Annotated in this window: 51 protein-coding genes (1 of these 51 cut by a window edge); 26 read left to right on the top strand and 25 right to left on the bottom strand. The window is 74.0% G+C overall.

Features of this window, described 5'->3' with window-relative positions; all coding sequences use genetic code 11:
- Both ABD254_RS10645 and ABD254_RS10640 read right to left on the bottom strand, forming a co-directional pair.
- Positions 1-952, bottom strand: partial view of a heme/hemin ABC transporter substrate-binding protein gene (locus ABD254_RS10645; RefSeq protein WP_344248326.1) — the 5' portion only. It extends 218 nt beyond the left edge of the window; 952 of the gene's 1170 nt are visible here — the first part of the coding sequence; it begins with the start codon at positions 950-952; the stop codon falls past the left edge of the window.
- Positions 953-1190: 238 nt separating this feature from the next.
- The gene (locus ABD254_RS10640) at positions 1191-1838 is read right to left on the bottom strand and encodes a biliverdin-producing heme oxygenase (RefSeq protein ID WP_344248325.1); all 648 of its coding nucleotides are present in this window, start codon (positions 1836-1838) and stop codon (positions 1191-1193) included.
- A 174-nt stretch (positions 1839-2012) separates the two neighbouring features.
- On the opposite strand from ABD254_RS10640, the gene ABD254_RS10635 reads away from it, so the two are divergent.
- The 5 genes from ABD254_RS10635 (at position 2013) to ABD254_RS10615 (ending at position 9299) form a co-directional block, all read left to right on the top strand.
- The gene (locus tag ABD254_RS10635) at positions 2013-2639 is read left to right on the top strand and encodes a DinB family protein (protein WP_344248538.1); all 627 of its coding nucleotides are present in this window, start codon (positions 2013-2015) and stop codon (positions 2637-2639) included.
- Positions 2636-2815: a hypothetical protein gene (locus ABD254_RS10630; RefSeq protein WP_344248323.1), complete on the top strand. Its 180-nt coding sequence runs from the start codon at positions 2636-2638 to the stop codon at positions 2813-2815. Before ABD254_RS10635 ends, ABD254_RS10630 begins: the two co-directional genes overlap by 4 nt.
- 172 nt (positions 2816-2987) lie before the next feature.
- A complete protein-coding gene (locus ABD254_RS10625; RefSeq protein ID WP_344248322.1) occupies positions 2988-6278 on the top strand; it encodes a S8 family serine peptidase in 3291 nt (1096 codons plus the stop codon).
- A gap of 39 nt (positions 6279-6317) precedes the next feature.
- Positions 6318-7580, top strand: a complete 1263-nt coding sequence (rlmC, locus tag ABD254_RS10620) for a 23S rRNA (uracil(747)-C(5))-methyltransferase RlmC (protein WP_344248320.1) — start codon at positions 6318-6320, stop codon at positions 7578-7580.
- Between the two features lie 144 nt (positions 7581-7724).
- Positions 7725-9299, top strand: coding sequence for a M20/M25/M40 family metallo-hydrolase (locus ABD254_RS10615; protein WP_344248318.1), 1575 nt, complete (start codon positions 7725-7727; stop codon positions 9297-9299).
- A 155-nt stretch (positions 9300-9454) separates the two neighbouring features.
- On the opposite strand, the gene ABD254_RS10610 is transcribed toward ABD254_RS10615, so the two are convergent.
- From ABD254_RS10610 to ddaH, 3 genes are all read right to left on the bottom strand, one after another.
- Complete coding sequence (locus tag ABD254_RS10610) at positions 9455-10912, bottom strand: zf-HC2 domain-containing protein (RefSeq protein WP_344248316.1); 1458 nt, start codon at positions 10910-10912, stop codon at positions 9455-9457.
- Between the two features lie 191 nt (positions 10913-11103).
- Complete coding sequence (locus tag ABD254_RS10605) at positions 11104-12348, bottom strand: ornithine cyclodeaminase (RefSeq protein ID WP_344248314.1); 1245 nt, start codon at positions 12346-12348, stop codon at positions 11104-11106.
- Positions 12345-13364: a dimethylargininase gene (gene ddaH / locus ABD254_RS10600; RefSeq protein WP_344248312.1), complete on the bottom strand. Its 1020-nt coding sequence runs from the start codon at positions 13362-13364 to the stop codon at positions 12345-12347. The genes ABD254_RS10605 and ddaH overlap by 4 nt, the downstream gene beginning before the upstream one ends.
- A gap of 114 nt (positions 13365-13478) precedes the next feature.
- On the opposite strand from ddaH, the gene ABD254_RS10595 reads away from it, so the two are divergent.
- The 3 genes from ABD254_RS10595 to ABD254_RS10585 all read left to right on the top strand — a co-directional run bounded on the left by ABD254_RS10595 (position 13479) and on the right by ABD254_RS10585 (position 17704).
- Entirely contained in the window at positions 13479-13943 is a 465-nt protein-coding gene (locus ABD254_RS10595; RefSeq protein WP_344248310.1) for an Lrp/AsnC family transcriptional regulator, read from the top strand.
- A gap of 2 nt (positions 13944-13945) precedes the next feature.
- A complete protein-coding gene (locus ABD254_RS10590; RefSeq protein WP_344248308.1) occupies positions 13946-14932 on the top strand; it encodes a hypothetical protein in 987 nt (328 codons plus the stop codon).
- A gap of 216 nt (positions 14933-15148) precedes the next feature.
- Positions 15149-17704, top strand: a complete 2556-nt coding sequence (locus ABD254_RS10585; protein WP_344248306.1) for a hypothetical protein — start codon at positions 15149-15151, stop codon at positions 17702-17704.
- Positions 17705-17784: 80 nt separating this feature from the next.
- Here ABD254_RS10585 and ABD254_RS10580 read toward each other — a convergent pair whose 3' ends face one another.
- The 3 genes from ABD254_RS10580 to ABD254_RS10570 form a co-directional block, all read right to left on the bottom strand.
- Entirely contained in the window at positions 17785-20124 is a 2340-nt protein-coding gene (locus ABD254_RS10580) for a bifunctional metallophosphatase/5'-nucleotidase (RefSeq protein ID WP_344248304.1), read from the bottom strand.
- A gap of 139 nt (positions 20125-20263) precedes the next feature.
- Positions 20264-20713: a DUF3817 domain-containing protein gene (locus ABD254_RS10575; RefSeq protein WP_344248302.1), complete on the bottom strand. Its 450-nt coding sequence runs from the start codon at positions 20711-20713 to the stop codon at positions 20264-20266.
- Positions 20714-20893: 180 nt separating this feature from the next.
- Complete coding sequence (locus ABD254_RS10570) at positions 20894-21430, bottom strand: hemerythrin domain-containing protein (protein ID WP_344248300.1); 537 nt, start codon at positions 21428-21430, stop codon at positions 20894-20896.
- Between the two features lie 126 nt (positions 21431-21556).
- Here ABD254_RS10570 and ABD254_RS10565 point away from each other — a divergent pair, with 126 nt between their 5' ends.
- The 3 genes from ABD254_RS10565 to ABD254_RS10555 all read left to right on the top strand — a co-directional run bounded on the left by ABD254_RS10565 (position 21557) and on the right by ABD254_RS10555 (position 24508).
- On the top strand, positions 21557-22525 hold the full coding sequence (locus ABD254_RS10565; protein WP_344248298.1) for an endonuclease/exonuclease/phosphatase family protein: 969 nt from the start codon (positions 21557-21559) through the stop codon (positions 22523-22525).
- 139 nt (positions 22526-22664) lie between these two features.
- Positions 22665-23492, top strand: coding sequence for an endonuclease/exonuclease/phosphatase family protein (locus ABD254_RS10560; RefSeq protein WP_344248296.1), 828 nt, complete (start codon positions 22665-22667; stop codon positions 23490-23492).
- Between the two features lie 122 nt (positions 23493-23614).
- Complete coding sequence (locus ABD254_RS10555; protein ID WP_344248294.1) at positions 23615-24508, top strand: alpha/beta fold hydrolase; 894 nt, start codon at positions 23615-23617, stop codon at positions 24506-24508.
- A 7-nt stretch (positions 24509-24515) separates the two neighbouring features.
- Here ABD254_RS10555 and ABD254_RS10550 read toward each other — a convergent pair whose 3' ends face one another.
- Together ABD254_RS10550 and ABD254_RS10545 are read right to left on the bottom strand one after the other, a co-directional pair.
- The gene (locus ABD254_RS10550; protein WP_344248292.1) at positions 24516-25718 is read right to left on the bottom strand and encodes a GNAT family N-acetyltransferase; all 1203 of its coding nucleotides are present in this window, start codon (positions 25716-25718) and stop codon (positions 24516-24518) included.
- On the bottom strand, positions 25645-26970 hold the full coding sequence (locus ABD254_RS10545; protein ID WP_344248290.1) for a winged helix DNA-binding domain-containing protein: 1326 nt from the start codon (positions 26968-26970) through the stop codon (positions 25645-25647). Before ABD254_RS10545 ends, ABD254_RS10550 begins: the two co-directional genes overlap by 74 nt.
- Positions 26971-27027: 57 nt before the next feature.
- Here ABD254_RS10545 and ABD254_RS10540 point away from each other — a divergent pair, with 57 nt between their 5' ends.
- Positions 27028-27582, top strand: coding sequence for a GNAT family N-acetyltransferase (locus ABD254_RS10540; RefSeq protein ID WP_344248288.1), 555 nt, complete (start codon positions 27028-27030; stop codon positions 27580-27582).
- Between the two features lie 40 nt (positions 27583-27622).
- Positions 27623-28222 carry a GNAT family N-acetyltransferase gene (locus ABD254_RS10535; protein ID WP_344248286.1) on the top strand — a complete coding sequence of 200 codons (600 nt, stop codon included), beginning with the start codon at positions 27623-27625 and terminating at the stop codon, positions 28220-28222.
- Positions 28223-28324: 102 nt separating this feature from the next.
- On the opposite strand, the gene ABD254_RS10530 is transcribed toward ABD254_RS10535, so the two are convergent.
- Entirely contained in the window at positions 28325-28759 is a 435-nt protein-coding gene (locus ABD254_RS10530; protein ID WP_344248284.1) for a MarR family winged helix-turn-helix transcriptional regulator, read from the bottom strand.
- Between the two features lie 37 nt (positions 28760-28796).
- Between ABD254_RS10530 and ABD254_RS10525 the strand changes: the two genes are divergently transcribed.
- A complete protein-coding gene (locus ABD254_RS10525; RefSeq protein WP_344248282.1) occupies positions 28797-29675 on the top strand; it encodes an NmrA family NAD(P)-binding protein in 879 nt (292 codons plus the stop codon).
- A complete protein-coding gene (locus ABD254_RS10520; RefSeq protein ID WP_344248280.1) occupies positions 29672-30310 on the top strand; it encodes an NAD(P)-dependent oxidoreductase in 639 nt (212 codons plus the stop codon). Before ABD254_RS10525 ends, ABD254_RS10520 begins: the two co-directional genes overlap by 4 nt.
- A gap of 13 nt (positions 30311-30323) precedes the next feature.
- On the opposite strand, the gene ABD254_RS10515 is transcribed toward ABD254_RS10520, so the two are convergent.
- From ABD254_RS10515 to ABD254_RS10485, 7 genes are all read right to left on the bottom strand, one after another.
- On the bottom strand, positions 30324-31130 hold the full coding sequence (locus ABD254_RS10515) for an SDR family NAD(P)-dependent oxidoreductase (protein WP_344248278.1): 807 nt from the start codon (positions 31128-31130) through the stop codon (positions 30324-30326).
- The gene (locus ABD254_RS10510) at positions 31130-33526 is read right to left on the bottom strand and encodes an ATP-binding cassette domain-containing protein (RefSeq protein WP_344248276.1); all 2397 of its coding nucleotides are present in this window, start codon (positions 33524-33526) and stop codon (positions 31130-31132) included. Before ABD254_RS10510 ends, ABD254_RS10515 begins: the two co-directional genes overlap by 1 nt.
- Before the next feature lie 104 nt (positions 33527-33630).
- A complete protein-coding gene (locus ABD254_RS10505) occupies positions 33631-34074 on the bottom strand; it encodes a YdeI/OmpD-associated family protein (protein WP_344248274.1) in 444 nt (147 codons plus the stop codon).
- Between the two features lie 80 nt (positions 34075-34154).
- On the bottom strand, positions 34155-34634 hold the full coding sequence (locus tag ABD254_RS10500; protein WP_344248272.1) for a nitroreductase family deazaflavin-dependent oxidoreductase: 480 nt from the start codon (positions 34632-34634) through the stop codon (positions 34155-34157).
- A 5-nt stretch (positions 34635-34639) separates the two neighbouring features.
- Complete coding sequence (locus tag ABD254_RS10495; protein ID WP_344248270.1) at positions 34640-35050, bottom strand: VOC family protein; 411 nt, start codon at positions 35048-35050, stop codon at positions 34640-34642.
- Positions 35051-35055: 5 nt separating this feature from the next.
- Positions 35056-35439, bottom strand: a complete 384-nt coding sequence (locus ABD254_RS10490; RefSeq protein ID WP_425553738.1) for a helix-turn-helix transcriptional regulator — start codon at positions 35437-35439, stop codon at positions 35056-35058.
- 171 nt (positions 35440-35610) lie between these two features.
- Entirely contained in the window at positions 35611-36189 is a 579-nt protein-coding gene (locus ABD254_RS10485; protein WP_344248266.1) for a GNAT family N-acetyltransferase, read from the bottom strand.
- Positions 36190-36440: 251 nt separating this feature from the next.
- Between ABD254_RS10485 and ABD254_RS10480 the strand changes: the two genes are divergently transcribed.
- Together ABD254_RS10480 and ABD254_RS10475 are read left to right on the top strand one after the other, a co-directional pair.
- Positions 36441-37511 carry a 3-keto-disaccharide hydrolase gene (locus ABD254_RS10480; RefSeq protein ID WP_344248264.1) on the top strand — a complete coding sequence of 357 codons (1071 nt, stop codon included), beginning with the start codon at positions 36441-36443 and terminating at the stop codon, positions 37509-37511.
- A 166-nt stretch (positions 37512-37677) separates the two neighbouring features.
- Entirely contained in the window at positions 37678-39693 is a 2016-nt protein-coding gene (locus tag ABD254_RS10475) for a glycoside hydrolase family 3 protein (RefSeq protein ID WP_344248262.1), read from the top strand.
- A 160-nt stretch (positions 39694-39853) separates the two neighbouring features.
- Here the strand turns inward: ABD254_RS10475 and ABD254_RS10470 are convergent, their stop codons facing one another.
- Positions 39854-40510, bottom strand: a complete 657-nt coding sequence (locus tag ABD254_RS10470; RefSeq protein WP_344248260.1) for a DNA-binding response regulator — start codon at positions 40508-40510, stop codon at positions 39854-39856.
- Positions 40511-40605: 95 nt separating this feature from the next.
- On the opposite strand from ABD254_RS10470, the gene ABD254_RS10465 reads away from it, so the two are divergent.
- The 4 genes from ABD254_RS10465 (at position 40606) to ABD254_RS10450 (ending at position 43750) form a co-directional block, all read left to right on the top strand.
- Positions 40606-41553: an oxidoreductase gene (locus ABD254_RS10465; RefSeq protein WP_344248258.1), complete on the top strand. Its 948-nt coding sequence runs from the start codon at positions 40606-40608 to the stop codon at positions 41551-41553.
- A gap of 150 nt (positions 41554-41703) precedes the next feature.
- On the top strand, positions 41704-42111 hold the full coding sequence (locus tag ABD254_RS10460; protein WP_344248256.1) for an ArsR/SmtB family transcription factor: 408 nt from the start codon (positions 41704-41706) through the stop codon (positions 42109-42111).
- Entirely contained in the window at positions 42108-42830 is a 723-nt protein-coding gene (locus ABD254_RS10455; protein ID WP_344248254.1) for a cation efflux transmembrane domain-containing protein, read from the top strand. Before ABD254_RS10460 ends, ABD254_RS10455 begins: the two co-directional genes overlap by 4 nt.
- Positions 42831-42832: 2 nt before the next feature.
- Positions 42833-43750, top strand: a complete 918-nt coding sequence (locus ABD254_RS10450) for a cation diffusion facilitator family transporter (RefSeq protein ID WP_344248252.1) — start codon at positions 42833-42835, stop codon at positions 43748-43750.
- 78 nt (positions 43751-43828) lie between these two features.
- Here ABD254_RS10450 and ABD254_RS10445 read toward each other — a convergent pair whose 3' ends face one another.
- Positions 43829-44842 carry a LacI family DNA-binding transcriptional regulator gene (locus ABD254_RS10445; protein WP_344248250.1) on the bottom strand — a complete coding sequence of 338 codons (1014 nt, stop codon included), beginning with the start codon at positions 44840-44842 and terminating at the stop codon, positions 43829-43831.
- A gap of 154 nt (positions 44843-44996) precedes the next feature.
- On the opposite strand from ABD254_RS10445, the gene ABD254_RS10440 reads away from it, so the two are divergent.
- From ABD254_RS10440 to ABD254_RS10420, 5 genes are all read left to right on the top strand, one after another.
- On the top strand, positions 44997-46283 hold the full coding sequence (locus ABD254_RS10440; RefSeq protein ID WP_344248248.1) for an extracellular solute-binding protein: 1287 nt from the start codon (positions 44997-44999) through the stop codon (positions 46281-46283).
- Positions 46284-46286: 3 nt separating this feature from the next.
- Complete coding sequence (locus ABD254_RS10435) at positions 46287-47240, top strand: carbohydrate ABC transporter permease (protein ID WP_344248246.1); 954 nt, start codon at positions 46287-46289, stop codon at positions 47238-47240.
- A gap of 49 nt (positions 47241-47289) precedes the next feature.
- Positions 47290-48192, top strand: a complete 903-nt coding sequence (locus ABD254_RS10430; RefSeq protein ID WP_344248243.1) for a carbohydrate ABC transporter permease — start codon at positions 47290-47292, stop codon at positions 48190-48192.
- Positions 48193-48255: 63 nt separating this feature from the next.
- Positions 48256-49446, top strand: a complete 1191-nt coding sequence (locus tag ABD254_RS10425) for a glycoside hydrolase family 1 protein (RefSeq protein ID WP_344248241.1) — start codon at positions 48256-48258, stop codon at positions 49444-49446.
- A 99-nt stretch (positions 49447-49545) separates the two neighbouring features.
- Positions 49546-51000 (top strand): glucose/sorbosone family PQQ-dependent dehydrogenase, encoded by a 1455-nt coding sequence (locus tag ABD254_RS10420; RefSeq protein WP_344248239.1) that lies wholly within the window; start codon positions 49546-49548, stop codon positions 50998-51000.
- Positions 51001-51066: 66 nt separating this feature from the next.
- Here the strand turns inward: ABD254_RS10420 and ABD254_RS10415 are convergent, their stop codons facing one another.
- From ABD254_RS10415 to ABD254_RS10395, 5 genes are all read right to left on the bottom strand, one after another.
- A complete protein-coding gene (locus ABD254_RS10415) occupies positions 51067-52509 on the bottom strand; it encodes a sulfatase family protein (RefSeq protein WP_344248237.1) in 1443 nt (480 codons plus the stop codon).
- The gene (locus ABD254_RS10410) at positions 52506-54506 is read right to left on the bottom strand and encodes an ABC transporter ATP-binding protein (RefSeq protein WP_344248235.1); all 2001 of its coding nucleotides are present in this window, start codon (positions 54504-54506) and stop codon (positions 52506-52508) included. The genes ABD254_RS10415 and ABD254_RS10410 overlap by 4 nt, the downstream gene beginning before the upstream one ends.
- The gene (locus tag ABD254_RS10405) at positions 54506-55414 is read right to left on the bottom strand and encodes an ABC transporter permease (RefSeq protein WP_344248233.1); all 909 of its coding nucleotides are present in this window, start codon (positions 55412-55414) and stop codon (positions 54506-54508) included. The genes ABD254_RS10410 and ABD254_RS10405 overlap by 1 nt, the downstream gene beginning before the upstream one ends.
- Positions 55414-56409, bottom strand: coding sequence for an ABC transporter permease (locus tag ABD254_RS10400; protein ID WP_344248231.1), 996 nt, complete (start codon positions 56407-56409; stop codon positions 55414-55416). The genes ABD254_RS10405 and ABD254_RS10400 overlap by 1 nt, the downstream gene beginning before the upstream one ends.
- Before the next feature lie 81 nt (positions 56410-56490).
- On the bottom strand, positions 56491-57671 hold a 1181-nt coding region (locus ABD254_RS10395), incomplete at its 5' end, for an ABC transporter substrate-binding protein (RefSeq protein ID WP_344248229.1).

Here is a 57671-nt window from a genome sequence, read left to right as displayed (position 1 = left end):
GCAGCACGTCCGGCTGGGCCGCGATGATGCCCTCGTCGTTGACCGGCCGCATGCCCTCCCACCCGATCTCGGTGGCGACGTCGACGGCGCCGAGCGACTCGACCAGCGAGTCGGCGCCCGAGCCGTCGCCGAACAGGTAGTAGACGCCCGCCTGGCCGCGCACGTACAGGAACGCGACGCGCAGCTTGTCGGCCTTCTTCTGGGGCGCCATCCGCGCGATCTGCGCGACGACGTCGTCGACCGCGGCCTGGCTGCGCTGCGCGAGGTCCTCGCCGGCCTCGGGGACGCCGAGCGCCTCGGCGACGGTCCGCGTCAGGTCGCCGGACGTCTCGACGCTGCGGTGCGGGTCGAGCACGACGACGGGGATGCCGGCATCGCGCATCTGCAGGACGACGTCCCACGGCCCGAGCGTGGTGTCGGTGAGGATGACGGTCGGGGCGAGCTCGAGGATCGCCTCCCCGGTGAGCTCGTGGCCGTTCGCCGTGACGAGCGGGAGGTCCGCGATCTCGGCGAAGGTGGAGGACGTGTCCCGGCCCACCACGCGGTCGCCGAGGCCCAGCTCGTACACGGTGCGGGACAGCGACCCGTACAGGTCCAGCGCGAGGATGCGGCTGGTGTCGGTCACCGTGACCTCGGTGCCCTGGGCGTCGGTCACCGTGACGGGCAGGTGTGGCTGCGGGTCGTCGGCGACGGGGTCGACGGGCGCCTGGGCGGTGCGGGCCAGGCTCTCCCCGGTCCACGACCTCGGGTCGTCGAGCACGTCCAGCTCCGCGAGTGGCGTCGTGTCCCCCGCGGCGGCCCCGGCCACGGTGCCGCCCTGCGCGAGGGCGGTGCAGCCGGTCAGCACGAGGGCGACCAGCAGGGCGGCCAGCGGGGCGACCAGCGCGGCGGGCGGTGCGGTGACGGCAGCACGGGGGCTGCGGGCGGGCCGGGCCGGTCGGCTCGAGGACATCGGTGGTCTTCTCCTTGGTGGGCGCAGGCCCGCGGTGCGGCGCGACGACACGCCGTACGGCGAGGGGGTGCCGAGCCAGGGATGGCCCGAACTAAGGCTAGGCGACGCTAACTTAGGCGAGGCTGACCTTATTTGTCACGAGATTGACGGACGTCTGCCCGGGTGACCCGCGTCACCCGGGCAGGGCTGACCGGTCCGCTCGGGGCCGGCGAAAGCCGGCCGGGGCCGGCCGGTTCCGTCAGGGGTGGGCGACGCCCAGCTCGACGAACATCGCCCGGTTCAGCCGGAAGGCCTCCTGGGCCTCGGAGACCGCGAGGTCCGTCTCGGTGTCGTCGAGGTCGAGCGCGTCGAGGCGCTCGCGATAGAGATCCTTGAACGGCTTGGCCTTGGGGATCTCGGGGAAGTCGTAGAACTCGAGGCCCGCCGACGTCAGCCCGTAGTGGCGCTGCATCATCCGCTGGATGACCTGCCCGCCCGACAGGTCCCCGAGGTAGCGGGTGTAAGCGTGCGCGGCATAGCAGGCCACGTCGCCGCCGACGGCGTCCAGCCGGGCGACGTAGCGCTCGGTCGCGGGCAGCACGCGCACCACGTCGCGCCAGCCCGGGCCGTACAGGTGCGCGAGGTCGCGCTCGATGGCGGGCACGCGGGTGAGCTCGTCGAAGACGAGGCCGCGACCGCGGTCGTCGTGCCGCATGCGCGCGCTCGCCCGCTCCAGCGCCGCGTAGACGGCGAGCTGCTGCGCCGCGAGGTCCGCGTAGGCCGCGACGTCGAGCCGTCCGGCCAGGAGGCGTTCCACGAAGCCCTCCGACTCGGCCTGCGAGTGCTCGGCGCGCGTGCCCTCGCGCAGCCGCGTCGAGAGCGGGGCAAGCTGGGCGACCACGGTCATGGGACGACCTCCTGGATCGTGACGTGCGGCGGCACGGCCTCCCGCACGTCCTGACAACACGTCAGGACAAGACGCACAGTAGCAGGAAAGGTAAGCCTTGCCTACCCTCCATCCGTCGAGGTCAGGCGTTGCCCGGCGGCGTTGGGGTAGGGCAACCTGACCCGCGTGACGACGATGCCGGAGGCCACGCCTCCCGACCCGAAGACGACCCTCCGCCGGTACCTGCAGGGCACGCGCGAGAACCTGCTGTGGAAGCTCGAGGGCCTGTCCGAGCGGGACGTGCGACTGCCGCGCACGCCCACCGGTACCAACCTCCTCGGCCTGGTCAAGCATGCGGCCGGCACCGAGATCGCCTACTTCGGCGGGACGTTCTCCCGGCCCTGGCCGACGCCCGAGGACGTGCCGTGGCTGCCGCTGACTCCGGAGGCCCCGTGGCCGGACGACCCGAACGTCGACTTCTACGCCACCGCCGACGAGTCCATCGCGGACGTCGTCGCCCTCTACCGCAAGGTGTGGGCGTTCTCCGACGAGACGATCGAGTCCCTGCCCTTGGACGCCCCCGGTCACGTCTTCTGGTGGGGCGACGGCGCGGTGACGCTGCACCAGATCCTCGTGCACGTCATCGTCGACCTGTCCCGGCACGCCGGGCACGCCGACATCCTGCGCGAGGGCGTCGACGCGACCGTGGGCATGCGGCAGGGCAACTCCAACATCCCCGACGGCGTCGACTGGCCGGCCCACGTGGCGAGGCTGCGCGGCATCGCGGAGCAGTTCCCCGCCGGGCCGGGCAGCCCGGCATGAGCGCCGTCCCGACCATCCGCCAGGTCGTGCTGGACACCACCGGCGCGCGTGGGCTCGCGGAGCTCAACCGGGAGATGTTCGGCCTGGCCTGTCGCCCCGGAGACGAGCCGCGCCCGCCGGCGAGCCCGACCCGCTCGGCGCCGACTGGCTCGTGCTGCGCAGGACCCGTCGGCTGAGGCGGAGGTGCAGCGCAGGGTGAAGGCCGAGGTGGGGGTGGGGGTTCGAGGGGTGCTCCCGGCGCATCGGGCGTAGGTTGCCGATGACTGTCCGGCGTCGGGCGTCGCCACACCGTCGTGGCACCGGCTCGGAGGTCTCGTTCGCAAGGACCGAGACGAAGGGTGCGCACCCATGCGCTTGCGAGAACACCAGACCAGACTCCGGCTCGTCGCCGCCACCTCGGGCGTCGCGCTGGTCCTCACCTCCCTCACGGCGACGGCCGCGGCCGCCGCCGCCCCCGACCCCGACGACCTGCGCCTCGCGGACGCGCAGCCGACCCTCACCTCGCGCGACGAGGGCGCCAAGACGCCGTCGAGCGCGCTGGCGAGGACGCCGAAGCGCCTGCTGAACCTCGAGTCCAGCAAGAAGATCCCGGTGATGGTCAAGTACGACGTCGAGCCGGTGGCGTCGTACACGGGCACGGTGCCCGGCTACGACGCGACCAGCCCGTCCGTGACGGGCGAGGCCCTGCGCGGCAAGGACGCCGACATCCGCCGGTACCGCGGCTACGTCGAGGATCAGGCGGGGTCCATCACGGCCGACGTCGAGGCCGCGGTGCCGGGCACCGAGGTCGTCGCGACCTACGAGACGGTGTACGGCGGCGTCGCCGCGCTCGTCCCCGGCGACCAGATCCGCGCCCTGCTGGACGTGCCCGGCGTCGTCGCCGTGCAGGAGAACCGGCTGGAGAAGCCGCTCACCGACTCGAGCGTCGAGTACATCGGCGCCCCGGCCGCGTACGAGGAGCTCGGCACCGAGGCCGAGGCCGGCGACGGGCTGGTCCTCGGCAACATCGACACCGGCATCTGGCCCGAGCACCCGTCGTTCGCCGACCACGGGAACCTCACGCCGTACGACGGGCCGGCCGTCGAGTGCAACTTCGGCGAGGACCCGACCACGCCGGCGGACGACCCGTTCGAGTGCAACGACAAGCTCATCGGCGGGTACTCGTTCACCGACCTCTACGACCAGCTCAACCCCGGTGACTACCTGTACCGCGGCACCGCGCGCGACGCGGAGGGCCACGGCTCGCACACGTCGGGCACCAGCGCGGGCGGCATCGTCGAGGACGTGCAGACCATCGGCCCCGAGATCGCGAAGATCCAGGGCGTCGCTCCCGGCGCGAAGATCATCGAGTACAAGGCGCTCGGGCCGGGCGGCGGCTACACGTCCGACCTCGTCGCGGCGGTCCAGCAGGCCGTGGTCGACCAGGTGGACGCCATCAACTACTCCATCTCCGGCGGATCCACGGTCGACGACCCGGTCGAGCTCGCCTTCCTGGGCGCGTACGACGCGGGCGTCTTCGTGGCCGCGTCGGCGGGCAACGACGGCCCGGGGGCCGCGACGGCGAACCACGTCAGCCCGTGGCTGACGACGGTCGCCGCGTCGACGCAGACGCGGGAGTTCTCGTCCACGCTCACCCTGACCGCCGGCAACGGAGACACCTTCACGGTCGACGGCGCCTCGATCGTGTCGGGCGTGGCCGAGCCGCTGCCCGTGGTGAGCGCGGCCGACGCGCCGTACTCCGACCCGCTGTGCCAGAACCCGGCGCCCGCCGGGACGTTCGACGGCGTGATCGTCGTCTGCGAGCGCGGCTCCAACGCCCGCGTGCTCAAGGGCTACAACGTGCTGCAGGGCGGCGCCGCGGGCATGGTCCTGTACAACCCGACGCTGGCCGACGTCGCGACCGACAACCACTTCCTGCCGGCGCTGCACGTCGCCGACGGCACGGAGCTGGTGGCCTTCCTGGACGCGCACGGCGACGTCACCGGGTCGTTCACCGACGGGGCGCCCGCCGAGGGCCAGGGCGACGTCATGGCGGCGTTCAGCTCCCGCGGGCCGGCCGGTCCGTTCGTCAAGCCGGACGTCACGGCGCCGGGCGTGCAGATCCTCGCGGCGATGACGCCCACGCCGCTGTCGCCGGAGGGCGGCCAGGCCGGGGAGTACTACCAGTCCATCCAGGGCACGTCGATGTCGTCGCCGCACATCGCGGGCGTCGGCCTGCTGCTCAAGGCCGTGCACCCCGACTGGACGCCGGGGCAGATCAAGTCCGCCATCATGACGCAGGCGCGCGACGACGTCGTCAAGGAGGACCTCACGACGCCGGCCGACCCGTTCGACATGGGGGCAGGCCACGTCGACGTCGAGGAGTCGCTGACCCCGCCCGTGACGATCTCGGACACCACCGAGAACTACACGGCCCTGGCGAACGACCCCGTGCACGCCGTCGACCTCAACATCCCGTCGATCAACGCGCCGACCCTGCCGGGCCGGCTCACCACCACCCGCACGCTGCAGAACACGTCGGGCCGCACGATCGTCGTGCACCCCACGGCCGACGCCCCGGACGGCGCGCGCATCTCCTTCAGCCCGAAGGTCGCCGTCGTGAAGCCGGGCCGGAGCGTCGACATCGACGTCACCATCACCGACACGTCGGCGAGCGGGGTGCAGAAGTTCGGCTCCGTCACGTTCGAGACCTCGCGCGGCGACGCCCGCATCCCGGTGGCGTTCGTGCCCACCCAGGGCAACGTCTCGGTGACGCAGTCGTGCGACGCGGAGACCATCCGGTGGCGCGACGACGTCACGTGCACCGTCACCGCGACCAACGAGTCGTTCAACACGCAGTCCGTCACGGCGACCACGACCGGCGAGGGCGCGCTGCGCGGGTCGAAGACCGTGTCGGGCGAGCTCGAGGCGGCCGAGCTGGGCGTCCCGAGCGTGGCCGACGTGCCCGACGGCTCGCCGGCCGGATTCGTCGACCTCGACCAGTTCAGCGGGGCGCCGACGCCGGTCGGCGACGAGGAGCTCGTGAACTTCAACGTGCCGGCGTTCCAGTACAACGGGCGCACGTACACGCAGCTCGGCGTCGACAGCAACGGGTACCTCGTGGCCGGGGGCGGCACCTCCGAGGACAACGAGTGCTGCACGCTCCCCGGCGGGCCGTCGCCGGCCCGGCCGAACGACGTGCTCGCGCCGTTCTGGACGGACCTGACCGGCGAGCAGGCCGAGGGCATCCGCACGAACGTCCTCACCGACGGGGTGAACGACTGGCTCGTCATCCAGTGGGACGTCTTCGTCTGGGGCACCCAGGACGCCCGCGCCTTCCAGGCGTGGATCGGGGTGAACGGCACCCAGGACGTCTCGTTCACCTATCCGGGCGCGATGGCGGCCCCGGGCGCGCAGCCGTTCCTCGTCGGGGCGGAGAACTCCGCCGGCGCGGGCGACATGGTGGCCGAGCTGCCGGACGGCACGGACAAGGTCGTCACGTCGACCGACCCGCAGCCGGGCGGCACGCTCACGTACGACGTCACGCTGAAGGGCCGGCTCCCCGGCAAGGGCGTCGTGCACACGGAGGTCGTCGCCGACGAGGTGCCGGGCACGACGATCGTCGAGACCCCGGTGCGGGTGACGCTCTTCGGTCACTGATCGGACCGTCGCGGGTGGCGGCGGCCGTAGCCTGGTGGGGTGCAGTGCCCTCACTTCGACGCCGGCCGCTGCCACTCGTGCACCCTGCTGGCCACGCCGTACCCCACGCAGGTGGCCGAGAAGGCCCAGCACGTCGCGGCGCTGCTCGACTCCGCCGTCCCGGGGGCGCGGATCGACTGGCTGCCACCCGTCACCGGGCCCGAGTCCGCGTTCCGCAACAAGGCGAAGATGGTGGTCACCGGCACCGTGGACGCCCCGGTGCTGGGCATCCTCGGCTCGTCGTCGGGCCCGTTCGCGGGGCAGGGCGTCGACCTCACCGACTGCGGGCTCTACCCGCCGGAGCTGCAAGCCGCGTTCGGCCCGCTGGCCGCTCTCGTCACCCGGGCCGGGCTGACGCCGTACGACGCGACGTCGCCGTCCCGCGGGTCACGCCGCCGCGAGACGCCGCGCGAGTCCGCCTGGCGCGGCGAGCTCAAGCACGTGCTCGTCACGCTGTCGCCCGACGGCGAGCTCATGGTGCGTTTCGTACTGCGCAGCCAGGAGCCGGTCGCGCGGCTGCGCAAGCACCTGCCGGCGCTGCTCGCCGCGCTGCCGCAGGTCGCCGTCGTCAGCGTGAACGTCCAGCCCGCGCACGCCGCGGTGCTGGAGGGCGACCACGAGATCGTCCTCACCGAGCGGCAGACGCTCCCGATGCGGCTCGGCGGGATCACCCTGCACCTGCGCCCGCAGAGCTTCTTCCAGACCAACACCGCCGTCGCGGCCGCCCTGTACGACCAGGCGCGGGAGTGGGTGGACGAGGTCGCGCCCGCGTCGCTGTGGGACCTGTACTGCGGCGTCGGCGGGTTCGCGCTGCACTGCGCGGCCCCCGGGCGCGCCGTGGTCGGCATCGAGATCTCCGCCGAGGCGATCGCCAGCGCGGCCACCACGCGCGCCGAGCTCGCCCACCTGCCTGCGGGATCCGTCGTCGGCACCCGCGACGGCGCGTGGTGGGCCGACGCCGTCCGCGACGTCCGTTTCGCCGCCGGGGACGCGACGGCGTTCGCGCTCGGGGCCGAGGCCGCGCCGGAGCTCGTCGTGGTCAACCCGCCGCGGCGCGGCATCGGGCCCGAGCTCGCCGGCTGGCTGGAGTCCTCCGGCGCGCGGCACGTGCTCTACTCGAGCTGCAACGCGACCACCCTCGCCGGCGACCTGGCGCACATGCCGTCGCTGCGCCCCCGCCGTGCCCGGCTCCTCGACATGTTTCCGCAGACCAGCCACTACGAGGTGCTGATGCTGCTCGAGCGCGAGGTCCCCGCCGGCTGAGCGCGCGCACCCAGCGTCCCCCCGGGGGTTCCCTGAGCGCCGCCTGAGGCCTACGCTCGCGAACAACCGCACCCCGCAACGTCGCGACGTGCGCCGTCGACCCGACCCCGGGTCTCGCGGGGGCACCTGAGCAGGAGGTCCAGCGTGAGAACCAAGTTGCTCTCCACTGCCGTCGCGACCACCGCCGTCACCGGGCTGTTGGCCGCGGCATCCCTCGCCCCCGCCGCCACCGCCGCGCCCCTCGTCGAGACGGGCAGGTCGGGCTGGGACTGGGACCGGGACAAGCACCACGGCAAGTACCTGTCGAAGAAGGTCACCGGCAAGCGCGTGTTCGAGCACCTCGAAGAGCTCCAGGAGATCGCCGACGAGAACGGCGGCAACCGGGCCGCCGGCACCGAGGGGTACGAGGAGTCGGCGGAGTACGTGGAGCGGGTGCTGCGCCGCGCGGGGTACGAGACCGAGCGGCAGTACTTCCCGGTCACGCTCTTCGACCTGGAGGACCTCACCGTCGAGGTCCCCGGCGTCGAGCTCGAGCCGATCGCCATGACCTACTCGACGTCCACCCCCGACGACGGCGTCGTGGCCGGGCTGGTCGAGCCCGCGATCGCGGACGGCTGCCCCGCCAGCGACGACCCCGCGGCACCGCACGAGGACTCCTGGGCCGGCGTCGACGCCACGGGCCTCATCGCCGTCGTGCAGCGCGGGAGCTGCCCGTTCGGGGCGAAGGCCCTCGCCGCGGGCGAGGCCGGCGCGGCCGGCGTCATCATCTACAACAACGCCGACGGCGCCCTCAACGGCACGCTCGGCGGCGCGAACGAGGGCTACGCGCCCGCCGTGGGCGTCACGGCGACCGAGGGGGCGGCCATCCTCGCGGCGCACGAGGCCGACCCGTCGCTGCAGGTGACGTTCGACCTCCAGGCCACCACCACGGACGCCGAGTCGTTCAACGTGCTCGCCGAGACCCGGCGCGGCGACGACGAGAACGTCGTCATGCTGGGCGCGCACCTCGACGGCGTCGACGAGGGCCCGGGCATCAACGACAACGGCACCGGGTCGGCCGCGATCCTCGAGACGGCCGTCCAGCTCGCCAAGGACAAGAGGATCAACAACCAGGTCCGCTTCGCGTGGTGGGGAGCCGAGGAGCTCAGCCTCGTGGGGTCGAACCACTACGTCGCGGACCTGGTGGAGAACGACCCGGAGGAGCTCGAGAAGATCGCCGCGTACCTGAACTTCGACATGATCGGGTCGCCGAACTACACGATCGGGGTGTACGACGCCGACGAGTCGACGTTCGATGCGCCGGTGACCGTGCCGGACGGCTCCGCCGCGGCCGAGGAGATCTTCACGGACTACTTCGACGACACCGAGCAGCCGTGGGTGGACTCGCCGTTCTCGGGGCGGTCGGACTACCAGGCGTTCATCAACAACGGCATCCCGGCGTCCGGCCTGTTCACCGGCGCCGACGCGATCAAGACCGAGGCCGAGCAGGCGATCTTCGGCGGCGTCGCCGGCGAGCAGCTCGACCAGAACTACCACGGGCCCGGCGACGACCTCGACAACGTGAACAAGGAGGCGCTCGACATCATGTCCCGCGCCATCGGGCACGCCGCGCAGCAGCTCGCCTACAGCACCGAGGCGATCAACGGCGTCGAGCCGGACGACGACCGCGGACACGGTCACGGTCACGGCCGTGGCCACGGGCACGGCGGCGGTCGCTGAGGCCGCGGGACCCGCACCCGCCGCGGTAGTGCCGGTCCCACCGCGGAGCTGCCCCGCACGGTGAGGCGGTGCGGGATCCCGCGAGGGAGAACGCGATTCGCGTACCCCTCGCGGGATCTCGTCCTGTCACGACGAGCTCCTGACCATGGGGGCGGTCAGTCGTGCCAGCGGCCGAGCCTCTCGAGCCGCGCACCGGGTGCCGCACCGGCGGCGGCCTCCACCTCGACGACGACGCTGCCGGCGCGACCGAGCCCGCCGACGTACCAGCCGCGAGCGCCGGAGAACGGGGTGAGCCACGGGTCCGACGTGGTGACCCGCACCACCCGCGCGTCGTCCCCCGTCGGGACCACGAGGTACAGGCGTGGCAGCGTGCTGGCGGGCACGGCGAGCGTGACGCTGCGCGTCGTCGCCTCGACCGGGGACGTCGGTTCTGCCGAGGGCAGGGGCGCCGGCGTCGTGGTGGGCTGCGGCGTCGGGCCGGGGGTCGTGGTCGGTGCCGGCTCGGCGGTGGGCGTGGTGGTCGGGCGTGCGGCGGGGCTCTCGTCCGGCGTGGCCGACCGCGCCGGCTCGCTCGCGGAGCCTGTGAACCCGGTGTCTCCCTGGCCCGCGGGCGAGTCGGTCGGCGCAGGCTCTGCCGGGCCGGGGTCGCCGTCGGTCGTCGGGTCCTGCGGCGGGAGCGTCGACGGGCCCGTCGTCCCGGCGTCAGACGGGGCCGGCTCCACCTCGTCCGTCGCCCCGTTGCCCGTCGCCCCTTCGACCGTGGACCCGTCGCCCGTGGACCCGTCGTCCGCCGGTCCCGTCGGCTCGGGGTTCGTCGCCCCCGCCGACGGCGCGGGCGAGCCCGACGCGGCGACCACAGGCACAGCGCCGGTCGGCGCCCCGCCGGTGACCAGCGCGACGGCGAAGGACGCCACCACCACGGCCGCGACGGTGCCGGCGCCGACGAGGCCCGCCCGGCCCCACCCGCCGAGCCGCAGCACCTGCGCGCGCAGCCACTCCCAGCCGCCGGCGAGCGCCGCACCCAGAGACCCCAGGCCCGCGACCCCCGCGCCGCCCGCGCTCCCCGCGGCGGTCGCGCCGACGACCACCGGCCCGGCACCGGCCGCGACGGCCCCGGTGAGCAGCAGCGGCGCGGCGTCGCGCAGCGCCCACGACGCCTGCCGCACGTCGATGAACGCCCGCATGCACCCGTCGCAGCCGAACAGGTGCTCCTCGAGCACGGTGCGGCGGCGCGGCGCGAGCCGGTGGCCCGCGTACTCGTGCAGCGCCGTCCGGACCTCGAGGCAGCCCGGCGGGCACGCGCGGGCGTGCGCGGCGGCGAACGCGGCCGCGAGCCGCCGCTCCGCGCGGCGCAGGCGGCGCCCCACCACCCGCGCGTGGGAGCCCAGCTCGGCCGCGATCGTCCCGACGTCCCGGCGGCGCACGTGGTGCGCCCACAGCAGCCGCTGATCGTCGTGCGGCAGCGTCGCGAGGACGGTGCGCAGCACGTCGGCGTCGACCGTGCCGGGCGCGCCGGGGCCGTCGTCGTGCCCGCGGGCCGCGGCCGCGTCGCGCATCCGGTTGATCACGGCGTCGACGTCGCCCGGCCGCGCGCTCCCGTCAGTCGCGCCCACGCTGCGTCCCCCCGTGCCGTCCGACTGCGATCATGTCTGGGGCGCGGACCGGTCCGCGCCGCAGACATGATCGCAGGGTCCCGCGGGGCCAGGGCAAGCCCCGAGGTCGAGGTCACCGGGCCCGCGTGCGTCCGTGAGCATCACCGCCAGCGGTCGGGAGGCGACTCTCGGGGCCGGGAGGGGGTGCGCCGTCAGCCCCGGCGGGCGGTACCCGCGAGCGTGCCGTGACCTCGGCCGCTGAGCCCCATGAGCCGGTCGAGTGCCCGGCGCTCCCCCGCGACCGCGTTCTGGCGGCCGGCACCCGCGGGGCCGGGGTGCCCCCGCCCGCCGACCGCCCCCGCGTCGCGGACCAGGGAGAACAGGTCTTTGGGGTCGGCGGGCTCGGCGATGAGGTCGAGGTGCTGCAGCAGCTCGGGCGGCACGTCGTCGAGCACGAACCGCAGCATGGCCCAGTCCTCGACCGCGAACCCGACGGAGTCGAAGACGGTGACGGTCGTGGCGTCGAGGGCCGCACGCTCCCCGACGCCGCGCTCGAACGGCGTGCCCGCACCGCGCGGCGTCCGCCCGACTCCGCGGCGCCCGGGCTTGCGGCCGGCCACGACCTCCCACAGCTCGGTCACCGGGAAGTCGGCCGGCATCTGCTGCAGCTCCCCCTCGATCCGGGTCTGCGGCTCGTATTCCACGAAGACGTCCGCGCCGGCGAGGATGCGCGGGTCGAGCTCCGTCTTGCCCGGGCAGTCGCCGCCGATGGCGTTCACGTGCGCGCCCGGGTGGGCCAGCGTCGTGACCATCTCGTGGGTGAGCACCGTGGCGTTCGTCTTGTCGGCGGTGCAGGTGGTGACGACGTCGGCGCCGGTCACGGCGTCGGCCGCGCTGGTCGCCTCGTGCACCTCGAAGCCCAGCTCGCGGGCGTGCCGCACCAGCTTGGCGCGGGCGGCCGGGTCGGTGTCCCAGGCGCGCAGGTGCGTGATGCCGAGGGCGGCTCGCATGCCGAGCGCCTGGAACTCCGACTGCGAGCCGGTGCCGATCAGGGCGAGGGTGCGCGAGTCCGGGCGGGCGAGCAGGCGGGCCGCGAGCCCCGACGTCGCCGCCGTCCGCAGCGCAGTGAGCAGCGTCATCTCGGCGAGGAACGTCGGGTAGCCGGTGTGCACGTCGGCGAGCACGCCGAACGCGGTGACGGTCTGGAACCCGCGGGCCGGGTTGCGGGGGTGCCCGTTGACGAACTTGAAGCCGTACGTGACGTCGTCGGACGCGGGCATGAGCTCGATGACGCCGTCGCGCGAGTGCGTCGCGACGCGGGGGCGCTTGTCGAGCTCGGGCCAGCGGGCGAAGTCGGCGGCGAGGGCGTCGATCAGGCGGCCGATGACGGCCTCGGGCCCGCGGCGGGCGACCCAGCGGGCCGTCGCGGCGACGTCGAGGAACGGGACGGTGGTCATGCGCGGGCCTCCCGGGCGGCGTTCGTGGTGGGGTGCGTGGTGTGCACGCTCGTGCGGGGGTCGGTCGTGGGCCGGTCGGGGGCGGTGCGCAGCTCGAGGGTGCAGCACTTGACCGAGCCGCCGCCCTTGAGCAGCTCGGACAGGTCGATGCCGACGGGCTCGAAGCCGCGCTCGCGCAGCAGGTCGTGCATCCCGGTGGCGCGGTCGGTGAGAAAGACGTGGCGTCCGTCCGAGACGGCGTTGAGGCCGAGGACCGCGGCGTCGCGCGGGGTGGCGAGGACGGCGTCGGGGAACCGCTCCGCGAGGACCGCCCGCGACGCCGGGCTGAACGCCTCCGGGAGGTATGCGACCACCGGGCCGACGGAGCTGCCGACATGGCTTCCCGCGGGGCCGCCCGCCGCCGTCCCGCCTGCGTCGAGGACGGCGAGGGCCGTGTCGAGGTGGTAGTAGCGCGGGTCGACGAGCTCGAGCGTGACGACGTCGACGCCGAGCCGCTCGGCGACCTCCGCGTGCGCCGGCCGGGAGGTGCGGAACCCCGTTCCGGCCAGCATGACGTCGCCGGCGAGCAGCAGGTCGCCCTCGCCCTCGTTCTGCTCCGCGGCCTGGCCGAGGCTGACGACCCCGTGCGCGGCGGCCGCGGCGAACCACGCCTCGTAGGCGCCACCCTCTGGCTGGCGCTCGGGGTACGTGAAGCGGGCGGCCAGCGCCCGCCCGCCGACGACGACTCCCCCGTTGGCGGCGTAGACCATGTCGGGCAGCCCTGGCACGGGGTCGATCACCTCGACCGTGTGCCCGTGCGCCTCGTACGCCGCCTTGAGCGCGGCCCACTGCGCGAGCGCGCGGTCCGTGTCGACCGGGACGCCGAGGTCCATCCAGGGGTTGATCTCGTAGACCACGTCGAAGTACGTGGGCGGGCACATGAGGAAGTGGCGCGGGGTCGCGGTGCGGGCGGGGGCGTCGGGCACGGTGGCCGACAGGGTGGCCGACGTCGTCGTCGGGGTGGTGATCGCCGTCATGCCGGAACGCTAGGAGCGTCGCCGTTGCCCACCAGGCGCGTTTCGTTGCGCTCATGGCGCCCAACCTGGCGAATCTGAAGCCCTGGGTGAAGAATCCGAGGTTATGGACCGGCCATGGACACCGTGAACCGCAAGATCGTCGGGCACCTGCTGCGCGACGGGCGGGCGACCTACGCCGACATCGGCGACGCGGTCGGGCTCTCCGCCCCCGCGGTCAAGCGACGGGTGGACCTCATGCTCGCGCGCGGCGAGATCGCCGGGTTCACGGTGCGCGTCTCTCCGGAGGAGCTCGGCTGGGGCGTCGAGGCGTACGTCGAGCTGTTCTGCCGCGGCAACGTCTCGCCCGCCACGCTGCGTCGTGACCTCGCCGCCATCCCCGAGGTGGTCCGGGTGGACACGGTCACCGGCGAGGCCGACGCCATGGTGCAGATCATGGCGGGCGGGATGGCGGACATCGAGCGCACCGTCGAGGCCATCCGCGCCGGCGGGCGCGTGGACAAGACCCGCACGTCGCTCGTCATGACGCGCGTCATCGACCGGCCCGCCCGGTCCGGGTCGCCGACCGCGGGCGAGGGCTGACCGTGCGCGGCGCCGGGTCCCGCGCGGACGCCCGTCGTGCCCGCGCCCGGCGGGGCCACGCCCGTCGTGCCCGCGCACGGCGGGCCAGCGCCGGCGCCCTGCTCGCCGCCTGCGTCGCCACGGCCGTCGCCGGGTGCGCGCCGTCCGCGCCGACCGTGCCGCCCCAGGTCGTGGACCGGCTCGGCGGCGAGCTGCGGCAGGACCGCACGCAGTACGCCGACCGCACCGCGTCCCTGCGCGTGGTCAACGGCTCCGACGAGGTGCTCACCCTGCTCGGCGGGGCGCTCGACGCGCCGGGGTACGGCCCGAGCAGCCCGGACGGCGATCCACGCCCCCGGGCGCTCGCCCCCGGAGCCGGGCGCGACGTCCGGCTCCGGCTGGGCGACGTCGACTGCGCAGCGGACCCGCCCGAGCCCCTCACCGGGAGGGCGGCGGCCACGACCGAGGTCGCGATCGGCACGGTGACGGTCGCCCCGGGCGAGGACGCGGCCGCGAGCGAGGGCACCGACGTCGAGGTCGGCGTCACCGATCCGTTGGGCCGGCTGGCCGCCGTCCACGCGGAGGTGTGCGCCGAGCGGCTCATCGCGTCGGGCGCCACGCTCCGCGTGACGGGCGTCGAGGCCGCGCGGGTCCGCACGTCCGACGGCACGGAGCCCGGCGGGCGCGTGACGCTCGCCGTCGAGCCGGTGCCGGGCGGGCCACCGGTCCGGCTCGTGCGGGTCACGGGGACCACGCTGCTCTCCCCCGCCGGCGACGAGGCCTGGTGGACTGGCGACGAGCTGGCGGGCCAGGAGGAGGGACTGATCGTGCTCGACGTCGTGCCGGCGCGGTGCGACCCGCACGCCGTCGCGGAGGACAAGCGCGGGACGTTCCTGCCGGTCACGGCCGAGGTCGACGGGGCACTGCAGCCCGTGACCTACGTGCCGATGTCCGACGAGCAGCGCGCCGGGATCTACGGCCTCGTGCACGACGCCTGCGGCTGGGACTGACCGGCTGCGGCTCATCGGCTGGGGCTGAACGGTGGGCGGCCGACGGCAGCCCGTCGGACACCGTTGCGCAATCGTGACGGGTGAAGTGTGATCGCCCCCTCCCGCTATTGAGGCTCCATCAGTAGTCTCGGCCTGAGTCCCGTCGACGGCGACGGGCCACGGCCGCGGGCCGTGCAGCACTGCGTCGCCCGCGACGCGGACCCGAATGAGGCTCCGATGAACTCGACCACGCCTGTGTCGCGCGGGACGCGCGGACCGACGGTCTCGACGATCGCCGCCGTCGCCGCCCTGGCGCTCGCGGCGCTCACCGCGCTCGTGGTGCTGATCCTGCTCGACGGCAAGGTGGCCGACGGCGCCACCCGGCTCGACGCCGGAGCGGCCGAAGTCCGCGACGGCGCGGGCGAGCTCTCCGAGGGGAGCGCGCAGGTGGCCGACGGGGCCGGTGCGCTCTCCGACGGGGCGACCGAGCTCTCCGGCGGCACCACGCGGCTCGTCGACGGCACCGACGACCTGACCGCCGGCACCGCCCGGCTCGTGTCCGGCGCGGGCGAGCTGCGCGACGGCCTCGTCGACAGGCTGCAGCCCGGCACGGTCGAGGCCTCCGCCGGCATCGTCCGGCTGCACGACGGCACCGTGAGACTGCACGACGGCGGCGCCCGGCTGACCGACGGGGCCGAGCGCGCCGCCGCCGGCGCCGGGGTCCTGGCGGCGGGGACGGGGAAGCTCGCCGACGGCGCCGCCGCTCTCGGCGACGGGACCCTCCAGGTCGCGGGCGGCGCGTTCGCCGTCGCGGACGGCAACCGCGTGCTCGCGACCGGTACCGGGAAGATCACCGAGGGCGCCGGCGCCCTGGCCGACGGGAACCGCCAGGTCGCCGACGGCGCCAGCGCCCTGGCCGCAGGCAACCGCCAGGTCGCCGACGGCGCCAACAACCTCGCCGCAGGCAACCGCCAGGTCGCCGACGGCGCCAACAACCTCGCCGCAGGCAACCGCCAGGTCGCCGACGGCGCCAACAACCTCGCCGCAGGCAACCGCCAGGTCGCCGACGGCGCCAACACCCTCGCCGCAGGGACCGACCGCCTGGTGGCCGGGGGCGAAAGGCTCACCGCAGGTTCGGGCGACCTCGCGGACGGGGCAGCCAGCCTGTCCAGCGGCGTGGATTCCCTGGCCGACGGCCTCGACGGGCTCGTCATGTCCGGCGAGGCGCTCGCCGCAGGCGCCACGAGTGCAGCCCGCGGGGCCGCGGGGCTCGCCGACGGCACGACGTCTCTCGCGGGCGCCGCGGACGAACTCGCGGCGGGGAGCGACAAGGTTGCAGACGGGGCGGCCGGCGTCGCCCACGGTGCCGCGGCCGTCGCGGACGGCCTCGGCCGCGCGGCGGGCGCGAGCGAGGCTCTCGCGGGAGGGCTGCAGCAGGTTGCCGGCGGGGCCGATCAGGTAGCCGCCGGGTCGGCGTCGCTGCACGATGCGCTGGCCGCCCTCGCAGGGTCGACCGACGACCCCGAGGTCGCTGCCGCACTGCGCGAGCTGACGGATCGGGCGGAGACCGTCTCGCAGGACGCCTCCGGTGTCGCGGCCGGCGCGGGCGCCAGCCTGGACGGCGCGCAGGAGCTGTCTGCCGGGTTCTCGGGGACCAAGGGTCTCGTCGCCGGGGCGGGGGCCGTCAAGGCGGGGGCGTCGTCACTCCAGGACGGCACTGCGGACGCTGCCGCCGGTGCCGCGCGGCTCGCGACGGGTGCCGACTCACTCGACGTGGGCGCGCGCGACCTGAGCGCGGGCACGGCACGGGTGCGGGACGGGGTCGCCGCCGTGCTCGACGGCGGTACGCGCCTGCGGTCGGGGGCGCTCGCCGCGAGCCTGGGGGCGAGCAGCCTCGCCGCCGGGTCCGCCTCGCTCGACACGGGCGTCACCGAGCTCACGACCAGCAGTGCGGCTCTTCGCGACGGAGCTCACGGCCTCGCGACCGGGGCCGGCGCGACCGCAACCGGAGCAGCCGGTCTGGCGACCGGGGCCGACGCGACCGCAACCGGAGCCGAGAAGCTCGCGACCGGGGCCGGCGCGACCGCAACCGGAGCAGCCGGCCTCGCGACCGGGGCCGACGCGACCGCAACCGGAGCTGAGAAGCTCGCGACCGGGGCCGGCGCGACCGCAACCGGAGCCGATGCCCTGTTCACCGGGACCCGGGAGCTGTCCGATGGCGCGGACACGCTCGCGGACGGCGCCGGCCGCGTCGCCGACGGCTCGTCCGACGCGGCCGTCGGTGCGGCAAGGCTGGCCGCCGGGAACGCGGGCGCGGCGGACGGCGCGGCCCGGCTCGCCGGCAGCATGCCCGGGCTCGCCGACGGCGCCGCGGAGCTCACCACCAAGCTGGGCGACGCCGAGACGGGCGCGGGCACGCTCGTCGACGGCCTGGCGAAGATCGAGGCGGGCACCGCCGACGCGGCAGCGGGCGCCGGCCGGCTCAGCACGGGCGCGGTGCGGCTCGACTCCGGCGCGGGCGACCTCGCCGCGGGATCCGTCGAGCTGGCCGACGGCGCGACCCTGCTGTCGTCGGGAGCCTCGCTCCTGACGGACGGCTCCGCCGAGCTGGCCGACGGCGCCTCCCGGCTCGCCTCCGGGACCTCCGAGCTCGCCGACGGCACCACCACCATGCGGACCGAGATCGAGACCAGCCCCGCCGACGGCGCCGTCGTCGCGGGCGGCGCGCTGCTGGCGCTCGGGCTGCTGGGCGGGATCGTCGGCCTCGTCCTCCTGGCCCGGCGTCGCCTCTGACGCCGTCCCCGGGACGCGGGACGGCCCGGCCCGGCGCTCTTGGGGAGCGCGGGGCCGGACCGTCCCGTGTCCGGGGTCGGTCAGCCGCGGCCCGCGTGGCCGTGGCCGCCGAAGATGATCTCCCAGAGGCTCTTCACCCGGATCGTGGTCGTCGTCGTGGCGGCCCGGGTGGCGTCGTCGCCGGAGTACCGCACCTCGACCTCCACGGTTCCGGGCCGGAACGGCCCGACGCGCAGCGTCGCGTCCCCGCCGCGCAGGCGCTCGCGGTCCACCGTCCGGTCGCGCACGACGGCGGTGACCTTGCCGGTCGGGGTGCCGGCGGGCGAGGAGACCGTCACGTCCAGGCGCGGCCTCTGGAGCCACGCCACGACCGTCTCCGGGGCGTCGACCGTGACCGTCGGCTCGGCCGTCGCGGGCCTCGTCACCTCGATCGGCACCGTGACCTCGGTGCCCGTCGCGGCCCCGCTCAGCGTCAGCGCCGTCGCACCCTCGGGCACGTCCGCTGGCAACGTGACCCGTACCGACGCCGTCCCGACCTCGTCGAACGGCTCCGTCCCGATCGCGCTCTCCACCGCGGCGGAGCCGAGCACCTCGTCGCCGAGCGCCACGGTCAGCTCGGGGTCGGTGACGTCGGCCGAGCCGGTCATGGCCCACGACGAGACGTCGAAGGCGACGGCCGACCCGGGCGCGTACGCCTCGGGGGCGTCCGCCGGGAAGGAGACGCCGACCGCGTGCTGCGCGGCGTCGACCGGCAGCGGCTGGTCGGCGGCGAAGGCCGCCATGTAGTCGACGAACGCCGTCAGGTCGACCTTGCCGGTGTCGCGGGCGTCCGCGCCCCCGGCGAAGGCCCGGAAGTTGTCGCCGCCGGTGGCGAGGAACGAGTTGACCGTCACCGAGTACGAGGCGGCCTCCTCGATCGGGGCGTCGTCGAGCCACATGCCGGTGATCCGGTCGCCCTCGGCGCGGGCCGGGTCGTAGGTGTACGTGAAGCCCTCGGAGACCCCGAGGCGCAGGAACGGGCGGCTCGGCACGTTGCCGTCGGCGTCGCGCTGCCACTGCTGCTCGAGCGCCGTCTCGATCTGGTCGCCCGTGAGCCGCATGTTGACCAGGGTGTTCGCGAACGGCTGCACGGTCGCCGCCTGCTGATACGTGACCGTGCGCGGGAACTCGCCGTCGCCCGTGCCGACCAGGTCCGCGCGCAGGCCGCCGGGGTTCATGAACGCGATCTGGGCGCCCCCGGACTCGGGCGCCTCGGTGGCCCAGCGCTGCACCTCGGCCACGAGGTTGCCGAGCGTGGACTCGCCGCCGCGGTTCTCCGCGAGCACGTCCTCGCCGGTCTCCTCGTCCACCGTCCACCGCTGCGCCCGGTCGAGCTCGCCCGCGGTCTGCCCGAGGGGCTCGGCGCCCAGCACGTTGGCCTCGGCGACGGCGTCCGCGACGAGCTTCTCGACGTCGGGGTCGGCCGGGTAGCTCCCGGCGAGCGGCAGCACCGCCGTCTGCACCCCCGCGACCTCGCCCGTCGCCGCGTCCACCGAGTACACGAGCTGGTTGAGGTTGGTGCCGTACTGCCCCGCCGACACGACCGGGCGCTCGGTCACGGCCTCGCCCGCCCACTCGTCCACGGGGAACGCGCAGTCGTACGCGAGGTGCGTGTGCCCGGAGACGATCGCGTCGACCTCGGGGCTCACGCCGTTGACAATGCTCGCGAACGCGTTGCCCGCCGTCGGCATCGCCGCGCAGTCGGTCGACTCGGCGCCGTCGTGCACCAGCAGGACGACGACGTCCGCCCCCTCGGCCTTGAGCGCGTCGGCCTCCGAGCTGGCCGTCTCGACGATGCTGCGCACCTCGAGGTCGGCGATGCCGGCCGGGCTGACCAGCGCCGGCAGCTCCTCGGTGACCGCGCCGACGAAGCCGACCTGCACCTCGCCGAAGTCCTTGAGCCAGGACGCCGGGACGGCGTCCTCGCCCGTGGCCCGCACCTTGAGGTTGGCCGCCACGTACTGCCACTCGGCGCCGCCGAACGGGTTGGTCGCGGCGTCGTACGGGGCCAGGACGCGGTTCATCAGGTCGTCGTAGCCCTGGTCGAGCTCGTGGTTGCCGACCGCCGAGACGTCGAGGCCCGCGGCGTTGAGGGCGTCGATCGTCGGCTTGTCGTGCTGGATGAAGGACTCGAACGTCGAGGCGCCGATGAGGTCGCCCGCCGCCGCGAACACGGTGTTCGGGTTCTCGCCGCGCAGCTGCCGCACGGCGCCGGCCAGCACCGCGGCGCCGGCCGCGCCGCCGTTGGCCTGGATGCGGCCGTGGAAGTCGTTGGTGGCAAGGATCTGGACGTCGACGACGTCCTCGGCGTCGGCGTCGGCCGTGGCGGACGGGGCGCCGGCGGCCGTGACCCCCGCGAGGGCGAGGGTCAGGCAGGCCACGCCGGCGGTCCGTCGTCGGAGGGTGGGTCGAGCAGGGCTCATGGGACGCTCCCGGTGACGTGTGGTGTCGTGGGCGTCACGCTAGCGACGCCGCGCGACTCCGGCATGACGACCGGGGGAAGCGCGGGGGAACGGCAGGTCAGCGCACGCTGGTCGAGCGGGTCGAGGCCTGGGACGTGGTCTCGACAGGCTCGACCGCCGGGGCGGGCTCGACCGCCGGGGCGGGCTCGACCGACGCGGCGGGCTCGCGGGCGGCCGGGTCGGTGAGGTGCCCGGTGCGGCGCAGCCACCACTCGGCGAGCAGCGTCGTCAGCGGCGGGACGGCGGCGGCCAGCGCGACCAGCGTGCGCAGCCAGCCCCAGCGCAGCTTCAGGGCCGCGACCAGCGCGATCACGACGTACGCGACGAACGCCGCCCCGTGCAGCCGCCCGAACAGCCACACCCCGGCCTCGGTGGTCTCGGTGACGTACTTGAGGAACATCCCGACGAGCAGGCCCGCCCACGTGAACGCCTCGATCACGGCGACGACGGCGAAGGCGCGGCCGACGGCCGAGAGCGGGGGGCGGGCGGACGTCTCGGGCGCAGGCATGGCAGACCTCTCGTGGTGCGGGCGGTGGCCCCAGTCTGCACGACGTCGGCGCGGAGCCCCGCCGACGAGATGACGACGCGTCGGCACCGGCCGCCCGGCGCCGGATCACTGGCAGCTCGGGATCGGGGCGGCAGCTCGAGGTGCCGGGCAGATCCGGGGCCGCCGTCCTGCTCCGGTGCCTCAGGCCAGCGGGCCGAACGCCGTCCGCCGGTCGGTCCCGGCGAGCGCGGCCGCGACCCCGGGGCTGTCGAGCACCTCGACCAGCCGCTTCTCCTCGTACCGGAAGTGCGTCTCCATGACGGCGTCGATGCCGTCCAGGTGCCGCTCGAGGGTGGCTCGGTCCGCGTCGGCGTCCACCGCGCGCGCAAGCTCGCCCAGCAGGTGGTCGAGCATCGTGTGGTCGCGCTTCAGCTCGGCGACGACGCCCGCGAGCTCCGGGCGCAGCCCCAGCAGGGCGGTGAAGACGCTGGTGTCCTCGCCGCGGTGGTGGCCCTCGAGGGCCTGGCAGAAGCCGTGGCAGAAGAGGCGCAGCTCGCGCCGCGGGTCGCCGGAGACGGCGTCGGGCGGGGTGTCCCCCGCGTCGTCGGCGGACGTCGCCGCCGCCTGGCGGGCGACCTCGAGCGCGTCGCGCAGGCGGGCATGCACGGCCCGCAGCTCCTGACCCCACGCGACGAGGCGCGCGGCGTCGGACGACGATCCTGGGGCGGGGTTCGACACGATGCGCCGACCCTAGCAAAGGCGCTGGTCACGGCATCGTCGCCCGTCGGCCACCTGAGCGTCGCCGTGCCGTCATCCGCCGCCGGTGTGATGACCGGGCCAACCACCCCTGTCGAGGAGGACCTGATGGACCACCGCAGCTCCGACACCCCCGCGGGCATCTCCCGCCGCTCCGCACTGACCGCCGTCGGCACCCTGGGCGCCCTGGGCGCGGCGGGCGCGCTCTCCGCGCCCGCCGCGAGCGCCGCCACCGCGACCGGCCGCCGTCCCGGCAAGGACCCGCTGATCGGCGCCGCCAAGGGCTCGACGATCCACGCGATGAGCTTCAACATCCGCCTCGACCGCGAGGACGCCACGCAGCCCGGCGAGCCGGACCACTGGCCCGACCGCAGGCCGCTCGTCACCGCGTTCCTCGCCCTGGAGCAGCCCACGATCCTCGGCGTCCAGGAGGCGGAGTTCCAGCAGCTCGTCGCGGTCGAGGAGGGCCTGGGCCGCCACTACCGGATGGCCGGCTACGGCCGCGACGGCGGGGCGGGCGGCGAGTACTCCGCGATCTTCTACGACGCCCGCCGGCTCACGCTGCTGTGGTGGGACCAGTACTGGCTGTCCGACACCCCGGACGTCATCGGCTCGGCGACGTGGGGCAACTCGGTCACGCGGATCGTCACGTGGGCGCGGTTCCGCGACGAGCGCACCGGCCGCGAGTTCCTCCACGTCAACTCGCACTTCGACCACCAGTCGGAGAACGCGCGGGTGCGCAGCGCCCAGGTCGTGCGCGCCCAGATCGCCGCGGCGGGGCTGCCCGCCGTCTTCACCGCCGACGCCAACGCCGCGGCGGGCGCCTCCGGACCGTACGACGCGCTCGTCACCGACGGCGGCCTCCTCGACACCTGGCGGGACGCGGACCGGAAGCTCACCCCGGACGTGGGCACGTTCCCGAACTACGGCGCGCCGGTCCCTGGCGGGAACCGCATCGACTGGGTTCTCGCCACCCCGGGCACCGAGGTGCTCGCCGCGACGATCAACACGTGGACGCGCGACGGCCGCTACCCGAGCGACCACGTGCCCGTGCAGGCGCTGGTGCGCCTGGCCTGAGGCCCGCGGACCCGGGCCGCTGATCAGCGCGGCAGCTTCGGATCGGTGCGGCAGCTCGAGCTGCCGCACCGATCCGCAACTGCCGACTCGATCCAACCCGCCGTCGGAGCACCGCTCCTCGTCGGGGAGAGTAGTGGCCATGACGACCCGCACACCGCTGATCGGCCCCGCCGACGACGGCGACCTCCTGCACGTGATGAGCCTCAACGTCCGCTGCGCCAACGACGGCACCGCGCCAGGCGACCCCGACCACTGGCCCGAGCGCGCGCCGCTGGTCACCGAGCTGCTCGCGCTCGAGCAGCCGACGATCCTCGGCGTCCAGGAGGCCCGCTTCGAGCAGCTCGGCGCGGTCGCCGACGGGCTGGGGAGGCACCACCGGTGGGTCGGCTACGGGCGCGACGGCGGCGCGGCCGGCGAGCACGCGGCGATCTTCTACGACGCGCGTCGCCTCACGCTGACGTGGTGGGACCAGTACTGGCTCTCGGACACGCCGCGCGTCATCGGCTCGACGTGGGGGCACGAGTACCCGCGGGTCGTCACCTGGGCCCGGTTCCGCGACGAGCGCACGGGCGCCGACCTCCTGCACGTGAACACCCACCTCGACCACGAGTCCGCCGAGGCCCGGCTGCGCGGCGCTCGCGTGGTGCGGGACCAGGTCGCCGACGCCGGCCTGCCCGCCCTCTTCACCGGGGACTGCAACGCCGCCGCCGGCGACTCCGCCCCGTACGACGCGCTCGTCACCGACGGCGGCCTCGTCGACACCTGGCGCGCTGCCGGCGAGCGTCTGACGCCCGAGACGGGCACGTTCCCGGACTACGGCGAGCCCGTCCCCGGCGGGGACCGCATCGACTGGGTGCTCGCCACGCCGGGTGCCGAGGTGCTCGCCGCCGCGATCAACCCGTGGACGTCCGGCGGGCGCTCCCCGAGCGACCACCTGCCGGTGCAGGCCCTGCTGCGCCTCGGCTGAGCACGCGGATCGGTTCGGCAGGGAACGCCTCGGTTCGGCACTCTCACCTGCCGAACCGAGGCATTCCCTGCCGAACCGATCCCCACCGATGAGTTCTGCGGGCCGCTGGCGTCCGACCCTGCATGACACGCGGCATCGGGCCCGCCGCCGGCGACGCCCTCGGGCCGGAGCTCTTCGCCGAGGCCGACGGGGTCCGGCTGTGCTACCAGTCCGTCGGCGACCCGGCCGACCCGACGATCCTGCTGATCGGCGGCGTCGGGTCGTCGATGGACTGGTGGCCCGCCGACCTGTGCGCGGCGATCGCCGGCCCCCACGGCCGGCACGGTCGGCGCGTCGTGCGGTACGACCACCGCGACACGGGCCGGTCCACGACCTGCCCGCGCGGCGAACCGGACTACACCGGGCGGGACGTCACCGAGGACGCGCTGCGCGTGCTCGACGCCGTCGGCGCCCGCACCGCGCACCTGGTCGGGCTGTCGGCCGGGGGCGCGATGGCGCAGGAGCTGGCGCTCGAGCATCCCGATCGGATCGCGTCGGCCACGCTGATCTCCACGACCCGCGCCCTCTCCGCCCCCGACGACGAGGATCTCCCGCCGTCGGCCCCCGAGCTCGCCGGGCTCTGGGACGGCCCCCGGCCCGACCCCGAGGACACCGCCGCGCTCGTCGAGGCCGCCGTCGCCGAGGACCGCGCCCTCACCGGCCGCGGCCCGTTCGACGAGGCCCGCACCCGCGCCATGGCCGCCCGAGCCGTCGCGCGGTCCGTCGACCCCGCCGCCGGGCTCAACCACTTCGCCGCCGAGCCCGGGGAGCCGTTCGTGGGGACGCTCGCGGACGTCGTCGTGCCGACGCTCGTCGTGCACGGCACCGAGGACCCGCTGTTTCCCGGGCACGGGCCGGCGCTCGCGGCCGCGATCCCCGGCGCGCGGCTGCTCCTGCTGGACGGCGTCGGCCATCAGGTGCCCCCGCCGGGGTCGTGGGACGTGCTGCTGCCGGAGCTCGTGCGCCACACCGCGTGACGGCGGGTCAGCGTTCCGTCAGCGGCACGACGTCGGCCAGCGGTGCCTGCAGCTCGGCGGACCCGCCCGCCGGCCGGAAGCCCAGCGCGTCGTTGATCGCCAGCATCGGGGCGTTGGTCTCGTTGTTCCAGGTCGAGATCCGGCGGGTGGCCGGGCGCACGCGGGCGTGCTCGCGCAGGTTGACGGCCTTGAGGAGCATCCCGAGCCGGTGCCCGCGGTGCTCGGGCAGGACGACGGTGCTGTCCTGCTCGGTGATCTCCGGCCGGTCGTGGGAGTAGACCAGCATCGTCATGCCGGCGAGCGTGCCGGTGGGCACGTGCTCGGCCACGGTGAACAGCGCGCCCTGCCCGCTCTCCGACCGCTTCGCCTCCTCGACCCTGATCCGCGCGGCGTCCCACCGCTCGGCCTCGAGCACCAGCCCGCCGTTCGGCTCGTCCTCGCTGAGTCGCTGCTCGAGGGCGGCGAGCTGCGCGGCCCACGCCTCGGGGACCGGGTCCTGCCACGTGTGCACGCGGTAGTCGGCCCCGGCGCGCGCGGCGGCCTCGGCCGCGAACCGCTCGACGACGTCGCCGGGCAGCGGCAGGTCGAGCACCGAGCGGCGTGCCACGATCTCCAGCCCCAGCCCGGCGCGGCGGGCGAACCGCATGCCGGGCAGGTCGGCCGAGACCCGGCCGTCGCCCTCGCGCGGGGTGAGCGCGTCCAGGGCGTCCTCGGCGGGCTCGACGGCGAACTCGACCTCCGCGAAGAGCGTCGAGCGGCCCTCCGTGAGCGCGACCCGGCGCAGCCGGTCGGCCAGCGCCGCGCCGATCCCGCGGCGGCGGTGCGAGGGCAGCACCACGACCCGCACCACGGCCAGGTGCCGGTTGTCGGTGACGGGCAGCGAGAGGCTCCCGTACCCGACGACGCGGGGCGCGCCGTCGGGCACGCCCTCCGCAGTCGCTCCGTCTGCAGTCGCTCCGTCCGCCGGCGCTCCGTCCGCGCGCTCCTCGACGGCGACGAGCCGGTACCGGCGCAGGTGCTCCTGGTGCCGCGCGGCGACCAGCAGGTCGACCGCCCGGGGGGCGAAGTCGTCGTGGCCGAGGTCCGCGAGCGCGGCCGTGCGCTCGAGCGCCGCCACCCCGTGGTACGCCCAGGCGTCAGGATCCTCGAGCGAGGCGGGCATCGGCGGCTCGACGATGCGCCACGTCGGCGTGGCCGGAGGGGTGGTCATGGGTCCACGGTCCTCCCCGGGGCGCCCGGTCACCACCCATTTCCGTGCCCGGGGGCCGCCGTCCGACGTGGTCCGGCAGTAGGCGCACCTGGGCTCCGTCGGGCAGCTTCGCCCACCAGTGGTCGTACCGGCGGTACGGGTGCGGGTCGCGGCCGGCGAACAGCGCCAGGAGGGACGCCGCCTCGTCGGACAGCGCCGCCCAGGCGTCCTCGGGCAGCGGCGTGAACGCGCGCGCCTCGACGAGCGGGAGACCGGCCGGGCCGTCGACCGTGCGCCACACGCCCGCCACGTACCCGTCGACGAGGAGCGTCGGCAGGACGTCGCCGTTGAGGCGGGTCACGACCTTGCGATGCTCGGGCGGGACGATCCGGCTGCGGTCGAGGTGCGCGAGCAGCACGTTGTCCCACATGCCCAGCAGCCGCGGCGGGACGGGCGTGTCCGCGGCGGGGCGGGGCGCGCCCGGCACGTCGTAGAGCGTCGCGCCGTCCGGACCCTCCAGCACCTCGAGCTCGTCGGCCAGCGCCTCGACGGCGGTGCGCGCCCGCGCGCGCTGCACCGTGAGGAAGTGCGCGACGTCGAGCACCGACGCCGGGCCGAAGCTCTCGAGGTAGCGCCGCACCAGCGGGGTCAGCGCGGCGTCCGGCTCACCGTCGAGCCCCATGTCCGAGAGGCCGGGCGCGTCGAGGCCAGGGGCGGGGAGCCACGCGACGCGCGCCGGGAACGACCAGGGACCGCCCGTCGGGGCGTGCACGAACGGCCCGTAGTGGCGCAGCGCCCACCACGCGCGCTTGCCGCCGCCGGGGTGGATCGCGTCGATCCACGCCACCAGCTCGTCGGCGGTGCGGGGCCGGTCGAGCTGCGCCAGCAGCCCCGGCTGGAGCGCGTCCGCGTCGGCGGCCGTGAGACCCGTGTCCGTGAAGCGGCGGTCGGCCAGACGCGCACCCCGCAGCGTGGGTTGCATGGCCGTGCGGAAGCCGGGGTGGTCGGCGGCATGCACCGCGTGCAGCGTGATGCGCAGCGACGTCCCGCGCACGAGCGACCGGTCGGCGTACGCCGCGTCGAGGTCGGCCGGGTCGAAGCCCGCCACCCGGTTCCACAGCGCGACGTAGGGCGAGGCGGGGTGCTGGGCCTGGAGAGCGACGAGCCGGCGCACCACGTCGGCAGTGCCCGCCGGCCCGTCGGAGGGCTCCCGGCGCACGAGCAGCTGCCGGGCGAGGGTGGCGCGATTGAGCTCGCGCGCGGCGAGAGGCACGACGGAAGTTTCGCACCCGCGTCTGACAACGCGCGCGCGGGCCGTTACCGTCTCCCCGTGACGATCGAGACTCCCCTGCCGGTGACCACGGGCCGGCTGGTCCTGCGTGCCCACCGGCCGGAGGACCTCGAACCCCTGCTCGCGTACTACGGCGAGCCCGAGGTCTCGCGGTTCCTGCTCGAGGAACCGTGGACGCGGGAGGACGCCGAGACTCAGCTCGCGAAGCGGCTCGTGCGCACCGGGATCGACGAGCCGGGCTCGGCGCTGGCGCTGGTCGTCGAGCACGAGGGGCGGGTCGTGGGCGACGTCGTGCTGTGGACCACCGGCGACACCGTCTCCCGCGGCGAGATCGGCTGGGTGTTCCACCCGGACGTCGCCGGGAAGGGCTTCGCGACCGAGGCCGTGCGCGCCGTGCTCGACCTGGCGTTCGGGTTCTTCCGCATGCACCGGGTCGTCGCCCAGCTCGACGCCCGCAACGAGCGGTCGGCCCGCCTGTGCGAGCGGGTCGGCATGCGGCGCGAGGGGCACCTGCGCCAGGACTGGTGGTCCAAGGGCGAGTGGACCGACACCCTGGTGTTCGGAATGCTCGCGTCCGACCGCGCGGCAGGCTGACGCCCGCGCGGGCCGTCACCCCGCGGTGCACGATGGGCCGATGAGCCCTGACATCGCCGTGCGCCCGGCGAACGAGGCCACGTGGGACGACCTCCAGACCGTCCTCGGCCCTCGCGGCGAGGGCGCGCGCTGCCAGTGCCGGTGGTTCCAGACTCCCGCGTCGCGCTGGCGCGGGACGACCCGGGAGGAGCGCGCCGCCGCGCTGCGGCGGGACACCCACTGCGGTGAGCCCGGCGCCGGCACGACGAGCGGGCTCGTCGCCTACCTCGACGGCGAGCCGGCGGGCTGGTGCGCCGTCGAGCCCCGCTCCGCGTACGCCCGCCTGCGCACCGCGCGCGTGCCGTGGTCGGGCCGCGACGAGGACAGGGACGACGACGGCGTGTGGGCCGTGGTCTGCTTCGTCACCCGCGCGGGGTACCGCCGCCGCGGCATCAGCGCCGCCCTCGCGGCCGCCGCGGTCGACCATGCGCGCTCCCGCGGAGCGCGGGCCGTCGAGGGCTACCCGATGGTCGTGGAGCCGGGGTACACCGACTCGTGGGGCGAGCTGTACGTGGGGGTGGCGTCGGTCTTCGCGGCCGCGGGCTTTCGCGAGGTGAGCCGCCCGACCGCGCGACGTGCCGTGATGCGCGTCGACCTGTGAACCGGGACTCCTCCCCCGCCCGCCGCCCGGGCCGTGGACCCGTGGTGCAGCTGGTCGCCCGCGCGGTGGACGACGACCTCTACGTCGCGCGAGCCGAGGCCGTCACCGCGCGCCGTCAGCGCGGGCGAACCGCGCCAGGCCGTCTGCCAGGGCGCGGACGTCGCCCGGCGCCCAGTCGTCGACGATCCCGGCAAGGCGGTCGAGCCGGAAGGCGACCGCACGGGCCGCGAGCTCGAGCCCGGCGGAGGTCGGGACGACGAGGGTCTGCCTGCCGTCGGACGGGGACGCCGCGCGGGCCGTCATGCCCGCTCGTTCGGCGCGGCTCACGAACCTGCTGGCCGTGGAGTGGGCGACGCCGAGACGGGTAGCCACGTCGCGGACGGTCTGCCCTTCGGCCGGCAGCTCGTCGAGGACGAGGAGCGTGGACAGCTCGACCTGGTGCCCGTCGTCGTCGAGCACGCGCGGGGCGCTGAGGAACCGGCGCAGCGCCAGCAGGGCGCGGTCGAGCGTCACCAGGTCGGATCGGCTAGGCTCCATATATGTACGGTACATGCATCGACGGAGGGCTGCGAGCATGACGATCCTCGTCACCGGCGCGAGCGGGAACGTGGGCAGCGCCGTGGTGCGCGAGCTCGAGGCCGCGGGCGCGGACCTCCGCCTCGCGGTGCGCTCGCCGGGCCCGGCGGACGGTCGCGAGGTCGCGTTCGACTTCACCGACCCCGCGACCTGGCGAACGGCGTTCGACGGCGTGCGCTCGATGTTCCTCGTGCGCCCTCCCGCGATCGGCAACGTCAAGCGGGACCTGCTGCCCGCGGTCGCCGCGGCGCGCGACGCGGGTGTCGAGCACGTCGCCTTCCTGTCCCTGCAGGGCGCGGAGAAGAACAAGGTCGTGCCGCACGCGACGGTCGAGGCGTGGCTGCGCGCGTCCGGCCTGGCCTGGACCTTCGTGCGCGCCTCGTTCTTCCACCAGAACCTGACCACGACGCACGCGAGCGACGTGCGCGACCGCGACGAGATCCTGGTGCCCGCCGGGCGCGGCGCGACGGCGTTCGTCGACGCGGACGACGTCGGCGCCGTCGCGGCCGCCGCGCTGCTCGACCCCGGCCGGCACGCGGGCCGAGCGTGGACCGTCACCGGTCCGCGGGCGCTGACCTACGCCCAGGTCGCCGAGATCCTCACCGCCGAGCTCGGTCGCCCGATCCGCTATCCGCGCCCCGGCATCCCGCGCTACGCGCGCCACGCCCGCCGCGAGCTCGGCATGCCGTGGGGCATGGTCGCGGTCACGACCGCCATCTACACCACCGCCCGCCTGGGCCTCGCCGCCGGGCTGACCGGCGACGTGCGCACGGTGCTCGGCCGCGACCCGATCGACTTCGCCGAGTTCGCCCACCGCGAGCGCGGCGCCTGGCTGCCCGCCCCGACCGACAGCACCGACCCGAAGGACGCCCCGTGAAGCTCGCCCTGATCGGCGCCACCGGCCGCACCGGCCGCCACGCCCTCGCCACCGCCCTCGACCGCGGGCACGACGTCGCCGTCCTGGTGCGCGACCCCTCCCGGCTCCCGGAGGCGACGCGCGACCGGGTGCGCGTCGTGGTCGGCGACTCCACCGGGCCGGTCGCGCTGGCCGACCTGCTCGCCGGGGCGGACGCCGTCGTCTCCGCGCTCGGGCCCACGGGCAAGCAGCCCGACCTGCACACCCGCACCGCCCGCTCGCTGGTCGAGATCATGACGGCCGGCGGACCGCGCCGCTTCGTCGGCGTCAGCGGCGCCGGGATCGACGTGCCCGGCGACCGCAAGGCAGGGAAGGACAAGGCCATCAGCTGGCTCATCCGCACCCTCGGCGGGGACGTCGTCAAGGACAAGCCCGCCGAGCACGCCGCGTGGGCGGCCTCCGGTCTGGACTGGACGCTCGTGCGGCCCCCGCGCCTGGTCGACGGCCCCGCGGCCGGACGCCTCGAGCACGACGCCCACCGCTCGACCCGGTCCACGAAGATCGTCCGCGCCGACCTCGGCGCCTTCCTCGTCGACGTCGTCGAGCGCGACCTCTACGTGCGGACCGCGCCGTTCGTCGCGACGGCGCGCGCGTAGCTCACCGCCGGCGTCAGCCGGCCGCCTCCTGGCCTGTCTCCCCCTCCTCCAGCCGGGTCAGCCGGGCGAGCGGTCCGGCGAGCACGCCGCCGTCCACCGGCAGCGTGACGCCGGTGACCCAGGCCGCGTCGTCGGACGCCAGGTACGCGATCGCCGCGGCGATGTCCTCCGGCTCCCCCACCCGCCCCAGCGGGTACAGCGGCGCCAGCCTGTCCGGGCCGCCCTGGGTGTCCCAGACGCGGGTGCGGATCGTGCCGGGGGCGACCACGTTGACCCGCACGCCGCTGGGGCCCAGCCGGACGGCGAGGTTCTGCGCCAGCGACGACAGCCCCGCCTTGGCGGCGGAGTACGCCTCGTCGCCGAACGACTGCAGCCCGTTGACCGACCCGACCAGGACGATCGCGCCACCCTGCCGGGCCAGGTGCGGCGCCGCCGCCCGGACGCAGCGCACCGGGCCCGCGAGGTTGAGGTCGACGGTCCCGGCCCAGTCGTCGTCGGTCATCCCGTCGAGCAGACCGGGATGCGGCCGCGCCCCACCGGCGACGTTGACCAGCGCGTCGAGCCGGCCGAACCGCCCGGCGGCCGCGCCCACGGCCGCATCGACCGATGCCGCGTCGGTGATGTCGCAGGCGACGGCCAGCGCGCGCCCGCCGTCGCCGGACGCGTCCCCGAGCGACCGGGCGACGCCGTCGGCCGCGGCCGTGTCGACGTCGGCCAGCACGACGGTCGCGCCCTCGGCGTGCAGGCGGCGCGCGGCGGCGGCCCCGATGCCGTGGGCCGCCCCGGTCACGAACGCGACGCGCCCCGCGAAGCGGTCCATCACGCCCCCACGTAGTCGGCGAGGTGCTCGCCCGTGACGGTGGAGCGCGCGGCGACCAGGTCCGCGGGCGTGCCCTCGAAGACCACGCGGCCGCCGTCGTGCCCGGCGCCGGGGCCGATGTCGATGATCCGGTCGGCGTGGGCCATCACGGCCTGGTGGTGCTCGATGACGATCACCGACTTGCCCGAGTCCACCAGGCGGTCCAGGAGGCCGAGCAGGTTCGCGACGTCGGCCAGGTGCAGGCCGGTGGTGGGCTCGTCGAGCACGTAGACGCCGCCCTTCTCGCCCATGTGCATCGCGAGCTTGAGCCGCTGCCGCTCGCCGCCGGAGAGCGTGTTGAGCGGCTGGCCGAGCTTCACGTACCCGAGCCCGACGTCCTCCAGGTGCGCGAGGATCTTGTGCGCGGCGGGGATCTTCGCCTCGCCCTCCCGGAAGAAGGCGTGCGCCTGCGCGACGGACAGGTCGAACACGTCGGCGATGTTCTTCCCGCCGAGGGTGTACTCGAGCACCGAGGCCATGAACCGCTTGCCGCCGCAGTCCTCGCACGGCGTCTCGACCGTCTCCATGAACCCGAGCTCGGTGTAGATGCGCCCGTTGCCCTTGCAGGTGGGGCACGCGCCCTCGGAGTTGGCGCTGAACAGGGCCGGCTTCACGCCGTTCGCCTTCGCGAACGCCTTGCGGATCGGCTCCAGCAGCCCGGTGTACGTGGCGGGGTTGGACCGCCGCGACCCCTTGATGGCGCCCTGGTCGACGACGACGACGCCCTCGCGCCCCGCCAGGTTGCCGTGGATGAGGGAGCTCTTGCCCGATCCCGCGACGCCGGTGACGACGGTGAGGACCCCGGTGGGGACGTCGACGTCCACGCCCTGCAGGTTGTTCTGCGACGCGCCGCGGATCTCGAGGGCGCCGGCCGGCTCGCGGACGGACTCCTTGACGCTCACCCGGTCGTCGAGGTGGCGGCCGGTGAGGGTGTCGCCGGCCCGCAGGCCCTCGACGGTGCCCTCGAAGCAGATCGTGCCGCCGTCCGACCCGGCGCCCGGGCCGAGGTCGATCACGTGGTCCGCGACGGCGATGGCCTCCGGCTTGTGCTCGACGACGAGCACGGTGTTGCCCTTGTCGCGGAGGTCGACCAGCAGCCGGTTCATCCGCTGGATGTCGTGCGGGTGCAGCCCGATGGTGGGCTCGTCGAAGACGTAGGTGACGTCGGTCAGCGCGGAGCCGAGGTGCCGGATCATCTTGGTGCGCTGCGCCTCGCCCCCGGACAGCGTGCCCGCCGGCCGGTCCAGCGACAGGTAGCCCAGCCCGATCTCGACGAACTTGTCGAACAGGTGCAGCAGGCTCCCGATCAGCGGCGCGACGCCGGGGTCGTCCACGCCCCGCGCCCAGGTGGCGGCGTCCGTGATCTGCATCCGGCACACGTCCGCGATGCTCGCCCCGTTGACCTTCGCGGAGCGGGCCGAGTCGTTGAGCCGGGTGCCCTCGCACGCCGGGCAGGGGACGAACACCGCCGCGCGCTCGACGAACGCCCGGATGTGCGACTGCAAGGACTCGGGGGCCTTGCTGAACATCGACTCCCGCAGCTTGGGGATGAGGCCCTGGTACGTCATGTTCATCCCCAGCGCCTTCACCTTCCCCTTGTCGCGGTAGAGGAAGTCGTGGCGCTCGGTCTCGGTGAACTCGCGGACCGGCTTGTCGCCGTCGACGAACCCGGACTCGGCGAAGCCCTTGACCATCCACCCGTCCGCCTTGTACCCGGGCACCAGGATCGCGCCGTCGTTCAACGACCGGGACTCGTCGACGATGACGGACAGGTCGAGGTCGGAGACGGTGCCGCGGCCCTCGCACTCGGGGCACATCCCGCCCAGGTACACCTGGTTGCGGACGACCTTCTTCTCGGTGGCGCCGTCCGCCCTGTCCGTGCTGAACACCCCGCTCGCCGTCGACGTCGGGACGTTGAACGAGAACGCCGTGGGCGGGCCGACGTACGGCTCGCCCACGCGGCTGAACAGGTTGCGCAGCATCGCGTTCGCGTCGGTGACGGTGCCGACCGTGGAGCGCACGTTGGCGCCCATGCGCTCCTGGTCCACGATGATCGCGGTGGTGATGCCCTCGAGGGTGTCGACGTCAGGCCGCGGGAGCGACGGCATGAAGCCCTGCACGAAGGTCGAGTACGTCTCGTCGATGAGGCGCCGCGACTCGGCGGCGATCGTGGCGAACACCAGCGAGCTCTTGCCCGAGCCGGACACGCCGGTGAACGCGGTCAGGCGGCGCTTGGGGATCTCGACGTCGACCTCGCGCAGGTTGTTCTCGCGGGCACCGCGCACGCGGATGACGTCGTGCGCGTCGGCGGGGTGCGACGTCGTGCTCGCGGTGGTGGGGGACTCCGTGGCGGTCACCTGTGGGCTCTCCTTCGGGACGATGATGATCGGGTTCCACTCTCGCCGGTCGAGCCCGTCGAGACCAGGGTCCGGGACCTCGGCGGGCTCAGGGCGGCGCACGCTCAGCCGGCGGGGGTGCGCAGCTCGGCGAGGGTCTTCTCGATCCGGCGCGCCCGGGTCGCGGGCTGCTTCGCGCCCTCGACGTCGAGCACGTGCCGCCGCTTGCGGCCGGGTGGCAACGCATCATAGGCGGCGCGGGCGCCGGCGTCGGCGTCCAGCGCGCGGGCGAGGTCCTCGGGCTCGACGATCACGCGGGGCTCGGTGTCGAGCACCAGGTCGACCTCCACCTCGGCGCCGACCTCGAGCGCCGCGGCCTCCCGGTTGGCCTTGCTGAGGCCGAGGAGGTGACGCCCCCGCATGATCGCGACGCGGCTGCGCCACGAGTGCCCGCCCACGGTGATGACCACCGGCGGCCGGGCGCCGCCGCCGAGGGCCTCGACGACCTCCGCCGGGACCTCGAGGCCCTTCATCTTCTCCGGCGGCTCGACCGTGGACCGGAACCTCATCGCTGCTCCTTCGCTGCCGGTGGTGGTGCGCCTGGTGGTGAGCGTCGTGATGCGCGGGAGCCCGGGGACGCACACTGCGGTCAGGCCCCGGCCTGCACCGGGGTGAGCCGGACCACGGGGTACTGGCGCTCGCTCTTGCGCTGGTGCTTGTCGATCGTCGGCGCCTCGGCGGCGATGCGGGACCAGACCCGCGCGCGCTCGGCGTCGTCGAGCACGTGCGGCGTCACCGGCACGGGCTCGGACCCGTGCAGCTCGACGGCGGCCCGCTCGGGGTGCGCGACGAGGTTGGCGTACCAGCCGGGGTGGCGGCTGCCGCCTCCCGACGCGACGACCAGCCGGCCGCCGTCGCCGTCGTCGAACCAGGCGAGCGGGTTCTCCCGCGGCTCGCCGGTGCGGCGCCCGACCGTGTGCAGGACCAGCAGGTCCATGCCCATCATGTGCCCGCCCTTGCGGCGGATCTTGGTGGCCGTGGAGGCGTTGGCCTTGCGCTGCATCCACAGGGACAGGGCGCCGGGTGTGCCCTTCGGGCGCGGTGCCCGCGCCTGCTCGGTCGCGACCATGGCGATCACCTGACCTCGTCGATGCGGACCATGTTGCCCGCCGGGTCTCGGAACGCGCAGTCGCGCACGCCCCACGGCTGCTCGGTGGGCTCGGAGACGACCTCGGCGTCGGCGGCCTGGAGCTTCTCGAAGACGCCGTCGAGATCCTTCGTGCCCAGGATGATCGACTGGTAGCTCCCCTTGGCCATGAGCTCCGCGATGGTGCGGCGCTCGTCCTCGGTGACGCCCGGGTCGGCGGCGGGCGGCGTCAGGACGAGCCGGACGTCGGGCTGTGCCGGCGAGACGAACGTCAGCCAGCGCATGGCGCCCTGGCCGACGTCCTGGACCAGCTCGAAGCCGAGCAGGTCGCGGTAGAAGGCCAGCGAGGCCTCCGGGTCGGTGTGCGGGAGGAACGTGGTGTGAATGGTGATGTCCATGGATTTCACGCTAGGTGCACGCCGGTGGCCGGCGCTTCTCGATTCCTGATCGGTCTGGTGACCTGCTTGGTGACGCACGACGGAAGCTCGCCCGCCCCCGCCGTCCGGGCCCGCCGGGCGTACTCGCTCGGCGCCATGCCGACCAGCTCCGTGAAGCGGGTGCTGAACGTGCCGAGCGACGAGAAGCCGACCTCGAAGCACGTGTCCGTGACACTGAGGTCGCCTCGGCGCAGCAGCGTCATCGCGCGCTCGATGCGCCGCGTCATGAGGTAGCTGTACGGCGACTCGCCGAACGCCTGCTTGAACTGCCGGCTGACATGGCCGGCCGACAGGTGCACGCCCCGCGCCAGCGCCTCGACGTCGAGCGGCTGGGCGTACTCCCGGTCCATCCGGTCGCGGACGCGGCGCAGCAGCGCGAGCTCGCGCAGGCGGTCGGCGTCGCTGCTGGTCACGGTGGAATGCTTCCACGACCCACCGACGCCCGCGCGGCATCCGGCCCGCCTTCGCGGGGCTACCCGTGGCGGGGCCGCGGCACCGCGCCGACGTCGACGGAGCCCGGCTCACCCGCCGTCGGCGGCGAAGCGCGCGTGCAGGTGCATGTCGTGCCAGCCGTCGAGGTGCCGCACCGACTCGCGCAGCACGCCCTCCGCGGCGAACCCGGCCTTCTCCGCGACCCGGCACGACGGCCCGTTGTCGGTCGAGTGCACCAGCTCGAGCCGGTGGAACCCGGCGTCGAACGCCCACGACGACGCGACGTCGACCGCAGCGGGCGCCACCCCGCGTCCGCGCGCCCCCGGAGACGTCCAGTACGCGATCGCGCCCACGCCGTGCGGGTCGAAGAGCTTGGCCGCCACGCGCCCGAGCACGGCGTCCGACGCCGCGTCGGCGACCGCCCAGCTCGACTCCCCGCCGCCCGACCAGCCGTCGCGCCACGCCTGGAGCGTCGCCCACGCCTCGTCGTCGGATTCGAAGGTGCGCACGTGCCAGCGCCGGATCGCCTCGTCGGCGTAGACGGCGCGGACCGCCGGAGCGTCGTCGGGGCGCCACGGCCGCAGCCGCGCGCCGACGGCGGGGACCTCGAGCTCTGGTTGCCCGGCGGCGGCGAAGGGCGCGAACGTCAGCGGCAGCAGGGCAGGCATGGCGCGATCCTGACAGGCACCGCCGGGGCGCGCCACCGCATATCCCCCAGGCGTCGCCGCTGGTCAGCGCGGTCTCGCCCCGGAGCGTGCCGCCCTGGGGTGCGCGGTCGGGAACGGGCTCGCCAGGCTTCTGTCTGGCACATGCCAGAAGTCGACGCCCTGCTGTTGAAAGTGCGCACCACGCCGCCATAGGCTCGATGCCCGAGGGAACTCACGCGCCACACCTCGCACCCCGAAACGAGGAGACAACGATGTCGTCCGCAGTTCGCACCAGGTCCCCGATCTCCCGCCTCCTTGCGGCCGCGGCCGTCGTCGCCGCGCTCGGCGTCACCGCGCCCACGGCCGTCGCCGCGCCGACCGCGTCCACCCCGGCCTCCGCCTCGACACCCGTGCCGTCCTGCCCAGCGCCGGACGCCCGACCGACCGTCGTCTTCCTCGACGCCGACACCGGCGTCGACAACGCCGCACTGGCCTCTGGCTGCACCCTCAACGACGTGATCGACGACGAACGCTCGTGGCGTCACCACGGGTTGTTCGTGGCGCACGTCGTCCGGGTCGGCTACGGGCTCGTCGCCGACGGCGAGCTGTCGCGCCGCGACGCACGCGCACTCGTCGTCGCGGCTGCGCGTTCCGACGTCGGGAAGGTGCCCGGCTACACGTCGCTGTTCGACGGTTCGGCGGAGTCCTTCGCGGACTGGGCCTACGCGGGCGACGGCGGATTCGACCTCGTCGACGACGGGACGATCCGCAGCCGCGTCGGCGCGGACGGCGGGTTCGGCACCCTGTGGTACCCCGACGAGCAGTTCACGGACTTCTCGCTGCGGCTCCAGTTCCGCGACGACGCCCCCGGCGACCAACGCGGCAACAGCGGCGTCCAGGTGCGCTTCCCCGCGCTGTGGGGCCCGGTCGAGGGATGCCCGACGACGTTCAACGGCAGCGAGACGGGCAACCTGTCGTGGATCGCGGTCAACTGCGGCCACGAGATCCAGGTCAACGACTCTCCCGAGACCGGTGGGAACGACCCCCGCAAGACCGGGTCGATCTACGGGTTCGCCGACCTGAACCTCGCGCAGGCCATGCCGACGCCGAAGGGCACGTGGAACGACCTCGAGATCCGCGTCGTCGGACAGCACTACACGGTGATCCGCAACGGCGTGGTCATCAACGAGTTCGAGAACGTGCCGGGGCTGCCGTTCCCCGGCCGGCCGAACGACCCCGACTCCAGCAGCCGCGGGCTCGTCGGCTACGTCGGGCTCCAGGCGCACGGCTCGCCTCAGGACGTCGTGTCGTACCGCAACGTGCGCGTGCGCCCCCTGTCCTGACCGCCTCGACCTCTCCGAGCATTGGCTCCGGCCCGCCGACGGCTTGCCGTCGGCGGGCCGGAGTGCTTGGCTGCGTCCAGAAACCTTCCGATAGGTAGGTTTCTCGGGTCACACGGCCGTGACCCGCCCCGGCCCGCCGGGGGACGAGCACCACGAAGGAGTTCGGATGACGACGACGTCAACGCGCCTGCGGCGCATCGGCACGACCGGCCTCGCCTGCGCGACGGTCATGGCGACGCTGGTCGCCACGGCCCCCGCCGGCTCGGCGGACCGCGGCGGCCCCGGGAGCAGTCACGGCACGAGCCACGGGAGGCAGGCGCAGCCGCACCTGGAGAGCCGGTCGGCCGACATCATCCGGGTCGGCGGACTGCGGTTCCGCGACCTGGACGGCAACGGGAGGCTCACGCCCTACGAGGACTGGCGGCTGGACCCCGCGGACCGCGCGGCCGACCTCGTCTCCCGGCTCGACCTCGAGCAGAAGGCGGGCCAGCTCGTCCACGGCAGCCTCACGGGCAGCGGCACCTACGACCGCGACGCGTTCGGCGCGCTGCTCGACAAGCACGTCACCACTTACATCTCCCGCCTGAGCGCCGACGCCGCCACGCTGGCGTCCGAGCACGACGACCTGCAGGCCGCCGCCGAGGCCGAGGAGTTCGGCATCCCGCTGAAGCTCAGCACCGACCCGCGCAGCGGCTTCTCCGTCACGGCAGGGCAGACGGTCGCGAGCGGAGACTTCTCGGCCTTCCCCGACGCGATCGGCGTGGGCGCCGCCGACTCGACGGGCCTCACCCGGGCGATGGGCGAGGTCATCCGGAGCGAGTACCGCGCCGTCGGCTTCACCGAGGCCCTGTCGCCGCAGGCGGACATCGCCACCGAGCCGCGCTGGACGCGCATCAACGGCACCTTCGGCTCCACGGGCGAGCTGGCGAAGCGGCACGTCGGCGCGTACGTCGAGGGCCTGCAGGGCGGCGACGACGGGCTCGACGACGACAGCGTGTCCACCGTCGTCAAGCACTGGGCCGGCTACGGCGCCCAGGTGGACGGGTACGACAGCCACTACTACTACGGGCGCTTCGCCGCGTTCCCGGGCGACAACTTCGCCGAGCACCTCACCCCGTACGAGGCGGCGTTCGACGCCGGCGCGGGCGGCATCATGCCCACGTACTCGATCCTGCAGAACCTCACGATCGACGGGAAGCAGGTCGAGCAGGTCGGCGCCGGGCACAGCGAGGACATGCTCGGCCTGCTGCGCGACGGCTACGGGTTCGACGGCGTCGTCACCAGCGACTGGGGCATCACCGGCGACTGCCCGCAGGCCTGCAAGGACAACCGGCCGCCGAGCTTCTTCGTCGGCCCGTGGGGCGCTGGCATGTCGTGGGGCGTCGAGGACCTCACGCGCGCCGAGCGGTTCGCGAGCGCCATCAACGCCGGCGTCGACATCGTGGGCGGCGACGACCACCCGGAGTACGTCGTCCAGGCGGTGAACGACGGCATCCTGAGCGAGGCCCGCGTCGACGAGGCCGCGACCCGCGTGCTGGCGCAGAAGTTCGAGCTCGGGCTCTTCGAGGACCCGTACGTCGACCCGGAGCGGGCCGACCGCGTCGTGGGCAACCGGGCGCACGCCCGGCTCGGCGAGGTCGTGCAGGCGCGTTCGCTGACGCTGCTGGAGAACTCCGGCCGGACCCTGCCGCTGACGGTCGGCAAGCGCGGCGCGCGCACCGTGTACCTGTACGGCGTCGCGCCGGAGGCCGCCCAGAAGCTGGGGCTTCGCGTCGTCGACGACCCTGCCGATGCGGACGTCGCCGTCGTGCGCCTGGCCGACCCGCGGGGCGGCGAGGATCTCACCGGCCTCGACTTCACCGGGACGGAGGAGGACTACCAGGCCCTGGTCGCCGCCCACGAGGCGGGCGCGACGACGATCGCGTCGCCGCAGCTCTCCCGGCCGCTGATCCTCGGGAACGTGCTGGAGAACGCCGACGCCGTCCTGGCCAACTACGGCGTGAGCGACGACGTGCTGCTGCGCACCGTCCTCGGCAAGGCCGCGCCGGGCGGGGAGCTGCCGTTCGAGCTGCCGTCCAGCATGGCCGAGGTGGAGGCGCAGCTCGAGGACGTCCCCGACGACACCGCGAACCCGCTGTTCGAGGCCGGGTTCGGCCTGTCGTACCGGGGCGACCGTCACTGACCCGCCCCCTACCCCGGCTGCCGAACAGGCGGTTGACACCGCAATGACGGCAAACGCCGCCCGATACCGGTGGCAACCGCCTGTTCGGCACCTCGGAACTGCGTTCCCGGGTCGGCACACGTTGGTGTCGACCCGGGAACGCATTGCCGAGCCGGGCGACTCAGACCAAGCCCAGCTCCCGCGCCCGCACGCCCGCCTGGAACCGCGACCCCGCCCCCAGCGCGTCCATGAGCTCGGCCACGCGCCGCCGGTAGGTGCGCACGCCGAGGCCCAGCATCCGGGCCGCCGTCTCGTCCTTGACGCCCTGCCCGAGCAGGTCCAGCACCTGGGGCGCGAGCTGCCGGATCTCGGCGATCCGGGCGTCGAAGACGTCGAGGTCGGTCGCCGACCGCCAGACGGCCTCGAACAGCGACGCGACCCCCTGCACCGCCTCGGGCTGGGTGACCACGCCGTAGCTGCGCCGACCGCCCCGCACGTCGCCGGCCAGGATCGCCAGCCGGCGGTCGAACAGGATCGTCTCGTTGACCTCGTCCGTGGTGATGCGGATCTGCGCGCCGTGCTGGTCGCGCGCCCTCGCCAGCCCCCGCGCCGCGACCGGGTCGAGGAGCACGCCCGGCCGGTAGACCTTGCGGAGCCGGACGTCGCCCCGGCGCGCCTGGGCCGCGGCGCCGACCTCCGCCGAGCCGTGCGTGATCACCCAGGTCCCCAGGTCGTTCGCCGCGCACGAGATCTCGGTCGCGGTCTGGAACAGGTGCCCCGTGCGCGCGAGGAGCTCCTCGTCGCCCCGCACGATCGTGACGGCCTCACCGGTCTGCATGCCTCGATTCTGCTCCCGGCGGCAGGGACCTGCCACGGTCGGCAACAAGCTGCCATCCCGGTGAGGGCGCGCCCGCGGCGGCGCAGGCTGGCGGCATGACCACGCACACCGCGACCCCACCCACCACGACCACACCCATCCCGGACGCCGCCGCGGCCGGCACCTGGCGGCTCGGCGACCGGACGGTCAACCGCGTCGGCCTCGGCGCGATGCGGCTCGTCGGCACGCTGGGCAACCCCGTGCCGCGCGACCGCGACGACGCGATCGCCGTCCTGCGCCGCGCCGTCGAGCTCGGCGTGAACCACGTCGACACCGCCGCCTTCTACTTCCTCCCCACCCGCTCGGCGAACGAGCTGATCGGCGCGGCCCTCCAGCCGTACCCGGACGACCTGGTCATCACCACGAAGATCGGCGCCTCTGCCTCGCGCGACGGAGCCTTCGAGCCGTACGCCCGCCCCGACCAGCTCCGCAGCCACGTCGAGGAGAACATCCGGCAGCTCGGCCTCGACCAGCTCGACGTCGTGAACCTGCGCTGGGGCACCGGCCTGCAGCGGGAGGCCGGCTCGGTCGCCGAGCACGTGGGCGCCCTCGCGGAGCTGCGCGCCGCAGGACTGGTCCGGCACATCGGCGTCTCCAACGTCCTTCCCGAACAGCTGGACGAGGCCCTGGAGATCACACCGGTCGTCTGCGTGCAGAACCGGTACGGCCTCACGGAGCGCGACGACGACGGGCTGCTCGAGCGGTGCGGCGAGCTCGGCATCGCGTTCGTCCCGTTCTTCTCCCTCGGCGCGGCCGTCGCCGGCGCCGTCCCGGGCGGCACGCCCCACGAGGCGGGCCGCGCGGAGACCGCGGCCGTCGCGGAGGCCCACGGCGCGACGACGGCGCAGGTACGACTGGCCTGGACCCTGCACCGCGGCCCGCACGTCCTGGCGATCCCGGGCACCGGGAGCGTCGCGCACCTGGAGCAGAACGTCGCCGCCGGCGCGCTGCGGCTGACCGGCGAGGACCTCGCCCTGCTCGACGGGGTCGCCCCGGCCGCCTGACCCCCGCCCCACCGCCCTGCCCCCCGCCGAACAGGCGGTTGACACCGGTATCCGCGCCCTTGAGGCGCGATAACGGTGTCAACCGCCTGTTCGGCACTGTTCTGCTCGGGGCCCTGTTGTGAGTACAGCATCACGTGTACTGTCGGCGTCATGGAGACCGTGACGCTCACGCACACCGCCGCGCTCGCGCGGCTGGGCCACGCGCTGTCGGACGGGACACGGGCGCGCATCCTGCTCGCCCTGCGCGACGCGCCCGCGTACCCGTCCGACCTGGCCGAGACGCTCGGCGTCTCCCGCCAGGTGATGTCCAACCAGCTCGCGTGCCTGCGCGGGTGCGGGCTCGTGGTCGGGCGGCCCGACGGTCGGCGCACCGAGTACCGGCTGGCCGACCCGCACCTCGCGCACGCTCTCGGCGACATGCTGCGCCTCGCCCTCGTCGTCGACCCCGACTGCTGCGGGCCCGACTGCACGTGCGCGACGGGCGCGTCGTCGGGGACGTCGACGGGCGCACGCCCGGGCACGACGGCGGACGGCGCCGGGGACGAGGCCGCGGCGTGACCACCCGCCCGGCACCCGCGACCGCCGACGTCCACGCGCTCACACGCCGCGGCCTTCGGCTCGCACAGGCGACGGTGGCGTACAACGTGGTCGAGGGCGTGGTGGCGATCGGCGCGGGAGTGGCCGCGGGCCTGGTCTCGGTGGTCGGGTTCGGCATCGACTCCGGCATCGAGTCGTTCGCGGGAGTCCTCGTCGCGATGCGGCTGTCCGCCCGCCTGCGGCACGGCGAGGCCGACCCCCGCAAGGAGCGACGGGCGCTGCGGCTCGTGGCCGTGACGTTCTTCCTGCTCGCGGCGTGGGTCACGGTCGAGGGGGTGCGCTCGCTCGTCGCCACCGAGACGCCGGACTCCTCGCCCGTCGCGGTCGTCGTGCTGGTCGCGTCCCTGGTCGTCATGCCGCTGCTCGCGGCGGCAAAGCTGCGCGTCGGCCGCGCGCTCGGCGACCCGCTGATCCTCGCCGACGCCGCGGAGACGCGGATCTGCGTCCTGCTCTCCGTGTCCACGCTGGCCGGCCTGGTCGCGTTCTGGCTCACCGGCGCCGCGTGGCTCGACCCCGTCGCCGGGTTCGTCATCGCGGCCTTCGCGATCCACGAGGGCCGCGAGGCGTGGGAGGGAGAGCTCGTCCACGACCACGCGCACGGCCACCACGAGCACGACCACGACCACCACGAGCACGACGACACGGGCGCGGCCGTGGCGCGTCACGACGGCGAGGGGTGACCGTGGGCCACGACCACGGCCACGCTCACGCCGCTCCCGACCACCGCGGCCGGCTCGCCGTTGCGTTCGGCATCACCGCGGCGATCCTGGTCGCGCAGGCGGTCGGCGCGATCGTCACCGGCAGCCTGGCGCTGCTGGTCGACACCGCGCACATGCTCACGGACGCGGGCGGCCTCGCCCTGGCGCTGTCCGCCGCGCACCTGTCGCTGCGGCCGCCGTCGCCGCAGCGCACCTGGGGCTACCGGCGGGCCGAGGTGCTGGCCGCGCTCGCGCAGGCGGCGGTGCTGCTCGCCGTCGGGGTGTACGTGCTGGTGGAGGCGGTGCTGCGCCTCGCCGACCCGCCCGAGATCCCCGCCACCGAGCTGGTCGTCTTCGGCGTCGTCGGCCTGGTGGGCAACCTCGTGGCGATGGCGGTGCTCGCCGGGCGCCGGGACGCCAACCTCAACCTGCGGGCCGCGTTCCTCGAGGTGGCGAACGACGCGCTGGGGTCGGTCGGCGTCATCGTCGCGGCGATCGTCATCGCCACCACGGGGTGGCAGGGCGCCGACGCCGTCGCCGCGCTGCTCATCGGCGCCCTCATCCTCCCGCGCGCCCTGCGCCTGCTGCGCTCCGCGGGCTCCGTGCTGCTGGAGTCCACGCCGCCCGGGCTCGACCTGGACGAGGTCCGCGCCCACCTGCTGCGGGTGGAGCACGTGCGCGACGTGCACGACGTGCACGCCTCCCTCATCGCCACCGGCCTGCCGATCCTGTCCGCGCACGTCGTCGTCGACTCCGGCTGCTTCACCGACGGCCACGCCGGACGCATCCTCGACGAGCTGCAGGAGTGCGTCGCGACGCACTTCGACGTCGCCGTCGAGCACTCCACCTTCCAGGTCGAGCCCGACACCCACCCGGCGCACGAGCACCCGACCCACCCCTGAACCGCCACCCCGGCGCCGAGCACGGGGTTGGGACCGCATCGAGGGCTCAATACGGTCCCCACCCCGTGTTCGGCCGGGTCACGCCCGCGGCGCGGCGGTCGACGCGCGGACGACGAGGCTGGTCGCGAGCTCGGTGCGCAGGGTGTGCCCGCTGGCGGTGCGCGCGCGGTGGACGAGGTCGACGGCCGTCGCCCCCATCTCGGCGAGGGGCTGGCGCACGGTGGTGAGCGGGGGGTCGATCCAGGGCGCGACGGGCAGGTCGTCGAAGCCGACGAGCGAGACGTCGCCCGGCACGGACACGCCGGCCTCCCGGAACGCGCGCAGGGCGCCGAGGGCGGTGTCGTCGCTGCTCGCGAAGATCGCGGTGGGCGGGTCCTCCAGCGCCATCAGCCGGCGCGCCCCGTCGTAGCCGGAGGTCACACCGTAGGTGCCCACGTGCACGAGGTCGTCGTCGATGTGCGCGCCCGCCCGGATGAGGGCGGCCCGGTAGCCCGCGAGGCGGGCGATCGCGTTGTCCTGCTCGAGCGCGCCGGTGATGGTCGCGATCCGGCGGTGGCCGAGGGAGAGCAGGTGCGACGTCGCCTCCAGCCCGCCCTGGAAGTTCGTGGCGCCGACGCTGAGCATCCCCGCCGGCGGCGGCTGCCGGGGGTCGACGACGACGAGGGGCGTCCCCGCCTCCTCGAGCGCACGGCGCGCGTCGTCGTCGGGCACGGCCACGACGCTCACCAGGCCGTCGGTCCCGCGGCTCAGCGCGTGCCTGACCCACGTGCTGCAGTCGTCCGGGTCCGCCTCGACCGCGAGGACGACGTCGAGTCCGAGCCGGCGCGCCCCGGTCACGGCGCCGCGCACCACGGCCTCGGACCAGGTGCCCTCGAAGTCGACGATCCGGACGTCGATCATGCCCGTGGCCTTGGCGCGACGCGGCCGGACGGCGAAGCCGTGCTCCTCGAGGACCTCGGCGACGCGCGCCCGGGTGGGCCCGGAGACGTCGGGCCGCGCGTTGAGCACCTTGGACACGGTCGGCACGGACACGCCCGCCTGTGCCGCGACCACGGCGAGCGGGACGTCGGGACGACGGGACGGCGCTGGCACGCTGCCTCCTTGCTGGTGTGGGGCTCGTTTCCGAAAGCAGGATCGTAGCGGATCGCCGCGCTGGCGTTGACAATGGTCCATAGGGAGCCTAGTCTCCCGGGGACTTTTCGAGCCTGGCGTTCGAAATTTCGGACCGATCGACAAAGGAGTGATCGTGAACAAGACCCCCCGCCTCGCCGTCGTGGCGACCGCGTCGACGCTCGCGCTGGCCCTGACGCTCACCGCGTGCGGGCGCAGCGACGAAGGCGGCGGCACGACCGGCACGGACGCCGGCAGCGCCGTCTCGGAAGGGCCCGCGACCGGCACCGTCGAGATCTGGGCCATGGGCGTCGAGGGCGAGCGGCTCCCCGAGCTCGCCGAGCAGTTCGAGGCCGACAACCCCGACGTCACCGTCGAGGTCACCCCCGTGCCGTGGGAGTCCTCCGTCGAGAAGATCACCACGGCGATCGCCACGGGCGAGGTCCCCGACGTCGTGCAGGTCGGCACGACGCTCATGTCCGGCTTCGTGGAGCTCGGCGGGCTCGCCCCGACGCCCGAGAACATCGACTCCGGAGCGTTCTTCCCCGGTGCGTGGGAGACGACCGAGGTCGACGGCACCTCCTACGCCGTCCCCTGGTACGTCGAGACCCGCGTGCTCTACTACCGCACCGACCTGGCCGAGAAGGCTGGCGTCGAGGAGCCGAAGGCCTGGGACGACCTCAAGACGTTCGCCGCCGGGATGCAGGACGCCGGGGCCGACTACGGCATCGCGCTGCAGACCCGCGGCGACTCGACCAACCTCATGTACTTCCCGTTCTACTGGCAGGCCGGCGGGGAGATCATGAACGACGAGGGCACGGAGTTCACGCTCGCGAACGACGCGCAGGTCAAGGCGCTCGACTTCTACTCCTCGTTCATGGCCGAGGGCCTCGCGCCGCAGGTGCTCGTCGAGGACGAGAAGCTGCAGAACTTCATCAACGGCGAGCTCGGATCGTACGTCTCGGGCCCCTGGGACCGGGCGAACCTGCTCGCCACCGCGGGCGACGACTTCGCCGACAAGTTCGACGTCACCCCGCTGCCCGCCGACGAGAGGTCCGCCTCGTTCATCGGCGGCTCCAACCTCGCCGTCCTCGCGGACGCCGAGAACCCCGAAGCCGCGTGGAAGTTCATCCAGTTCGCGACCGACCCGGCGACCCAGGTCGACTGGTTCGAGATCTCCAGCGCCCTCCCGGCCGTCCAGGCGTCGTGGGACGACCCGCTGCTCGCCGACGACCCGTCCCTCGAGGTGTACGGCCCGGCGCTCGAGACGGCGAAGTCGACCCCCGCGATCCCGACCTGGGCCGAGATCGGGCACGAGTTCGACCTCGTCCTGGAGCAGGTGATCTCGGGCGACCTCAGCCCCGAGGACGCGTCGCAGCAGATGCAGGACGCGGCCACCTCGATCGGCACCGGGCTGCGCTGAGCCATGACCGTCTCCGTCGAGTCCGACGCGGCCACCGGCCGCGGCCCTGCCACCCGGCAGGGCCGCGGTCCGGCGGGTACCCGGCGCCGTCGCAGGGGCCTCGCCGCGTGGGGCTTCGCGCTCCCCTTCACGGTGCTGTTCGCCGTGTTCATGCTCGTGCCGGTGGTGTCGTCGCTCTACATGGCGTTCACCGACATGCGCGGCGCCGACCTCAAGACCCCGTTCGCCGTGAACTTCGTGGGGCTGGACAACTTCGCCGCGGCGCTCACCGACCCCAAGTTCCTGCAGGCGGCCGGCAACACCCTGTACTTCGTGGGCGTCGCGATGCCGCTGACGCTGGCGATCGCCCTCCTGCTGGCGACGCTGCTCAACTCTGGCCTGACGTGGTTCCGCTCCGTGTTCCGGGTCGGCTTCTACGCGCCGGTGGTGACGTCGATCGTCGCCGTGGCCGTGGTGTGGCGGTTCCTGCTGCAGCCCGACTTCGGCCTCGTGAACTCCGCGCTGGGCGTGCTCGGCATCGACGGCCCCCGCTGGCTCACCGACCCGGCGTGGGCCATGCCGTCCCTGATCGTCATGGCGACGTGGCGCAACGTGGGGTACTCGATGGTCATCCTCCTCGCGGGCCTGCAGGGGATCCCACGCGACCTCTACGAGGCGTCGTCCCTCGACGGCGCCGGCGCCGTGCGCACCTTCCGCTCGATCACCGTGCCGCTGCTCCGCCCGACCCTGCTGTTCTGCGCGGTCATCACCGGCATCGGCTACCTGCAGTTCTTCGAGGAGCCGTTCGTCATGACGCAGGGCGGGCCGCTCGGCGCCACGAACTCGGTGGCCTACGAGATCTTCAACCAGTTCGGCTTCGGCAACTACGGCCTGTCCGCCGCGATGAGCTACGTGCTGTTCGTCGCCATCGTGATCCTGTCCTTCCTCCAGTTCCGCCTGCTGCGGCCCAAGAGCTGATGGCGCGCACGACGACGCCCGCCCCGGCCCAGCAGCGAAAGGAGCACCCATGACGACGACGTCCCTCCCGGCGGCCGGCGCCGCCCCGAGCACCGCACCTCCCGGGGGCGAGGCGCGCGCGGACCGCCGGCGGCGCCTCACGCCGCGCGCGATCGTGCTCAACGTCGCGCTGCTCCTCGGGCTCGCCGCCTCGCTCGGCCCGCTGCTGTGGATGGTCGTGTCCTCGGTGAAGCCCGAGGGCGAGATCCGCCAGTTCCCGCCGACGCTGATCCCCCAGGAGGTGACGCTGTCGAACTACACCGCGCTGTTCGACTCGCTGAACTTCCCCCGGTTCTTCCTCAACTCCGTCGTCGTGGCGCTCGCGGTGACGGTCGGGTCGGTGCTGTTCAGCGCGATGGTCGGCTACGCGCTCGCGAAGATCGACTTCCCCGGCCGGCGGGCGCTGTTCGCCCTGGTCATGGGCACGCTCATGGTGCCGGGCATGGTCACGTTCGTGCCCCTGTTCGTGCTGGTGGCCAACCTGGACCTCATCAACACCTACGCGGCGCTGATCCTGCCCTTCCTCGCGGCCCCGTTCGGCGTGTTCCTCATGCGGCAGTTCATGCTCGACATCCCCGACGAGCTGCTCGACGCCGCCCGCGTCGACGGGGCGGGCGAGTTCCGGACCTTCTTCCGGATCGTGCTGCCGCAGGCCAAGCCCGCGCTCGCGACGCTCGGCATCCTGACGTTCCTCGGGTCGTGGAACAACTTCCTGTGGCCGCTCGTGGCCGTGCAGTCGGCCGACATGTACACGCTGCCCGTGGCGCTCGCCCTGTACTCCACCGGGCAGAACACGGTGCAGTACGGCCTGCTGGTCGCGGGCGCCACCGTCATCGTGCTGCCCATCCTCGTCGTCTTCCTGTTCCTGCAGCGCCACATCGTGCAGGGCATCTCCACCACCGGGCTGAAGTAGCGCCGCGCCGGCACCGCGCCGGCACGCCCCCGCCCGACGCACCGTCCGCAAGGAGTCTCCCCCGTGCCCGATCCGCTCACCCTGCCCGTCGCCCCCGGATTCCTCTGGGGCGCCTCCACCGCCGCCCACCAGATCGAGGGCGGCAACGTCAACAGCGACTGGTGGGCCAAGGAGCACGTCCCCGGGTCGCTCTGCGCCGAGAGCTCGGGCGACGCCCTCGACAGCTACCACCGCTACCCCGAGGACGTGCGGCTGCTCGCCGACGCCGGGCTGAGCTCCTACCGGTTCTCCGTCGAGTGGGCGCGCATCGAGCCTGCCGAGGGCGAGGTCTCCCGGGCGCAGCTCGCGCACTACCGGCGCATGATCGACACCTGCCTCGAGGCCGGCGTCGCGCCGATGGTCACGCTGCTGCACTTCACGCTGCCGCGCTGGTTCGCCGAGCGGGGCGGCTGGCTCGCCGACGACGCCGTCGACACCTACCTGCGGTACGTCGAGACCGTCACGACGATCCTCGACGACGTCCGGCACGTGGTCACCATCAACGAGCCCAACATCACGTCGATGATGCTCGGCGCGAGCCGGCGCACGAACCTCGACGCGGCGGGGCTGGCGGCTCCGGACCAACAGGCGTCCGACGTGCAGGCCCAGGCCCACCGGCGCGCCGTCGAGGTGCTCCGCGGGCTCGGGCCCGTCCGGGCGGGCTGGTCGATCGCCAACCAGGTCTTCCAGCCGGCCCCGGGCGCCGAGGCCGCCCGGGACGCGTACGCCTACCCGCGCGAGGACTTCTTCCTCGAGGTGTCCCGCGACGACGACTTCGTCGGCGTGCAGTCCTACCTGCGCACGATCATCGGCCCCGACGGCGAGCCGGTGCCGTTCGGCGACGACGTGGAGCGGACGCTCACCGGCTGGGAGTACTACCCGCAGGCGCTGGGCGAGGCCCTGGAGTACTCGCACCGCATCACGGGCGGCGTGCCGATGATCGTCACGGAGAACGGGATGGCGACCGAGGACGACTCCCGGCGCATCGACTACACGCGGGGGGCGCTCGAGGCGATGGCCCGCGCCATCGGGAACGGGTGCCGCGTCGACGGGTACCTGCACTGGTCGCTGCTCGACAACTACGAGTGGATGAGCGGCTTCCGGCCGACGTTCGGCCTGGTCGCGGTCGACCGCACCACCTTCCGGCGCACGCCCAAGCCGAGCCTGGGCTGGCTCGGCGAGGTCGCGCGGACCGGCACGCTCCCGGCCGCCTGACACCGCCGGGAGGGCGAGCGGGCGACCGACCGCTATTGCCCCGACTGGCGGCTTTGCGTACTTTGCGAGTGTCCTTCGACCACTCTCCGAGGAGCCCGCATGAATGCGCATCCCAGCACCTGCCGCCGCGCCGCGGCGGTCGCCGTCGTGGCGGCGGTCGTGGCCGCCGGGGTCAGCCCGGCGGCATCCGCCGCGACGTCCGGCGACCGCGACCGCCCGTCCTTCACGCTCGGCTCGCCCGACGTCGTCGCCACGGGCCTCGCGAACCCCTACGCGCTGGAGTGGGGGCCCCGCGGCGAGCTGTGGATGACCGAGAAGTCCGGGCTGGACGTCGTCGCGGTGAACCCGTCGACCGGTGCGAAGCGCATCCTGGCCACCCTCGACGACGCGACGTACCGCGGCCAGGCCGGCGTGCTCGGGCTGGCCCTCGAGCCGTCCCTCGTGACGCGCGGGTTCGGGTCCGCCTACGTGTCGTACACCTACGACTCGCAGGAGGCCGACCGGGTCACCGGCGAGACGCTCCGCACGCGGGTCGTCCGGTACGCGTACGACCGCCACGCGCGCACCCTCGTGCACCCCGAGACCGTCATCGAGGGCCTGCCCGGCGGCACCGACCACCAGGCGGCCAAGCTGCAGCTCGGCCCCGACGGGAAGCTCTACGTCTCGCTGGGCGACCAGGGCGCCAACCAGTTCGCCGCGTACCTCAACCCGAACTGGGCGCAGCGCCTGCCCACCGCCGCCGAGGTCGCCGCCGGGGACTGGTACGAGGTGTACCAGGGCAAGACCCTGCGGCTCGAGACCGACGGCAGCGTCCCGGCCGACAACCCCGTGCTCGACGGCGTGCGGTCGCACGTCTACACCTACGGGCACCGCAACCCGCAGGGCCTCGAGTTCACGGCGAAGGGCGCCCTGCTGTCGTCGGAGCACGGCCCGAAGACGGACGACGAGGTCAACGTGCTCGCCGCCGGCGCCAACTACGGCTGGCCGCGGGTGGCCGGATACCAGGACGACGCCGCCTACGCCTACCGGCCGTGGGCGGAGGCGGACCCGGCAGAGCTCGGCGACACCCCGTTCTCCGACTACGACGTCCCCGAGGCCGTGCCCGCGTACCCGGAGTCGGGCTTCGCGGAGCCGTTCACCGAGCCCGCCCTCACGTTCGGGACGGTCGAGGAGGGCCATGACTTCCTCGACCCGGCGTGCGGCGCGCTGTCGTACATCTGCTGGCCGACGGTCGCGCCGTCGAGCGTCGAGTCCTATGACCCGATCCGGGGCCACGGCGTGCCCGGCTGGGAGCGGTCGGTGCTCGTGCCCACGCTCAAGGACGGCTCGATCTACCGCCTGCAGCTGAACCGAGCCCAGGACGAGGTCGTCGCGAGCGAGCGCGTCTGGCGCGGCCAGGACCGCTACCGCGACGTCGCCGTCAGCCCCGACGGTCGCACGGTCTACGCCGTCACCGACTCCTCGGGTCTCGTCCGCGACGCCGACGGCGTCCCCACCTCCGAGCTGACGCAGCCCGGCTCGCTCGTCGCGCTGGACGTGGTGCCGGCGCGGTAGCCCCGCCTGCCGAACACGGGGTTCTGATCGCAATGAGTGCTCATTGCGATCAGAACCCCGTGTTCGTCAACGGCCGGAGGTCGCCGCCTCCAGCACGCCCGCCGGGACGGGCTGGCCCGGGTGGGGCTCGTCGCCGACGGCCTGCTGGGCTTTCCACAGCGCGACCTCGAGCCGGGCGCGGACGTCGGCGTACCCCGGGTCGTCGGCGACGTTGCGCAGCTCGTCGGGGTCGCGCTCCAGGTCGTACAGCTCCCACTCCCCGGCGAACGTCGGCCAGCCGGTGCCCGGCAGCCCGAGGCCGTCGTTGTAGAAGTAGAGGATCTTGTACGCCTCGTCCCGGTAGCCGTAGTGCGCCGGGGCGTGGTGCACCCCGTCGTGGTGCTCCCAGTACCGGTAGTAGAAGCCCTCGGCCGGCGGCGTCGCCGCCTCGGCGTCCACCAGGTCCGCCCAGAACGACCGGCCCTGCATCCGCGGGTGCGGCTCGACGCCGGCCGCGTCGAGGATCGTGCGCGCCAGGTCGACGTTCGTCACGATGCCGTCGTGCTCCCGGCCCGCCGGCAGCGCCCGCGGGTAGGAGAGCAGGAACGGCATCCGGATCGACTCCTCGTACATGAACCGCTTGTCGAACCAGCCGTGGTCGCCCAGGAAGAACCCCTGGTCCGAGGAGTACATCAGCAGGGTGTCGTCGAGCTCGCCCCGCTCGCGCAGCCAGTCCGTGACGCGGCCGACGTTGTCGTCCACCGACGCCACGCACCGCAGGTAGTCCTCCATGTACCGCTGGTACTTCCACAGCGCCAGCTCGTCGTAGGAGAGCCCTTCGGGCGGGTCGACCTTGAGGTCCGCGGCCGTGAGGTGGTCCGCGACCCGCATCGCCGCGCGCCGCGACGACGACGTCCGGGTGGCGTAGTCGTCGTCGAACGTCTCCGGGACGGGGATCGGGTCGGAGTACAGGCCGGCGTGCCGCGGGTGCGGTTCCCACGACCGGTGCGGCGCCTTGTGCCAGATCAGCAGGCACCACGGCTCGTCGCCGTCCAGCCCGTCGGCCCACGCGAGCGCCAGGTCCGTGATGACGTCGGTCGCGTAGCCGGGCACGACGCGGCGCCCCTGCTCCGACAGGAAGGTCGGGTCGAAGTACTGCCCCTGGTCGTCGAGCACGTCCCAGTAGTCGAAGCCCTGCGGGTCGTGCCCCTCGCCGTGCCCCATGTGCCACTTGCCCACCACCGCGGTGCGGTAGCCGGCGTCGCGGAGCTGCGAGACGAACGTCGGCTGGCTCGCGTCGATCGGCGTCGACAGCGTGGTCACGCCGTTGACGTGCGAGTACGTGCCCGTGAGGATCGACGCCCGGCTCGGGGTGCACAGCGAGTTCGTCACGTAGCAGCGGTCCAGCCGGACGCCGGACTCCCCGATCGCGTCGATCCGCGGCGTCGTGTTGACCACCGACCCGTACGCCCCGATCGCGTGGGCCGCATGGTCGTCGGTCAGCACGAGGACGATGTTCGGTCGCTTCATGAGGCCGTGGCTCCTGCGTGGTCGACGGCGTGGTCGACGGCGTGGTCGACGGCGGCCGGGACGGGCGCGGCGCCGCGCACCGGGTTCGGGATGGCGTCCAGCAGCGCCCGCGTGTACGGGTGCTGCGCCTGGCGGACCACCTCGACGGTGGGGCCCTGCTCGACGATCTCGCCCGAGCGCATGACCATGATGTCGTCGGCGAGCAGGCGCGCGCTGAGCAGGTCGTGGGTGATGTAGAGCATCGCCACGTCCTGGTCGCGCACGGTGTCCGCGAGCAGCTCGAGGATCTCCGCGCGGATCGACACGTCCAGCATGGAGATCGGCTCGTCGGCGATGAGGAGCCGCGGCCGCGGCGCCATCGCCCGCGCGACCACGACCCGCTGCCGCTGCCCGCCCGAGAGCTGGTGCGGCAGCTTGTCGACGTACGACGCGGCCGGCGACAGCCCGACCGACTCCAGCAGCTCCAGGATCCGCTCCCGCAGCGCCTCGCCGGTCAGCCCCAGGTAGTTCCGCAGCGGCCGGCTGAGGCTGTAGCCCACCGTCTTGGTGGGGTTGAGGGCCGCGAACGGGTCCTGGAACACCATCTGCACCTGGGAGCGGTAGGCGCGCAGCGCCTTCCGGCGCAGGGTGCCCGGGTCGGTCCCGTCGACGAGCAGCGTCCCGGACGTCGCCCGCTCCGTGCGGGTGAGGATCTTGGCGATCGTCGACTTGCCCGACCCCGACTGCCCGACGAGGGCGCGGACCTGGCCGGGGGCGAGCGTGAACGACACGCCGCGGACGGCCTCGACCGTCTCCTTGCGCAGGCCGCGTCGGCGCTCGTACGTCTTGACGAGGTCCTCGACGACGACCAGCGGCTCGCGGGCCGGGTCGTGGACGCGGGCGTCGGACCACGCCGTCACCTCCGCGAAGCGCGGCGGCACGAGCTCGCCCCCCGCCGCGCGCTCGGCCGCTCCCACCTCGGTGAACAGGTGGCAGCGCACCACCCCGGTGGTTGAGCCTGTCGAAACCTCCGATGGTTGCGCGTGCCGCGACTCCGACCCGGGTCTCGACAGGCTCGACCGACGGGAGATCACGGGACCGAGCACCGGCACGACGTCGTCGCACGCGGACATCCGCGACGGGCAGCGGGGTGCGAACGGGCACCCGGGCGGCGGCTCGGTGAGGGCCGGCGGCCGGCCCGCGATGTAGGCGACGGACACCTCCGCGGAGCGCGGGTCGTCGAACGACCCGAGCAGGCCGTGGGAGTACGGGTGCAGCGGGTTCGTCGCGAGCTCCGCGCTCGGGCGGCTCTCCACGATCTCGCCCGCGTACATGACCATGACGCGGTCGGCGATCTCCAGGACGGTGCCCAGGTCGTGGCTGATGAACAGGACGGTGAAGCCCTGCTCGCGCTGGATGCGGCGCAGCAGCTCCACGATCGACCGCTGCACCAGCACGTCCAGGCCGGTCGTCGGCTCGTCCAGCAGCACGAACCGCGGGCGCAGCAGCAGCGCGAGCGCGAGCACCACGCGCTGCCGCATGCCGCCCGACAGCTCGTGCGGGAACGACCGCATGACCCGCTCGGCGTCCAGCTCGACGTCGCCCAGGACCTCGAGGATCCGCGCCCGGCGGTCGCCGTCGTTCGCCGTGCTCCAGCCGTGCGCGTCCATCGTGTCCTGGAACTGCTTCTCGATGCGCAGCACTGGGTTGAGCGCGTTCATGGACGACTGGAACACGGTCGCGATCTCGCGCCAGCGCAGCCGGTTCACGTCGCGGTCCGACATGGCGTACAGGTCCTCGCCGTCGAACCGGACCGACCCGCCGGCGTGGTGCGCGGGCTTGTCGAGCAGCCGCAGCAGCGCGTTGCCCAGCGTCGACTTGCCGCACCCGGACTCGCCGAGCAGGCCGACGAACTCGCCCTCGGCGATGCTGAACGACACGTCCCGCACGGCGCGGGCGGACGGTAGGTCCCGGGACCGGTAGTCGACGGACAGGTTCTCGACCTCGACGAGTGCCATCACTGCTCCCTCAGGTGCGGGTTGCTCAGCGCGTCGACCCCGAAGTTGATGAAGGTCAGCGCCGTGGTCAGGAGGGCGAGGAGCAGGCCGGGCACGACCAGGCGGGCGAAGCCGCCGGTCAGGAGCGCGCCGTCGGAGTTCGCCCAGTAGAGCATCGTGCCCCAGGAGATCGTGTCCGGGTCGCCGATGCCGATGAACGCCAGCCCGGCCTCGGCCCCGATCGCGCCGCCGACCGCGGCGATGAAGCCGACCACGATGAGCGACGTCATGTTGGGCGCGATCTCCCGGAAGATGATGTGGAAGATCCCGTCGCCCGCCTGGCGGGCGCCCTGGATGTACTCCCGGTTGCGCAGGGTGAGGATCTGCGCGCGCTTGTTGCGCGCGGCGCCCGCCCAGCCGGTGATGCCGATGACGAGGACGACCATCCACACACCACCGCCGCCCGGCATGTACGCGGCCAGGACGACCATGAGGGGCAGCGTCGGGACCACCAGCACGAGGTTGGTGAGGAACGAGAGCACCTCGTCCGTGAGGCCGCCCAGGTAGCCGGCGGTCATGCCGATGGCCAGCGCGATGGCGGTCGACACGGTGCCGGCCACCAGGCCCACGAGCAGCGACGTCCGCGCACCCCAGATCGCCTGGGACGCGACGTCGTACCCGCGGCCGGTGGTGCCGAACCAGTGCTCCGCCGACGGCGGGAGCCCGGTCTCGAACCCGCTGTACCGCGGGTCGTAGGGCGCCAGCCAGGGCGCGAGCGCGGCCATCAGCACGAAGGCGGCGAGCAGGATCATCCCGAAGCGCGCCTTCTTGTTGCGCCAGAGGATGACGAACCACTGCGGCGCCCGCAGCGCGCGGGCCCGGGTGACAGTCACGGGCCGCGTGGTGGGGTCGAGAGTCGCGGCGGTCATCATGCCGCCTCCTTCCGTCGGGCCCGCGGGTCGAGGACGCCGTAGAGCAGGTCGGCGCCCAGGTTCGCGACGAGGACGCCCACGGTGGAGAACAGGAAGATCGTCTGCATCAGCGGGAAGTCCTTGTTGCTGACCGCCTCGAGCAGCAGGCGGCCCATCCCGGGGTAGTTGAAGACCTGCTCCACGAGCGCGGTGCCGCCGACCAGGCCGCCGAGCGCCAGCGCGAAGCCGGTGATGTTCGGCAGGATCGCCACGCGCGCGCCGTAGTTGAGGGCCAGCACGCGGGCCGAGAGGCCCTTCGCGCGCCCGAACCGGGCGAAGTCCTCGCCGAGCGAGGCCACCATGTTGTTGCGCATCCCGAGCATCCAGCCGATGGGGCCGGTGATCATGATCGCCGCGGCGGGCAGCAGGAAGTGCTGCCACGCGTCGACGAAGAACTCCGGCGACGGGCCCGGCTCGACGGCGCCCGAGTAGCCGCCCGACGACGGGAGCCACCCGAGGGTGATCGCGAAGACGTAGATCAGCAGCAGCGCCAGCCAGAAGAACGGCAGCGTGCCGAGGAAGCTCGAGCCCACCGTGACGATCGCGTCGAAGCCGGAGTTGCGGCGCCACGCGACCCAGGCGCCGAGCAGCGTCCCGATGACGAACGACAGGACGAGCGTCGTGCCGAGCAGGACGATCGTCCACGGCAGCGCGTCACCGATCACGTCCGTGACCGTGTACGGGAAGTATGTGTACGAGACCCCGAAGTTCCCGGCGGCCAGGTTCTGCAGGTAGTCCACGTACTGCGACCAGAGCGAGGCGTCGCTGACGCCGAGCATGGCCCGGACGGCCTCCAGCTGCGCGGGGTCGACGTACCCGTCCTTCACGGCGACCTGCTCGAGGATCGCCTGGGCCGGGTCGCCCGAGGACATGCGGGGGATGAGGAAGTTGAGGGTGACGGCGCCCCACAGGGTGAGGACGAAGAATCCGATGCGCCGTGCGAAGTAGGTCATGGTGGTCCACCTCGGTCGGGCGGGGCGCGCCCGGGCCGTCCGTCGTGCCGGACGACCGGGGCGCGCCGCCGCCGGTCGGCGTCAGTCCTCGGCGGGGACCAGGGACGTGTAGATCAGGCGGTTGTTGTCCGAGCCCGCGTACGGGTCGTCGGCGCTCGGCCAGCCGGTCGCGTGGCGCGTGTTGTACTCGAACCACTTGCCGCCGTACCAGAGCGGGACGAACGGGACCTGGTCGATCATGATCTGCTGCAGCTCGTGCACGATCGGCTTCTGGTCCTCGGGGGTCTCGGCGAGCGCGAGCTGGTCGATCAGCGCGTCGGTCTTCGCGTCCTGCCAGCGGACCTCGTTGGTCGTGGCCTTCTCGCCGATCGGCGCCGTGTTGGCCGAGTCGAGGGGCTCGGCGAAGCTCTGGTACATCGAGCACAGGCCGCCGCGCACGCCGAACGCCATGTCGAAGTTCCCGGTGAGCCGGTTCTGCTCCACCGTGGGGTAGTCCGGCGTCTCGACGTCGACGGTGATGCCGAGCGTGGCGAAGTCGGCCTTGACCGAGTCCGCGGCCGCGGTCCAGTCGGACCAGCCGTTCGGGGTGGTGAAGGTGAGCTTCAGCGGCTTGCCGTCCTTGCCGAGGCGCTTGCCGTCCGCGTCGAGCTCGTAGCCCGCGTCGGTGAGCATGTCGGCCGCGGCGTCCGCGTCGTACTGCACGACGCCGTCGTCGGGGATCGACGGGTCGAGCCAGTCCTCCTGGCCCGGCAGCACGAGCAGCGTCTGGCTCGCCTGCTCGACGTAGCCGTTGCCCGCCTCCTGCGTGAGCCGCTCCTTGTCCATGCCCTGGGCAATCGCCCGGCGGAACTCGACGTCGTCGAACGGCGCCTCGGTGAGGTTCATGTACAGCGAGATGGGCGCGCCCGAGGCGAACCAGTACTTGTTGTGCTCCGGGTCCTTGGCGACGTACGCCTCCTCGATGTCCGGCATGAACATCGAGTTGTGGTCGTACTCGCCGCGGGCGAGGCGGAGCTGGTCGACCTGGCCCTCGCCGGCCTTGCTGAAGCGCAGCTCGTCGACCTTGACCTTGTCGGCCTGCCAGTAGTCCGGGTTCGCCTCGACGACGAACGCCTGCGGGTTGAGCGACTTCACCGTGAACATGCCGGTGCCGACGGCGTCCTCGGCCGTGTACGTCGTCGGGTCCTCGACGGTGGACCACACGTGCTCGGGCACGATCGTGGTCTCGAGGATCTTGTCCTCGATCGGGTACGCCGGCCCGT

Source organism: Isoptericola hypogeus, from assembly GCF_039531145.1.
Lineage (GTDB): Bacteria > Actinomycetota > Actinomycetes > Actinomycetales > Cellulomonadaceae > Isoptericola > Isoptericola hypogeus.
This window is presented reverse-complemented; position numbering and strand designations above follow the sequence as displayed.

Coding starts and splice junctions, on each gene's coding strand:
- ABD254_RS10640 (WP_344248325.1), bottom strand. CDS start 1,838: ATGACCGTGGTCGCCCAGCTTGCCCCGCTCTCGACGCGGCTGCGCGAG.
- ABD254_RS10635 (WP_344248538.1), top strand. CDS start 2,013: ATGCCGGAGGCCACGCCTCCCGACCCGAAGACGACCCTCCGCCGGTAC.
- ABD254_RS10630 (WP_344248323.1), top strand. CDS start 2,636: ATGAGCGCCGTCCCGACCATCCGCCAGGTCGTGCTGGACACCACCGGC.
- ABD254_RS10625 (WP_344248322.1), top strand. CDS start 2,988: ATGCGCTTGCGAGAACACCAGACCAGACTCCGGCTCGTCGCCGCCACC.
- ABD254_RS10605 (WP_344248314.1), bottom strand. CDS start 12,348: ATGACCACCGTCCCGTTCCTCGACGTCGCCGCGACGGCCCGCTGGGTC.
- ddaH (WP_344248312.1), bottom strand. CDS start 13,364: ATGACGGCGATCACCACCCCGACGACGACGTCGGCCACCCTGTCGGCC.
- ABD254_RS10595 (WP_344248310.1), top strand. CDS start 13,479: ATGGACACCGTGAACCGCAAGATCGTCGGGCACCTGCTGCGCGACGGG.
- ABD254_RS10585 (WP_344248306.1), top strand. CDS start 15,149: ATGAACTCGACCACGCCTGTGTCGCGCGGGACGCGCGGACCGACGGTC.
- ABD254_RS10575 (WP_344248302.1), bottom strand. CDS start 20,713: ATGCCTGCGCCCGAGACGTCCGCCCGCCCCCCGCTCTCGGCCGTCGGC.
- ABD254_RS10565 (WP_344248298.1), top strand. CDS start 21,557: ATGGACCACCGCAGCTCCGACACCCCCGCGGGCATCTCCCGCCGCTCC.
- ABD254_RS10560 (WP_344248296.1), top strand. CDS start 22,665: ATGACGACCCGCACACCGCTGATCGGCCCCGCCGACGACGGCGACCTC.
- ABD254_RS10555 (WP_344248294.1), top strand. CDS start 23,615: ATGACACGCGGCATCGGGCCCGCCGCCGGCGACGCCCTCGGGCCGGAG.
- ABD254_RS10550 (WP_344248292.1), bottom strand. CDS start 25,718: ATGACCACCCCTCCGGCCACGCCGACGTGGCGCATCGTCGAGCCGCCG.
- ABD254_RS10535 (WP_344248286.1), top strand. CDS start 27,623: ATGAGCCCTGACATCGCCGTGCGCCCGGCGAACGAGGCCACGTGGGAC.
- ABD254_RS10530 (WP_344248284.1), bottom strand. CDS start 28,759: ATGGAGCCTAGCCGATCCGACCTGGTGACGCTCGACCGCGCCCTGCTG.
- ABD254_RS10525 (WP_344248282.1), top strand. CDS start 28,797: ATGACGATCCTCGTCACCGGCGCGAGCGGGAACGTGGGCAGCGCCGTG.
- ABD254_RS10515 (WP_344248278.1), bottom strand. CDS start 31,130: ATGGACCGCTTCGCGGGGCGCGTCGCGTTCGTGACCGGGGCGGCCCAC.
- ABD254_RS10505 (WP_344248274.1), bottom strand. CDS start 34,074: ATGAGGTTCCGGTCCACGGTCGAGCCGCCGGAGAAGATGAAGGGCCTC.
- ABD254_RS10500 (WP_344248272.1), bottom strand. CDS start 34,634: ATGGTCGCGACCGAGCAGGCGCGGGCACCGCGCCCGAAGGGCACACCC.
- ABD254_RS10495 (WP_344248270.1), bottom strand. CDS start 35,050: ATGGACATCACCATTCACACCACGTTCCTCCCGCACACCGACCCGGAG.
- ABD254_RS10490 (WP_425553738.1), bottom strand. CDS start 35,439: ATGGACCGGGAGTACGCCCAGCCGCTCGACGTCGAGGCGCTGGCGCGG.
- ABD254_RS10485 (WP_344248266.1), bottom strand. CDS start 36,189: ATGCCTGCCCTGCTGCCGCTGACGTTCGCGCCCTTCGCCGCCGCCGGG.
- ABD254_RS10480 (WP_344248264.1), top strand. CDS start 36,441: ATGTCGTCCGCAGTTCGCACCAGGTCCCCGATCTCCCGCCTCCTTGCG.
- ABD254_RS10475 (WP_344248262.1), top strand. CDS start 37,678: ATGACGACGACGTCAACGCGCCTGCGGCGCATCGGCACGACCGGCCTC.
- ABD254_RS10470 (WP_344248260.1), bottom strand. CDS start 40,510: ATGCAGACCGGTGAGGCCGTCACGATCGTGCGGGGCGACGAGGAGCTC.
- ABD254_RS10465 (WP_344248258.1), top strand. CDS start 40,606: ATGACCACGCACACCGCGACCCCACCCACCACGACCACACCCATCCCG.
- ABD254_RS10460 (WP_344248256.1), top strand. CDS start 41,704: ATGGAGACCGTGACGCTCACGCACACCGCCGCGCTCGCGCGGCTGGGC.
- ABD254_RS10435 (WP_344248246.1), top strand. CDS start 46,287: ATGACCGTCTCCGTCGAGTCCGACGCGGCCACCGGCCGCGGCCCTGCC.
- ABD254_RS10430 (WP_344248243.1), top strand. CDS start 47,290: ATGACGACGACGTCCCTCCCGGCGGCCGGCGCCGCCCCGAGCACCGCA.
- ABD254_RS10420 (WP_344248239.1), top strand. CDS start 49,546: ATGAATGCGCATCCCAGCACCTGCCGCCGCGCCGCGGCGGTCGCCGTC.
- ABD254_RS10415 (WP_344248237.1), bottom strand. CDS start 52,509: ATGAAGCGACCGAACATCGTCCTCGTGCTGACCGACGACCATGCGGCC.
- ABD254_RS10410 (WP_344248235.1), bottom strand. CDS start 54,506: ATGGCACTCGTCGAGGTCGAGAACCTGTCCGTCGACTACCGGTCCCGG.
- ABD254_RS10405 (WP_344248233.1), bottom strand. CDS start 55,414: ATGACCGCCGCGACTCTCGACCCCACCACGCGGCCCGTGACTGTCACC.
- ABD254_RS10400 (WP_344248231.1), bottom strand. CDS start 56,409: ATGACCTACTTCGCACGGCGCATCGGATTCTTCGTCCTCACCCTGTGG.